The 57,671-nt window shown below is 43.8% G+C and carries 60 protein-coding genes and 4 tRNA genes (2 of these 64 running past the window's edge); 9 read left to right on the forward strand and 55 right to left on the reverse strand.

Annotated features, from left to right (window positions below; all coding sequences use genetic code 11):
- From eno to FDP09_RS01315, 50 genes are all read right to left on the reverse strand, one after another.
- On the reverse strand, positions 1-468 hold the 5' end (the start) of the coding sequence (eno, locus tag FDP09_RS01070; RefSeq protein WP_137400909.1) for a phosphopyruvate hydratase. The gene continues 810 nt to the left of window position 1, outside the view; 468 of the gene's 1,278 nt are visible here — the first part of the coding sequence; it begins with the start codon at positions 466-468; its stop codon lies beyond the left edge, outside the window.
- Positions 469-493: 25 nt separating this feature from the next.
- Positions 494-1,588, reverse strand: coding sequence for a glutamine-hydrolyzing carbamoyl-phosphate synthase small subunit (carA, locus tag FDP09_RS01075; protein ID WP_137400910.1), 1,095 nt, complete (start codon positions 1,586-1,588; stop codon positions 494-496).
- Positions 1,589-1,718: 130 nt separating this feature from the next.
- Positions 1,719-2,342, reverse strand: coding sequence for a 50S ribosomal protein L17 (rplQ, locus tag FDP09_RS01080; RefSeq protein ID WP_137400911.1), 624 nt, complete (start codon positions 2,340-2,342; stop codon positions 1,719-1,721).
- A 6-nt stretch (positions 2,343-2,348) separates the two neighbouring features.
- Positions 2,349-3,338: a DNA-directed RNA polymerase subunit alpha gene (locus FDP09_RS01085; protein ID WP_015264091.1), complete on the reverse strand. Its 990-nt coding sequence runs from the start codon at positions 3,336-3,338 to the stop codon at positions 2,349-2,351.
- Between the two features lie 34 nt (positions 3,339-3,372).
- Positions 3,373-3,975: a 30S ribosomal protein S4 gene (rpsD, locus tag FDP09_RS01090; protein WP_015264092.1), complete on the reverse strand. Its 603-nt coding sequence runs from the start codon at positions 3,973-3,975 to the stop codon at positions 3,373-3,375.
- A gap of 18 nt (positions 3,976-3,993) precedes the next feature.
- Positions 3,994-4,392, reverse strand: a complete 399-nt coding sequence (gene rpsK / locus FDP09_RS01095; protein WP_015264093.1) for a 30S ribosomal protein S11 — start codon at positions 4,390-4,392, stop codon at positions 3,994-3,996.
- Positions 4,393-4,407: 15 nt separating this feature from the next.
- Entirely contained in the window at positions 4,408-4,785 is a 378-nt protein-coding gene (gene rpsM, locus FDP09_RS01100; RefSeq protein ID WP_015264094.1) for a 30S ribosomal protein S13, read from the reverse strand.
- Positions 4,786-4,789: 4 nt separating this feature from the next.
- On the reverse strand, positions 4,790-4,906 hold the full coding sequence (ykgO, locus tag FDP09_RS01105) for a type B 50S ribosomal protein L36 (protein WP_009053196.1): 117 nt from the start codon (positions 4,904-4,906) through the stop codon (positions 4,790-4,792).
- A gap of 6 nt (positions 4,907-4,912) precedes the next feature.
- The gene (infA, locus tag FDP09_RS01110; protein WP_015264095.1) at positions 4,913-5,131 is read right to left on the reverse strand and encodes a translation initiation factor IF-1; all 219 of its coding nucleotides are present in this window, start codon (positions 5,129-5,131) and stop codon (positions 4,913-4,915) included.
- A gap of 2 nt (positions 5,132-5,133) precedes the next feature.
- Positions 5,134-5,907 (reverse strand): type I methionyl aminopeptidase, encoded by a 774-nt coding sequence (map, locus tag FDP09_RS01115; RefSeq protein WP_137400912.1) that lies wholly within the window; start codon positions 5,905-5,907, stop codon positions 5,134-5,136.
- Position 5,908: 1 nt separating this feature from the next.
- Positions 5,909-7,225 (reverse strand): preprotein translocase subunit SecY, encoded by a 1,317-nt coding sequence (gene secY / locus FDP09_RS01120; protein ID WP_137400913.1) that lies wholly within the window; start codon positions 7,223-7,225, stop codon positions 5,909-5,911.
- A gap of 3 nt (positions 7,226-7,228) precedes the next feature.
- A complete protein-coding gene (gene rplO / locus FDP09_RS01125; protein ID WP_137400914.1) occupies positions 7,229-7,675 on the reverse strand; it encodes a 50S ribosomal protein L15 in 447 nt (148 codons plus the stop codon).
- Between the two features lie 2 nt (positions 7,676-7,677).
- Positions 7,678-7,857 (reverse strand): 50S ribosomal protein L30, encoded by a 180-nt coding sequence (gene rpmD, locus FDP09_RS01130; RefSeq protein ID WP_015264099.1) that lies wholly within the window; start codon positions 7,855-7,857, stop codon positions 7,678-7,680.
- A gap of 4 nt (positions 7,858-7,861) precedes the next feature.
- The gene (rpsE, locus tag FDP09_RS01135) at positions 7,862-8,380 is read right to left on the reverse strand and encodes a 30S ribosomal protein S5 (protein ID WP_015264100.1); all 519 of its coding nucleotides are present in this window, start codon (positions 8,378-8,380) and stop codon (positions 7,862-7,864) included.
- A gap of 6 nt (positions 8,381-8,386) precedes the next feature.
- The gene (gene rplR, locus FDP09_RS01140) at positions 8,387-8,737 is read right to left on the reverse strand and encodes a 50S ribosomal protein L18 (RefSeq protein ID WP_137400916.1); all 351 of its coding nucleotides are present in this window, start codon (positions 8,735-8,737) and stop codon (positions 8,387-8,389) included.
- 7 nt (positions 8,738-8,744) lie between these two features.
- A complete protein-coding gene (rplF, locus tag FDP09_RS01145) occupies positions 8,745-9,302 on the reverse strand; it encodes a 50S ribosomal protein L6 (RefSeq protein WP_137400917.1) in 558 nt (185 codons plus the stop codon).
- 10 nt (positions 9,303-9,312) lie between these two features.
- Entirely contained in the window at positions 9,313-9,708 is a 396-nt protein-coding gene (gene rpsH, locus FDP09_RS01150) for a 30S ribosomal protein S8 (protein WP_137400918.1), read from the reverse strand.
- A gap of 82 nt (positions 9,709-9,790) precedes the next feature.
- Entirely contained in the window at positions 9,791-10,060 is a 270-nt protein-coding gene (rpsN, locus tag FDP09_RS01155; RefSeq protein ID WP_015264104.1) for a 30S ribosomal protein S14, read from the reverse strand.
- Positions 10,061-10,062: 2 nt separating this feature from the next.
- Positions 10,063-10,623: a 50S ribosomal protein L5 gene (rplE, locus tag FDP09_RS01160; RefSeq protein ID WP_137400919.1), complete on the reverse strand. Its 561-nt coding sequence runs from the start codon at positions 10,621-10,623 to the stop codon at positions 10,063-10,065.
- Complete coding sequence (gene rplX, locus FDP09_RS01165; protein ID WP_015264106.1) at positions 10,616-10,960, reverse strand: 50S ribosomal protein L24; 345 nt, start codon at positions 10,958-10,960, stop codon at positions 10,616-10,618. The genes rplE and rplX overlap by 8 nt, the downstream gene beginning before the upstream one ends.
- A gap of 2 nt (positions 10,961-10,962) precedes the next feature.
- On the reverse strand, positions 10,963-11,331 hold the full coding sequence (gene rplN, locus FDP09_RS01170; RefSeq protein WP_015264107.1) for a 50S ribosomal protein L14: 369 nt from the start codon (positions 11,329-11,331) through the stop codon (positions 10,963-10,965).
- A 2-nt stretch (positions 11,332-11,333) separates the two neighbouring features.
- Complete coding sequence (gene rpsQ, locus FDP09_RS01175) at positions 11,334-11,594, reverse strand: 30S ribosomal protein S17 (RefSeq protein ID WP_137400920.1); 261 nt, start codon at positions 11,592-11,594, stop codon at positions 11,334-11,336.
- 7 nt (positions 11,595-11,601) lie between these two features.
- The gene (gene rpmC / locus FDP09_RS01180) at positions 11,602-11,796 is read right to left on the reverse strand and encodes a 50S ribosomal protein L29 (protein ID WP_015264109.1); all 195 of its coding nucleotides are present in this window, start codon (positions 11,794-11,796) and stop codon (positions 11,602-11,604) included.
- Positions 11,797-11,804: 8 nt separating this feature from the next.
- A complete protein-coding gene (rplP, locus tag FDP09_RS01185; RefSeq protein WP_015264110.1) occupies positions 11,805-12,224 on the reverse strand; it encodes a 50S ribosomal protein L16 in 420 nt (139 codons plus the stop codon).
- A 24-nt stretch (positions 12,225-12,248) separates the two neighbouring features.
- Entirely contained in the window at positions 12,249-12,977 is a 729-nt protein-coding gene (gene rpsC / locus FDP09_RS01190; RefSeq protein ID WP_112783425.1) for a 30S ribosomal protein S3, read from the reverse strand.
- A gap of 9 nt (positions 12,978-12,986) precedes the next feature.
- Positions 12,987-13,376, reverse strand: a complete 390-nt coding sequence (gene rplV / locus FDP09_RS01195) for a 50S ribosomal protein L22 (RefSeq protein ID WP_015264112.1) — start codon at positions 13,374-13,376, stop codon at positions 12,987-12,989.
- A 2-nt stretch (positions 13,377-13,378) separates the two neighbouring features.
- The gene (gene rpsS, locus FDP09_RS01200) at positions 13,379-13,657 is read right to left on the reverse strand and encodes a 30S ribosomal protein S19 (RefSeq protein WP_015264113.1); all 279 of its coding nucleotides are present in this window, start codon (positions 13,655-13,657) and stop codon (positions 13,379-13,381) included.
- Between the two features lie 2 nt (positions 13,658-13,659).
- Positions 13,660-14,484 carry a 50S ribosomal protein L2 gene (rplB, locus tag FDP09_RS01205; protein WP_137400921.1) on the reverse strand — a complete coding sequence of 275 codons (825 nt, stop codon included), beginning with the start codon at positions 14,482-14,484 and terminating at the stop codon, positions 13,660-13,662.
- A 13-nt stretch (positions 14,485-14,497) separates the two neighbouring features.
- Positions 14,498-14,785 carry a 50S ribosomal protein L23 gene (gene rplW, locus FDP09_RS01210; protein WP_015264115.1) on the reverse strand — a complete coding sequence of 96 codons (288 nt, stop codon included), beginning with the start codon at positions 14,783-14,785 and terminating at the stop codon, positions 14,498-14,500.
- A gap of 4 nt (positions 14,786-14,789) precedes the next feature.
- Complete coding sequence (rplD, locus tag FDP09_RS01215; RefSeq protein ID WP_137400922.1) at positions 14,790-15,419, reverse strand: 50S ribosomal protein L4; 630 nt, start codon at positions 15,417-15,419, stop codon at positions 14,790-14,792.
- Positions 15,420-15,423: 4 nt separating this feature from the next.
- The gene (rplC, locus tag FDP09_RS01220; RefSeq protein ID WP_137400923.1) at positions 15,424-16,056 is read right to left on the reverse strand and encodes a 50S ribosomal protein L3; all 633 of its coding nucleotides are present in this window, start codon (positions 16,054-16,056) and stop codon (positions 15,424-15,426) included.
- Between the two features lie 251 nt (positions 16,057-16,307).
- Positions 16,308-16,613, reverse strand: coding sequence for a 30S ribosomal protein S10 (gene rpsJ, locus FDP09_RS01225; RefSeq protein WP_015264118.1), 306 nt, complete (start codon positions 16,611-16,613; stop codon positions 16,308-16,310).
- 12 nt (positions 16,614-16,625) lie between these two features.
- Entirely contained in the window at positions 16,626-18,746 is a 2,121-nt protein-coding gene (gene fusA, locus FDP09_RS01230; RefSeq protein ID WP_137400924.1) for an elongation factor G, read from the reverse strand.
- A 6-nt stretch (positions 18,747-18,752) separates the two neighbouring features.
- A complete protein-coding gene (gene rpsG / locus FDP09_RS01235; protein ID WP_015264120.1) occupies positions 18,753-19,220 on the reverse strand; it encodes a 30S ribosomal protein S7 in 468 nt (155 codons plus the stop codon).
- Positions 19,221-19,242: 22 nt separating this feature from the next.
- Entirely contained in the window at positions 19,243-19,623 is a 381-nt protein-coding gene (gene rpsL, locus FDP09_RS01240; protein WP_015264121.1) for a 30S ribosomal protein S12, read from the reverse strand.
- A 98-nt stretch (positions 19,624-19,721) separates the two neighbouring features.
- Positions 19,722-20,048, reverse strand: coding sequence for a DUF3467 domain-containing protein (locus FDP09_RS01245; RefSeq protein WP_137400925.1), 327 nt, complete (start codon positions 20,046-20,048; stop codon positions 19,722-19,724).
- 203 nt (positions 20,049-20,251) lie between these two features.
- Positions 20,252-24,565 (reverse strand): DNA-directed RNA polymerase subunit beta', encoded by a 4,314-nt coding sequence (gene rpoC, locus FDP09_RS01250; protein ID WP_137400926.1) that lies wholly within the window; start codon positions 24,563-24,565, stop codon positions 20,252-20,254.
- 50 nt (positions 24,566-24,615) lie between these two features.
- Complete coding sequence (gene rpoB, locus FDP09_RS01255) at positions 24,616-28,491, reverse strand: DNA-directed RNA polymerase subunit beta (protein ID WP_137400927.1); 3,876 nt, start codon at positions 28,489-28,491, stop codon at positions 24,616-24,618.
- A gap of 154 nt (positions 28,492-28,645) precedes the next feature.
- Positions 28,646-29,023 (reverse strand): 50S ribosomal protein L7/L12, encoded by a 378-nt coding sequence (gene rplL, locus FDP09_RS01260; protein WP_112783436.1) that lies wholly within the window; start codon positions 29,021-29,023, stop codon positions 28,646-28,648.
- Positions 29,024-29,076: 53 nt separating this feature from the next.
- Positions 29,077-29,613, reverse strand: coding sequence for a 50S ribosomal protein L10 (rplJ, locus tag FDP09_RS01265; protein ID WP_137400928.1), 537 nt, complete (start codon positions 29,611-29,613; stop codon positions 29,077-29,079).
- Positions 29,614-29,615: 2 nt separating this feature from the next.
- Positions 29,616-30,314 carry a 50S ribosomal protein L1 gene (gene rplA / locus FDP09_RS01270; protein ID WP_137400929.1) on the reverse strand — a complete coding sequence of 233 codons (699 nt, stop codon included), beginning with the start codon at positions 30,312-30,314 and terminating at the stop codon, positions 29,616-29,618.
- Positions 30,315-30,324: 10 nt separating this feature from the next.
- Entirely contained in the window at positions 30,325-30,768 is a 444-nt protein-coding gene (gene rplK, locus FDP09_RS01275) for a 50S ribosomal protein L11 (RefSeq protein WP_015264128.1), read from the reverse strand.
- A gap of 3 nt (positions 30,769-30,771) precedes the next feature.
- Complete coding sequence (gene nusG / locus FDP09_RS01280) at positions 30,772-31,329, reverse strand: transcription termination/antitermination protein NusG (protein ID WP_015264129.1); 558 nt, start codon at positions 31,327-31,329, stop codon at positions 30,772-30,774.
- 19 nt (positions 31,330-31,348) lie between these two features.
- Positions 31,349-31,537, reverse strand: a complete 189-nt coding sequence (gene secE / locus FDP09_RS01285) for a preprotein translocase subunit SecE (RefSeq protein WP_015264130.1) — start codon at positions 31,535-31,537, stop codon at positions 31,349-31,351.
- A gap of 18 nt (positions 31,538-31,555) precedes the next feature.
- Positions 31,556-31,626 (reverse strand) — tRNA-Trp (locus FDP09_RS01290).
- Between the two features lie 111 nt (positions 31,627-31,737).
- The gene (tuf, locus tag FDP09_RS01295; protein WP_137400930.1) at positions 31,738-32,925 is read right to left on the reverse strand and encodes an elongation factor Tu; all 1,188 of its coding nucleotides are present in this window, start codon (positions 32,923-32,925) and stop codon (positions 31,738-31,740) included.
- Between the two features lie 60 nt (positions 32,926-32,985).
- A tRNA-Thr gene (locus FDP09_RS01300) sits at positions 32,986-33,057 on the reverse strand.
- 39 nt (positions 33,058-33,096) lie between these two features.
- Positions 33,097-33,169, reverse strand: a tRNA-Gly gene (locus FDP09_RS01305).
- 221 nt (positions 33,170-33,390) lie between these two features.
- Positions 33,391-33,473, reverse strand: a tRNA-Tyr gene (locus tag FDP09_RS01310).
- Between the two features lie 166 nt (positions 33,474-33,639).
- Positions 33,640-36,213, reverse strand: coding sequence for a M1 family metallopeptidase (locus tag FDP09_RS01315; protein ID WP_137400931.1), 2,574 nt, complete (start codon positions 36,211-36,213; stop codon positions 33,640-33,642).
- Positions 36,214-36,262: 49 nt separating this feature from the next.
- Between FDP09_RS01315 and FDP09_RS01320 the strand changes: the two genes are divergently transcribed.
- From FDP09_RS01320 to frr, 3 genes are all read left to right on the forward strand, one after another.
- Positions 36,263-36,757 (forward strand): acetyl-CoA carboxylase biotin carboxyl carrier protein subunit, encoded by a 495-nt coding sequence (locus FDP09_RS01320; protein ID WP_137400932.1) that lies wholly within the window; start codon positions 36,263-36,265, stop codon positions 36,755-36,757.
- Between the two features lie 101 nt (positions 36,758-36,858).
- Positions 36,859-37,569, forward strand: a complete 711-nt coding sequence (pyrH, locus tag FDP09_RS01325; RefSeq protein WP_137400933.1) for a UMP kinase — start codon at positions 36,859-36,861, stop codon at positions 37,567-37,569.
- Positions 37,570-37,581: 12 nt separating this feature from the next.
- On the forward strand, positions 37,582-38,142 hold the full coding sequence (gene frr, locus FDP09_RS01330; protein WP_137400934.1) for a ribosome recycling factor: 561 nt from the start codon (positions 37,582-37,584) through the stop codon (positions 38,140-38,142).
- 179 nt (positions 38,143-38,321) lie between these two features.
- Here the strand turns inward: frr and FDP09_RS01335 are convergent, their stop codons facing one another.
- Positions 38,322-40,943, reverse strand: coding sequence for a DUF5686 and carboxypeptidase regulatory-like domain-containing protein (locus tag FDP09_RS01335; RefSeq protein WP_137400935.1), 2,622 nt, complete (start codon positions 40,941-40,943; stop codon positions 38,322-38,324).
- Positions 40,944-42,107: 1,164 nt separating this feature from the next.
- Between FDP09_RS01335 and FDP09_RS01340 the strand changes: the two genes are divergently transcribed.
- The 4 genes from FDP09_RS01340 (at position 42,108) to FDP09_RS01355 (ending at position 51,990) form a co-directional block, all read left to right on the forward strand.
- Entirely contained in the window at positions 42,108-45,302 is a 3,195-nt protein-coding gene (locus FDP09_RS01340; RefSeq protein WP_137400936.1) for a SusC/RagA family TonB-linked outer membrane protein, read from the forward strand.
- Between the two features lie 19 nt (positions 45,303-45,321).
- Positions 45,322-47,184, forward strand: a complete 1,863-nt coding sequence (locus FDP09_RS01345) for a RagB/SusD family nutrient uptake outer membrane protein (RefSeq protein WP_137400937.1) — start codon at positions 45,322-45,324, stop codon at positions 47,182-47,184.
- 102 nt (positions 47,185-47,286) lie between these two features.
- On the forward strand, positions 47,287-50,625 hold the full coding sequence (locus FDP09_RS01350) for a VCBS repeat-containing protein (RefSeq protein WP_137400938.1): 3,339 nt from the start codon (positions 47,287-47,289) through the stop codon (positions 50,623-50,625).
- Between the two features lie 9 nt (positions 50,626-50,634).
- Positions 50,635-51,990 (forward strand): vanadium-dependent haloperoxidase, encoded by a 1,356-nt coding sequence (locus FDP09_RS01355; protein ID WP_308420975.1) that lies wholly within the window; start codon positions 50,635-50,637, stop codon positions 51,988-51,990.
- 441 nt (positions 51,991-52,431) lie between these two features.
- Here the strand turns inward: FDP09_RS01355 and nadD are convergent, their stop codons facing one another.
- Genes nadD through FDP09_RS01375 form a run of 4 tightly spaced genes read right to left on the reverse strand, consistent with a single transcriptional unit; the run spans position 52,432 to position 54,489 of the window.
- A complete protein-coding gene (gene nadD / locus FDP09_RS01360; protein WP_137400939.1) occupies positions 52,432-52,998 on the reverse strand; it encodes a nicotinate (nicotinamide) nucleotide adenylyltransferase in 567 nt (188 codons plus the stop codon).
- A gap of 6 nt (positions 52,999-53,004) precedes the next feature.
- Positions 53,005-53,577: a guanylate kinase gene (gene gmk / locus FDP09_RS01365; RefSeq protein ID WP_137400940.1), complete on the reverse strand. Its 573-nt coding sequence runs from the start codon at positions 53,575-53,577 to the stop codon at positions 53,005-53,007.
- Between the two features lie 17 nt (positions 53,578-53,594).
- Entirely contained in the window at positions 53,595-53,867 is a 273-nt protein-coding gene (locus FDP09_RS01370; RefSeq protein WP_137400941.1) for an anti-sigma factor, read from the reverse strand.
- Between the two features lie 31 nt (positions 53,868-53,898).
- Positions 53,899-54,489 carry a sigma-70 family RNA polymerase sigma factor gene (locus FDP09_RS01375; RefSeq protein ID WP_137400942.1) on the reverse strand — a complete coding sequence of 197 codons (591 nt, stop codon included), beginning with the start codon at positions 54,487-54,489 and terminating at the stop codon, positions 53,899-53,901.
- Positions 54,490-54,623: 134 nt separating this feature from the next.
- On the opposite strand from FDP09_RS01375, the gene FDP09_RS01380 reads away from it, so the two are divergent.
- Together FDP09_RS01380 and FDP09_RS01385 are read left to right on the forward strand one after the other, a co-directional pair.
- Positions 54,624-55,460: a lysophospholipid acyltransferase family protein gene (locus FDP09_RS01380; RefSeq protein WP_137400943.1), complete on the forward strand. Its 837-nt coding sequence runs from the start codon at positions 54,624-54,626 to the stop codon at positions 55,458-55,460.
- Positions 55,461-55,814: 354 nt separating this feature from the next.
- A protein-coding gene (locus FDP09_RS01385; protein ID WP_137400944.1) for an ATP-dependent helicase crosses the window boundary here: on the forward strand, positions 55,815-57,671 show its 5' portion. 402 nt of this gene lie beyond the right edge of the window; the window shows 1,857 of its 2,259 coding nt (coding positions 1-1,857); it begins with the start codon at positions 55,815-55,817; its stop codon lies beyond the right edge, outside the window.

Below are 57,671 nucleotides of genomic sequence, written 5' to 3' on the forward strand. Positions count from 1 at the left end.
TGAATGAGATCCACCGTTGATGATGTTCATCATCGGTACTGGAAGGGTCTTGGCATTTACGCCACCCACATATCTGAACAATGGAAGCCCAAGATCATCTGCAGCAGCTTTGGCAACTGCCAAAGAGACACCAAGGATTGCATTGGCTCCCAATTTGGACTTCGTATCTGTACCGTCCAATTGGATCATTAACTCATCGATTCCTCGCTGATCGAAAACAGATTGCCCGATCAATTCAGGTTGTATGATTTCATTTACATTCTTAACAGCTTCGAGTACACCCTTGCCCAGGTATTTGCTCTTATCGCCATCACGAAGCTCTACGGCTTCATTGACACCAGTGGAAGCTCCACTAGGCACAGCGGCTCTACCAAAAGCACCGCTTTCAGTAGCGACATCCACTTCCACGGTAGGGTTGCCCCTGGAATCTAAAATTTGTCTAGCATGAATTGCTGTAATCAAAGTCATAATGCTAAAAGGTTTATAGGTTGTATTAATTATTGTTGATTAAAGAAATAAAATCATCAAACAGATACCTAGAGTCATGGGGGCCTGGGGCTGATTCAGGATGATATTGCACTGAAAACGCTGGCCTATCTTTCAATTTGATACCTGCAACCGTATCATCGTTCAGGTGAACGTGCGTAATCTCTATATCAGGATGGTTTTCACTATCTTCCCTCACAATATTGAAACCATGATTTTGGGAAGTAATTTCACTTTTCCCTGTAAGCAGGTTTTTGATAGGGTGGTTGATTCCTCTGTGCCCATGGTGCATCTTATAGGTTTTAATCCCCATGGCTTCTGCTATCAGTTGGTGTCCTAGACAGATCCCAAAAACTGGTTTATCCAAGGCAAGGATTTCCTTTACGGTATCCACCGCATAATCCATCACCGCAGGGTCTCCAGGACCATTTGATAGGAAATAGGCATTTGGTGCCCAAGCTTCCATGTCTGACACAGTTGTTTTTGCAGGGAATACCTTACAGTAAACTCCACGGGAAGCTAGATTTCTAAGAATGTTTTTTTTGATGCCATAATCGACACATGCCACCTTGATGGAGGAATTTTCATCTCCTACATAATAGGGCTCCTTGGTGCATACTTTTGAGGATAGTTCCAGACCAGCCATATCAGGCACTTTATCCAGCTCATTCTTCAAGTCCTCAAGGTTGTCAAATTCCGAGCTGATAATAGCGTTCATGGCACCCTTTGACCGAATGTGCCTCACCAATTTTCTGGTATCCACATCCGCAATACCGGTAATACCATTGGATTCGAGAAATTCTTGAAGGGATTGGGTAGCGTCTAATCTACTGTAGATTTCAGAAAAACTGTTCACCACAATGCTGGCAATCGTTGGGCCATCGGATTCTGCTTCAGAATCAATCACACCATAGTTGCCAATATGGGAAGTAGTGGTCACCACAATTTGACCTGTATAAGACGGGTCAGTGTAGATTTCCTGATAGCCGGTCATACCTGTGTTAAAGCAGATCTCGCCACCATTTGTACCGTGCTTACCAATCAATGTACCGTAAAATACAGTACCATCTTCAAGAAGGAGTGTTGCTTTTTGTTTGTCCATTTATTGAAATTGAATGCCCAAATTTAAGGATTTTATCACTAAGAGACAGATATTTTTACGAAAAGGATAATAAAAAAGGGATTGAACAAATGTCCAACCCCCTTCATATTTAATATAATGAATACATATCTTATTCAGATTTTGCTTCTTTATCAGAATCTGTATCACCATCAGCAGCTTTGTCATCTGCTGGTTTATCTTCAGCTTTGGCCTTAGGCTCAGCAGCTTTCTTTTTGGTCTTGGGAGCTTTTTCTTCCTTGACCTCAGCAGTAGCCTCATCAGCACCTTCTGACTTACTTTCTGTCGTAGTCTCTGTGCTTTCAGCAGACTTACCAGATCCGCGACGGCTTCTTCTGGTTTTCTTCTTCTCTGGCTTGGCTTCTTTCAACATCAACTCGTTGAAGTCCACAAGCTCAATGATACACATTTCCGCATTATCACCCAGACGGAATCCAGTTTTGATAATTCGGGTGTACCCACCAGGTCTATTGGCCACTTTCTCAATCACCTCACCAAAAAGTGCTTTAATAGCCTCTTTGTCCTGAAGGTATGAAAAGGCAATACGTCTGTTATGTGTAGTATCTTCCTTGGCTCTAGTCACTAGAGGCTCTACATATTTCCTTAATTCCTTGGCCTTGGCAAGCGTCGTAGAAATACGCTTGTGAAGAATTAGAGAAGCTGCCATATTGGAAAGCATAGCTTTTCTATGGGAAGCTTTTCTACCAAGGTGGTTGAATTTCTTACCGTGTCTCATCGTTTATTATTCTTCGTCAAGTTTATACTTAGATATGTCCATGCCGAACTGCAATCCCTTTTCTTGGATAAGTTGCTCCAGTTCCGCTAAGGATTTTTTACCGAAGTTCCTGAATTTCATCATATCAGAAATTTCCAGTTTCGCTAAGTCTCCCAATGTCTTCACATCGGCAGCTTTCAGGCAGTTGAACGCCCTAACTGATAGATCTAGATCGCTAAGTGGCGTCTTGAGCAATTTGCGCATATGCAAGAATTCCTCGTCTATCGGCTCAGGGGAATCACCACCTGGAGTATCAATAACCATGGTCTGGTCAGAGAATAGCATAAAGTGTTGGATCAGGATCTTTGCAGATTCCTGAAGCGCCTTTTCAGGGTGAATAGAACCGTCTGTACTTACTTCAAGAACGAGTTTCTCAAAGTCAGTCTTTTGTTCTACCCTTGTATTCTCTACGCTATATTTTACATTTTTGATGGGAGTGAAGATCGCGTCGATCGGAATCACTCCAAACACCTGCTCTTTTGGTTTTGATTCTTCTGCTGGAAGGTATCCCCTACCTTTCTCCACAGTAAGCTCGATTTCGAAGCTTTTCGAATCATCCAGATGACAGATTACCAAGTCTGGGTTCAAAACCTCAAAAGAAGAGGTGAACTTAGCGATATCTCCAGCAGTAAAAACATCTTGGTTTTTCACTTCCACAGTGATCTTACCATCGATGGAATCATGGATCTTTTTAAACCTCACCTGCTTCAGGTTAAGGATAATATCAGTTACGTCTTCCACAACCCCCTCGATAGTAGAAAATTCATGAACTACACCAGGTAATTTCACCGAGGTGATGGCGTAGCCCTCAAGGGAAGAGAGCAAGATTCTTCTCAGCGCATTACCAATTGTAACCCCGTAACCTTTTTCAAGTGGCTTAAAAGTGAACAAACCGTGGAAATCATCGGCTTTTTCCATCACCACTTTTTCGGGCATTTGAAATGCAAGTATGGACATATCAATAGTTCTTTTAAGTCAGAAAGTTTAGTTATTACTTAGAGTATAATTCGACGATAAGTTGCTCCTTGATATTCTCAGGAATGTCCTCTCTTACGGGAACACTTACAAACTTACCAGATAGTGAATTATTATCCCACTCTAACCAGGAATAACGGTTTGCTCTACCTGCAAGACTGGAGGTAATCGCCTCAAGCGACTTAGATCGCTCTCTAACTGACACAATATCACCTGGTTTTAATGTATATGAAGGAATGTTAACCAATTCCCCATTTACCAATATATGCTTATGAGAAACCAATTGTCTCGCTCCTCGTCTGGTCGGTGCTATACCCAATCTGAACACCGTGTTGTCCAGACGAGCTTCCAACAACTGAAGAAGGTTTTCACCGGTAATTCCTTGTTTTCTGGAAGCAATTCCAAACATTTTGGCAAACTGACGCTCCAATACACCGTAGATGTATTTTGCTTTTTGCTTTTCAGCTAGCTGAATTGCATATTCAGACTGCTTCTTTCTTCTTCCTCTTCCGTGTTGACCAGGAGGATAGTTTTTCTTCTGAAGTGCCTTGCTCTGTCCTTCGATAGGCTCTCCGAATTTTCTAGAAATTTTCGCTTTTGGACCTCTATATCTAGCCATTCTTATTTCTTCGTTAAATTAAACTCTTCTACGTTTTGGAGGACGACATCCATTATGAGGAAGCGGAGTCACATCGATAATCGTAGTAACATCAAGACCTACATTCTGCAATGTTCTGATTGCAGACTCTCTACCAGAACCTGGACCTTTTACAAACACTTCGATCTTACGAAGACCCAGGTCATATGCTACCTGTCCACAATTTTGTGCGGCCATTTGAGCGGCATATGGAGTGTTTTTCTTAGAACCTCTGAAGCCCATCTTACCGGCTGAAGCCCAGGAAATCACTTGACCTGAATTATTGGTAATGGAAATAATGATGTTGTTAAAAGAAGCTTTGATGTGGGCCTGGCCTACAGCTTCCACCTTAACAACTCTCTTTTTTCCTTTCGCTTTATCGTTTCTTCTTTGAGCCATAATCTATATCAAGATTTATTTAGTTGCCTTCTTCTTGTTAGCAACAGTCTTTCTCTTACCTTTTCTAGTTCTAGCGTTGTTCTTTGTCTTCTGACCTCTTACTGGAAGCCCTTTTCTATGACGAAGACCTCTATAACAACCGATATCCATCAATCTCTTAATGTTCAACTGAACCTCGGATTTCAAAACACCTTCTGTTTTGAACTCTTCAGCAATGATATTCCTGATCGCGGTAGATTCATCATCTGTCCACTCTCCGGCCTTTTTATCAAACGATATTCCCGCTTTTGTAAGGATCGCTTTCGCAGAGCTTCTGCCTATTCCGAAGATATAGGTCAAGCCAATTTCCCCGCGCTTATTGTCGGGAATGTCAACACCTGCAATTCTAGCCATAATTTTAACCTTGTCTTTGTTTAAACTTAGGATTCTTCTTGTTGATGACGTAAAGTTTACCTTTTCTTCTGATCACTTTACAGTCAGCACTTCTCTTTTTGATAGATGCCTTTACTTTCATGACATTTTATTTATATCGATATACAATTCTGCCTTTCGAAAGATCATATGGAGACATTTCTAGTTTTACCTTGTCCCCAGGCAAGATCTTTATGTAATTCATTCTCATTTTACCGGAAATATGGGCAATCAGTTGATGTCCATTTTCCAGTTCCACTTTAAACATCGCGTTGGATAACGCTTCTATGATCGTGCCATCCTGCTCTATTGATGCTTGTTTAGCCATATTTAGAATTTAAAGTTTTCTTCTATGTATTGATGCGTAGTGAGTATTTCTGTCCTATCCTCAAATATTGCTATGGTATGTTCGTAATGTGCCGACGGCTTCCGGTCCGCGGTCCTAATCGTCCATCCATCTCTTTCTTGGACGACATTCCTGGTTCCTAGATTTACCATGGGCTCAATGGCGATTACCATACCATCTTTTAACAAAGGGCCACTCCCTTTTTTACCGTAATTTGGAACCTCTGGCGACTCATGGAGGCTCTTGCCAACACCATGTCCGACGAGCTCTCTTACCACTGTATATCCGCGGGCCTCGACAAACTTTTGGATGGCATTACCGACATCACCAATTCGATTACCTAACACGGCTTTTTCAATACCTAGGTACAATGACTCTTTAGTGTCTTTGAGCAATGACAATACTTTTGGGGAAACTTCACCGACAGGGTAAGTATAAGCGCAATCGCTATGAAAACCTTGGTGAAAGACTCCACAATCTATTGAGATTATATCGCCATCTTTCAAAACTCTATCACTAGGAAATCCATGAACTACTACTTCGTTCACAGAAATACATAATGAGGCGGGAAAACCATTGTAACCTTTAAAGGAAGGTACTCCTCCGTGATCCCTTATAAATTCTTCAGCAATTTTATCAAGGTGTGAGGTCGTTACCCCTGCCTTAACAAGCTTGGCCACTTCTCCGTGAGCCTTGCCTAATATTTGAGCACTTTCTTTAATTAACTGGACTTCTTCTGAAGTCTTGTAGTGTATCATATTATGCTACTGCGTAATTTGAAGGATTGTTCTTCATGTTTCCACTTTTCATCATCCCTTCATAATGCCTCATCAGCAAGTAGCTCTCTATTTGACGCAATGTATCCATGATCACTCCCACCATAATCAGTAAGGAGGTTCCTCCATAAAACTGGGCAAACTGGTTACCCACTCCCGCGATCATGGCAAAAGCAGGCATTATAGCCACCAGTGCCAATAGCACAGAACCCGGGAGTGTAATCCTGGATATAATGTTATCAATAAAGTCGGCTGTAGGAGCCCCCGGCTTCACACCCGGAACAAAGCCTCCGTTTCTTTTCATATCTTCAGCTATCTGCTCTGGATTTACCGTAATAGCTGTATAGAAGAAAGTGAAAAGGATAATCATCAAGGCAAATACCAAGTTGTATTGCCAAGAGGTAGGGTTACTGAACGTGCTTCCAATATAATTGGCTATATCACTTTCAGAAGACCAAATTTGAGCGATCAATGCCGGTACAAACATCAAGGATTGTGCAAAGATAATCGGCATTACACCGGATGCATTTACCTTAATAGGAATGTATTGGCGCTGTCCCCCATAAACTTTTCCTCCTACTACTTGTTTGGCATATTGAACAGGGATTCTTCTAGTAGCTTCTGTCAGGGCAACTACACCCACGACGACGAAGAACAATACAAAGAATTCAATAATCAATAACAACGCACCAGAAGTTCCTTTAGAAACAACCTCTCCGAGGATAGCTCCTGGCAAGTTAGAAATGATACCAATCATGATCAGCATAGAGATACCGTTTCCGATTCCTTTCTCAGTGATTTTTTCTCCCAACCACATACAAAACATAGTACCGGAAGTAAGAAGAATCAAAGAGGAGAACATAAACAACACCTGACTAACCAATATAGCATCGTTAGGGATAGTAGCTTTAATATATCCGATTCCCTGTGCCAAGGTGATCAAAATCGTCAGCACTCTAGTGATCTGATTGATTCTTTTCCTACCTGACTCTCCTTCTTTTTGAAGCTTCTGGAAATAGGGAACTCCAACAGTTAACAATTGCAGCACGATAGATGCAGAAATATACGGCATGATACCCAAGCCAAAAATGGAAGCATTGCTGAATGCGCCACCTAGGAATGTATCGATCAAGCCAAAGATCCCTTCTGATGAACCCTCAAGTTGATCAGGATCAACTCCAGGCAGTACGATGTAAGAACCCAATCTGAATACAACCAGAAAACCGATTGTATTCACGATACGGATTCTTAGATCTTCAATAGAAAAGATATTCTTAACTGTTGAGATAAATTTTTTCATTTGTTAAATCTTGTTAACAGTTCCGCCCAGCTTTTCAATTGTTTCTGAAGCAGAAGCTGAGAAATAATGAGCACTTACGTTTAATTTTGACGTAAGTTCGCCTCTTCCTAGGACTTTTACAACATCTTTTTTAGAAACCAATCCGTTTTCTACTAGCACATCAAACGTAATGGAGTCAGTGTCAAGCCTTTCAGCTAATGCCTGCAGTACGTCTAAATTTATTGGTTTGTACTCAACTCTGTTGTGGTTTTTAAAGCCAAACTTAGGAACTCGTCTTTGAAGGGGCATTTGACCTCCTTCAAAACCAAGCTTACGGCTATAGCCGGACCTTGACTGGGCACCTTTGTGACCTCTTGTCGAAGTCCCGCCTCTTCCGGACCCTTGTCCTCTACCGATTCTCTTCCGGTTTTTTACGGATCCTTTTGCAGGTTGTAATGTATGTAATTTCATGATTAGGCTTCCTCTACTTTTACAAGGTGACTAACTTTTCTTATCATTCCAGCAATCTGCGGTGTATTCTCTACTTCTACAGATTTGTTGATTTTACCAAGGCCAAGGGCTACGATAGTAGCTTTCTGATCCTTAGGTCTGCTGATGGTGCTTCTTACTTGAGTTACTTTTACCTTCGCCATGTTCTTACCCGTTAAATACTTTAGACAATTTAACACCGCGTTGTTGTGAAACAGCAATCGCATCTCTAATTTGTGACAATGCATCGATGGTTGCCTTCACCACGTTGTGTGGATTGGAAGACCCTTTGGATTTGGCCAAAACGTCCGTTACACCAGCACTCTCCAATACAGCACGCATCGCACCACCCGCAATCACACCGGTACCCGGAGCAGCTGGCTTGATCAATACCAAACCGCCACTATATTTACCAATGGATTCGTGAGGAATGGTTCCTTTTAGGATTGGCACTTGTACCAAACTTTTCTTGGCATCTTCAATACCTTTGGTAATAGCATCAGTTACCTCATTAGCTTTACCTAAGCCAAAACCAACAATGCCGTTGCCATCTCCTACTACTACGATAGCTGAGAAAGAGAAACGTCTACCACCTTTCACTACTTTAGCTACACGGTTGATAGCCACTACTTTTTCTTTAAGCTCTGTATCTGTTGCCCTGATGGGTTTTCTTCTTAATTGCGACATAATTGATTAAAATTTAAGGCCACCTTCTCTCGCACCTTCAGCGAGAGCTTTTACATTACCATGATACAAGTAGCCATTTCTATCAAAAACTACTTCTGTTAATCCGCCTGCTACCGCACGCTCAGCCAACTTCTTACCTACTTCTTTTGAAGCAGATACGTTGATGTTAGCTTTATTTCCGAGCTCTTTAGAAGAAGCCTGGGCAAGCGTATGACCTTTAAGGTCATCTATCAGTTGTGCGTATATACCCGTATTGCTTTTGAATACGGACAAACGAGGTCTCGCGTCAGTGCCGGAAATCTTCTTCCGAACACTTCTCTTGATCCTAGATCTACGTAAATTTTTATTAAAAGCCATCTTTCAATTATTTTTTAGCGGCAGTTTTACCAGCCTTACGTCTAATATGTTCACCTACAAAGCGAATACCTTTACCTTTGTAAGGTTCTACCTTACGTAGCGACTTGATTTTAGCGGCTATTTGCCCGATCAATTCCTTATCAATACTCTCTAGCGATACCAACGGGTTTTTACCTTTTGGTGTCTCAGCACTAACTTTGATTTCATCAGGAAGGGCAAAGAAAATATTGTGGGAGTAACCTAGGGAAAGCTCTAGCACTTGACCCTGGGTAGTGGCTTTATAACCCACACCTACTAATTCCAATTCTTTCTTATATCCTTCACTTACACCAACAACCATGTTGTTGATCAAAGCACGATACAGGCCATGAAGTGACTTGTGCCTCTTCGATTCGGTCGGACGGGTGAATACCACCTCGTTTTCTTCCACAGAAACGGCAATGTCGGGATTCACATCCTGAGTCAGCGTACCTTTGGGACCTTTAACAGTAACAACATTGTCTGCTGCTACGTCTACAGTAACACCCGCTGGTAGATTTATTGGTTTTTTACCTATTCTTGACATAACGGTATTATTAATATACGTAACAAAGTACTTCCCCGCCTATTCCTTCTGTGCGGGCTTCCTTATCGGTCATCACACCTTTTGAGGTGGAGATAATTGCAATTCCCAGTCCGTTGATCACTCTAGGAAGTTCATCCTTTGGAGCGTATTTTCTTAGCCCTGGCTTACTTACTCTTGAAAGTTTAACAATGGCATTTTGCTTCGTGCTAGGGTTATACTTCAAGGCTATTTTAATGGTGCCCTGATGCCCTACCTCCTCAAACTTATAGTTCTGGATGTAGCCCTTGTCATGAAGTACCTTTGTCATCTCCTTCTTGATATTAGAAGCGGGGATTTCAACGATACGGTGAGACGCCTTGATGGCATTTCTCAACCTGGTCAAATAATCAGCTATTGGATCAGTCATATTAATATAAGTCTAACTGCACGCCCTAAAGAGCGTGCAAAGTTACACATTGATTCTTAGAATAAAAACTTTTATATGATTTTTACCAGCTTGCCTTAGTGATACCAGGAATTTTACCCGCAGAGGCCATTTCTCTAAAGGTTACCCTGTTGATACCAAACTTCCTCATATATCCTTTAGGACGGCCAGTAAGTTTACATCTGTTGTGCAGCCTTACAGGAGAGGCATTCTTTGGCAGTTTGTCCAGGGCTTCATAGTCACCTGCTGCTTTTAGTTCAGCTCTCTTTTTGGCATATTTAGCTACCAGACGTTCTCTTTTTCTCTCACGAGCTTTGATCGACTCTCTTGCCATAATTATTCTTCTTTATTGTTGTTTACAAAAGGCATCCCGAAAGCTTTCAACAAAGCATAGCTCTCTTCATCGGTTTCAGCAGTGGTCACGAACGTAACGTCCATACCGGAAATCCTGTTAACTTTCTCGATGCTGATCTCTGGGAAGATTATTTGTTCTTCTACACCCAAAGTATAGTTACCTCTTCCATCAAAACCTTTGTCGCTGATACCTTTAAAGTCCCTAACACGTGGAAGCGCTACTGTGGTAAGACGATCCAGAAATTCATACATTCTGTTTCCTCTCAAGGTTACTTTTGCACCAATTGGCATCCCATCTCTAAGCTTAAAGTTAGAGACAGATTTTTTTGCTTTGGTAGCTACTGCCCGCTGACCTGTGATCAGTGAAAGCTCTTCTACTCCTTGATCTACCAATTTCTTGTCCGCTACAGCTGCACCTATACCCTTGTTGATAACGATTTTCACCAACTTCGGTACTTGCATTACTGTTTTATATTGAAACTTCTCCTTTAGTTCTGGAGCGATTTCCTTGATGTACTTATCTTTTACTCTAGGATTAGCCATTGATCACCTCCCCGGTTTTCTTAGAATATCTAACTAATTTTCCATTTTCTCCTGGCTTTCTTCCGGTCCTGGTGGCTTCACCAGTCTTAGGATCTATCAGCATCAGGTTACTTACGTGAATGGCAGCTTCTTTCTTTTCGATACCTCCTTGAGGGTTGGCAGCAGTTGGCTTCACATGCTTGGTTACCATGTTAAGGCCTTCCACAATAGCTCTTCTCTTCTCCAAGTTTACCGAAAGAACTTTACCAGACTTACCTTTGTCATCTCCGGACAATACCTTAACAGTATCTCCTCTTTTGATGTGCAATTTAGGTTGCTTATTCTTTTTTCTTTCCATGATTACAATACTTCAGGTGCCAAAGATACGATCTTCATAAATTGCTTCTCTCTCAGCTCTCTTGCCACTGGACCAAAGATACGGGTACCTCTTGGCTCATCGTTATTGTTCAAAAGAACCGCTGCGTTATCTTCAAAACGGATATAAGATCCATCTTTTCTTCTAACCTCTTTTCGTGTTCTTACGATTACCGCTTTTGAAACGGTGCCTTTTTTCATATTGCTGGAAGAAAGAGCAGATTTTACTGTCACGACTACTTTATCTCCGATAGAAGCATATCGCTTACCGGTTCCTCCCAGTACTCGGATAACTAGCACTTCTTTAGCACCTGAATTATCCGCAACACTTAATCTGGATTCTGACTGTATCATGATTATTTAGCTCTTTCTATAATTTCTACTAATCTCCAACGCTTGTTCTTACTCAGCGGACGAGTTTCACTTATCTTAACGAGGTCTCCTTTGCCACACTCGTTGTTCTCGTCATGAACCATAAATTTTGTAGTCTTAGCAACAAACTTACCGTACATCGGGTGTTTCATCCTTCTTTCTACGGCAACGGTAATGGACTTGTCCATCTTGCTGCTGACTACTTTTCCTATTCTTTCTTTACGTAGATTTCTCTCAGTAGCCATCTTATTGTTATTTAGCTAGTTGTTTGGCGGTCAAGAAAGTCTTCAATCTTGCGATAAGCTTCCTTGTCTCACTAATTCTATTAGGATTCTCTATAGGAGAAATTGCATGAGCAAACCTCAACTTTGTAAGTTTCTCTTGCTCAGCGGCAATACGCTCAATGATTTCACTCTCGGAGAGTGCTTGGATTTCAGAGTTTTTCATAGTTGTTATTATCCTACGTAATCTCTACGCACTACAAATTTTGTACTCACTGGAAGCTTTTGCTGGGCTAGGCGAAGGGCCTCTTGGGCCAACTCCTGGCTTACTCCAGTTGCTTCAAAAAGGATGGTTCCCGGCTTGATTACCGCTACCCAGTACTCAGGGGCACCTTTACCCTTACCCATACGAACCTCAGCAGGCTTCTTGGTGATAGGCTTATCAGGAAAAATCCTGATCCATACTTGCCCTTCCCTTTTCATTGCTCTTGTCATCGCAATACGAGCTGCCTCAATCTGGCGAGAGGTAATCCATCCTGCTTCCAGGGACTTGATACCAAAGTTACCGAACGCAAGAGTATGTCCTCTTTGTGCGATACCTTTGATGCGTCCCTTTTGCATCTTTCTATATTTAGTTCTTCTTGGCTGTAACATGATTTCTCACTTATTGGGTGAAAATTAGTTATTTCTCTTTCTTCTCTTAGGACCGCCTTCTCTTCTTCTACGACCCGCTCCGCCTGACTTCTCATTGGCGATTCCGGCATTTGGAGAAAGATCTCGCTTGCCATAAACCTCACCTTTGAAAATCCACACTTTGATACCGATGATACCGTACACGGTCTGCGCTTCTGAGAGTGCGTAATCGATGTCCGCTCTTAAGGTGTGCAAAGGAATTCTTCCTTCTTTGTACATCTCCGAACGGGCCATTTCTGCTCCTCCAAGACGTCCTGAAAGCTTGATCTTGATACCTTCAGCACCGACTCTCATGGTAGCGGCAATGGATTGCTTCATTGCTCTTCTAAATGAAATCCTGGCCTGAAGTTGTTGAGCAATTGATTCCCCCACCAATTTCGCATCCAGTTCTGGACGCTTGATTTCAAAAATGTTGATCTGAACATCCTTGTTGGTAAGCTTCTTAAGCTCTTCTTTCAATTTATCTACTTCCGCACCACCTTTACCAATGACTACTCCTGGACGAGCAGTGTGAATAGTAAGGGTAATTCTCTTAAGCGTCCGCTCGATAATTACTTTTGCAATGCCCCCTTTAGGGATCCTGGCATATACATATTTCCTGATCTTTTGATCTTCGTATAGTTTGTCGGCAAAATCCCTGCCGCCATACCAGTTGGAATCCCAGCCCTTAACGATACCTAGTCTAAGACCAATAGGGTTAACTTTTTGTCCCATATTCTAATCTTAATTAGCGTTTTCTTTTGTTTCTACTTCATCAGCGGTAACTTCAGAGTTGAACGCATCTACTACCAAAGTCACATGATTTGATCTTTTACGAATTCTGTGGGCCCTACCTTGGGGAGCAGGTCTAAGTCTTTTCAGCATTCGACCACCATCCACTTGAATAGTCTTAACATATAGATCAGCTTCTTCAAGTTTCTCGTCCGGATTTTTTGCTTGCCAATTTGCAATGGCTGATAGCAACAATTTCTCCAGCTTCGCAGCACCGTGATTCGGTGTAAATTTCAATATACTCAAGGCGTTACCTACTCTCTGTCCCCTTACCAGGTCAGCTACAAGACGCATCTTTCGAGGCGATGTAGGTACATTATTTAGTCTTGCTATTGCTTCCATGATTATCTTCTTCCTTTATCTTTTTTGGCAATGTGACCTCTAAAGTTTCTTGTAGGAGCAAATTCACCAAGCTTGTGACCTACCATATTGTCTGTTACGAATACAGGAATAAATTTATTTCCGTTATGCACAGCAAAGGTATGGCCCACAAAATCCGGAGAGATCATAGATCTTCTTGACCAAGTCTTGATCACAGACTTCTTGCCGGATTCGTTCATTGCATCTACTTTTTTGGCCAAGTGATGAGCTATATAAGGCCCTTTTTTTAATGAACGTGCCATAATTATTTAGATCTTTTACTAATGATAAACTTGTTTGAATACTTTTTAGGCGATCTGGTCTTTTTACCTTTAGCCAGCAAACCAGTCCTTGACCTTGGGTGTCCTCCAGATGAACGGCCTTCACCACCACCCATTGGGTGATCTACAGGGTTCATCGCTACACCTCTTACTCTTGGACGCTTGCCTAACCAACGATTTCTACCAGCCTTGCCCAATACCACATTCATGTGATCTGAATTAGACACTGTTCCTACGGTGGCCTTACACACACCTAGTACCAGACGCAGTTCGCCAGATGGCAATTTAAGGGCTACATATTTCCCCTCTTTTGCTACCAATTGCGCATAACTGCCGGCACTTCTTGCCATTGTACCACCCTTACCAGGCTTAAGCTCCACGTTGTGGATAATGGTACCTAAAGGAATGTTTTGCATCGGAAGGTTATTACCTACTTCAGGAGCAACATTCTCTCCGGAAACAACGGTATCTCCCGCAGTCAATCCTTCCGGTGCGACGATGTATGCCTTGCTCCCGTCAGCGTAATATAACAACGCCAATCGTGCTGTTCTGTTAGGATCGTATTCAATTCCTTTTACAGTAGCAGGCACTCCATCCTTGTTTCGCTTATAATCTACTAACCTAAGTCTTTTCTTATGACCACCACCGATGTAGCGAGCGGTCATCTTTCCTGAGTTATTTCTACCGCCTGATTTCTTCAACGGAGCCAACAATGACTTCTCTGGCTTAGACTTGGTGATCTCACCAAAAGTCGGTGCCAATCTATATCGGGTACCGGGAGTTACAGGCTTTAATTTTTTAACTGCCATGATTCTGATTCAATTAAATTTCTCCGTAAAAGTCAATTACTTCTCCATCGGCCACTTGTACAATAGCTTTCTTGAAAGCATTGGTATAACCGGATACTACTTTTGTCTTAGTGTAACGCGTCTTCAGTTTACCTGCATAACGCATCGTCCTTACTGACACCACTTTTACACCGAACATTTTTTCTACGGCTGCTTTGATTTCTGGCTTTTTAGCTGTCTTCTCCACTACAAATCCATATACGCCTCTTTCGTTCATTGCCGAAATCTTTTCCGTAATCAAAGGCTTCTTTAGTATATCCATTGTCTTACTTCGATAAAAGGGTTTCCAACTTACTTACTGAACCTTCACAAAGCACCAATGTATCGGCATGAAGCACATCGTAGGTATTGATGTCAGCGACCGTCTTTACTTGCGCTTTTGGGAGGTTTCTACTTGACAAATAAACGTTATTGTTCGCTTCAGGAAGAACCAATAGCGTTTTCTTATCTGCCAGGGAAAGTCCGGACAGAAGCGCTACATAATTCTTGGTCTTGATGCTGTCAAAACTAACATCTTCCAAAACAGTAAGGCTGTTGTCCTTCACTTTGTAAGTAAGGGCAGATTTTCTTGCCAATTGTTTTACTTTCTTGTTCAATTTGAAAGAGTAGTTCCTTGGTCTTGGACCGAACACTCTACCCCCACCTCTGAACAATGGCGATTTAATAGAACCAGCTCTGGCACCTCCGGTACCTTTTTGCTTCTTTATCTTCTTTGTGGAGCCGGCTATCTCAGCCCTCTCTTTGCTCTTATGAGTACCCTGTCTTTGGTTGGCCAAAAACTGCTTCACATCCAGGTAGATCGCATGATCATTAGGCTCGATCGCGAAAATTTCGTCAGAAAGACTTACCTTTCTACCTGTCTCTTCACCGTTATGTTTTAATACTGCTAATTCCATTTGATTACTTCTCTAAAATAACGTAAGAATTTTTTGGACCAGGGACAGAGCCACTTACCAATATCAAGTTTTTCTCAGCATAAACCTTCAACACTTTCAGGTTCAATACTTTAACCCGGCTTCCACCTGTTCTACCTGCCATTCTAAGACCTTTGAATACTCTTGATGGCCAAGAACACGCACCAATAGCACCTGGGTGACGCTGACGGTTGTGCTGACCGTGGGTAGAACCACCTACACCAGCAAACCCATGACGCTTTACTACACCCTGGAAACCTTTACCCTTGGAAGTACCAATAGCATCGACAAAGTCTCCTTCTGCGAAAACCTCACCTGCCTTCACGGATTTTCCAAGATCCACTTGACCTTCAAATTCAACTCTGAAGTCTCTGAATTCTACAACTTTCTGCTTAGGTGTGGTACCGGCCTTTTTGAAATGACCCAACAGTGGCTTAGGAGTGTTTTTTTCCTTACGCTCACCGTACCCTAACTGAACAGCGCTGTACCCGTCTGTTTCTACATTTTTTACTTGCGTCACTACGCAAGGACCAGCTTCTATTAGCGTGCATGCGACACTTCGTCCATCGGCACTGAAAACGCTAGTCATTCCTACTTTTTTACCTATTATTCCAGACATCTTCTGTTATATAATATAATTATGCACAAGTACTTACACACTTGTGCCTTTTTAAGGACTGCAAAGTTAGTAATTTAAATACAGCTAACAAATTACAACTCATATATTTTCAAACATTTACAAAAATTATCTTCCCCAAAACGCCATCTTGCAGCGCCTTTTACAAAAGATTATATGAGTTTTTACCATAAAATAAAAAACCCATCCGCTGATCGCGGACAGGTCTTTTTATTAAATAATATGGATAAAGATCAAACTTTGATCTCTACATCTACTCCACTTGGAAGCTCAATCTTCATCAAAGCATCTACCGTTTTTGAGCTGTTGGAATAAATATCCACTAGCCTCTTATAGGTACACAATTGATATTGATCTCTTGCTTTTTTGTTTACGTGTGGCGACTTCAGTACCGTAAACTTCTCCTTCTTCGTCGGCAAAGGAATCGGTCCAACCACCACTGCTCCGGTAGTTTTTACAGCTTTTACGATTTTCTCTGATGACTTGTCCACCAAAGTATGATCGTAAGACTTAAGTTTTATTCTTATTTTCTGATTCATGTTCAATTAAATTTAGGCCTTAGCTCCTTTTACTTCAGCGATTACACCTTCTGCGATATTATTAGGAACTGGTTCATAGTGAGAGAATGTCAAGGTAGCTGTCGCTCTACCAGAAGAAATCGTTCTAAGGTCAGTAATATAACCAAACAACTCAGACAATGGCACAGCAGCTTTAACTACAGATGAAGTACCTTTGGTATCCATCCCTTTCATCAAACCTCTTCTTCTGTTCAAATCACCAGTGATTGGACCAGTATACTCATCTGGAGTAACCACATCCACAGACATAACAGGCTCCAGCAACTGAGGCTTACACTTCTTAGCTGCTTCTTTGAAACCTAGTCGCGCTGCCAATTCAAAGGAAAGTGCATCGGAATCGACATCGTGGAAGGAACCATGGAACAGTCTCACTTTCATTGCTTCGATAGGATAGCCTGCCAATGGACCGTTCTTCATCGCTTCTTGGAATCCTTTCTGGATAGATGGGATAAATTCTTTTGGAATCACACCACCTACAATACCATTTTCAAATTCCAATCCTGGCTTCACTTCTCCAGTTTCTGGATCTTCTTCTTTTGGTCCTAGTTCGAATACGATATCGGCAAATTTACCTTTACCACCAGTTTGTTTCTTATAAACTTCCTTGTGCTCTACAGAACCAAACAAAGCTTCTTTATAAGCCACTTGAGGAGCACCTTGGGTAATTTCTACCTTAAATTCTCTCTTCAAACGGTCAATGATGATATCCAAGTGAAGCTCGCCCATACCTCTAAGGATGGTCTGGCCAGTTTCATGGTCAGTATTTACCTGAAGGGTAGGATCTTCTTCAACCAACTTAGTGATGGCCATAGACAATTTATCCACATCAGCCTTCGTCTTCGGCTCGATCGCATAACCGATTACCGGCTCAGGGAAGATCATGGACTCCAATACCACTTTTCGATCTTCAGAACACAAGGTATCACCTGTCTTGATATCCTTAAATCCAACTACCGCACCGATATCACCTGCTTCCAGACGTTCGATTTGGTTTTGCTTATTGGCGTGCATTTGGAATACACGTGAGATACGCTCCTTGTTACCTGAACGGCTATTGAATACATAAGACCCTGAATCAAGCACACCTGAGTAAGCCCTTACGAAACACAGACGGCCTACGAAAGGATCCGTAGCAATTTTAAAGGCCAAGCCTGCAAATGGCTCATTGCGGTCAGGAGCAATCGCTACCTGCTTCTCTTCATCATTCAGGTCGTTAGCGATCATATCATGCTTGTCCAGTGGAGAAGGAAGCAATTCCATCACCAAATCAAGCATCGCCTGAACACCTTTATTTTTGAAAGAAGAACCACAAACCATTGGTACAATCTTCATATCAATGGTAGCTGCCCTAAGGGCTGTTAGGATTTCTTCTTCTGTAATAGAACTGGAATCTTCGAAGAATTTCTCCATCAAGGTCTCATCGTATTCAGCTACTGCCTCAAGCAAATGCTCACGGTATTCAGCAACTTCCTCTTTAAGATCTTCAGGAATCGGCACCTCTTCGAAAGTCATTCCCATATCATCTTCGTTCCAGATGATACCGCGGTTATTGATCAAATCAACTACTCCACGGAACCTGTCTTCTGATCCGATTGGGATTTGCAAAGGAACTGCATAGCTGCCCAGCATCTCCTTTACTTGTTTACATACGTCAAGGAAGTTTGCTCCCGCACGGTCCATTTTGTTTACAAAACCGAGACGGGGCACTTTATAGTTATCAGCTAGTCTCCAGTTAGTCTCAGATTGTGGCTCCACACCATCTACTGCACTAAACAAGAACACAAGCCCATCCAATACACGCAGGGAACGGTTCACCTCTACTGTAAAATCCACGTGACCTGGAGTATCGATGATATTGATTTGGTAATTATTATCTCTGTAAGGCCAGAAAACGGTCGTAGCAGCGGAAGTAATGGTAATACCTCTTTCCTGCTCTTGGGACATCCAGTCCATTGTAGCGGCACCATCGTGCACCTCACCTACTTTATGCGAAACGCCTGAATAAAATAGAATCCGCTCGGTGGTTGTCGTTTTACCAGCATCGATGTGAGCAGCAATACCGATGTTTCTTGTAAATTTTAAGTCTCTTGCCATCCTAATTTAAAATCTAAAGTGAGAGAATGCTTTATTGGCTTCTGCCATTCTGTGTGTATCATCTTTTTTCTTCACAGCCGCACCTTCTCCTTTGGATGCAGCGATGATCTCGCCAGCAAGTCGGTCCATCATCGTCTTTTCGCCTCTTCTTCTGGCAAAAGTAATCATCCACTTAATACCAAGTGATGTCTTTCTTTCAGGTCTTACTTCCATTGGTACCTGGAATGTAGCTCCCCCAACCCTACGACTCTTCACCTCTACAGCTGGAGTTATATTGTTAAGCGCTTTTTTCCAAACCTCAAGACCATTCTCACCCAACTTCTCTTCTACTTTATCTACCGCATCGTAGAAGATTCTGTAAGCAATACTCTTCTTCCCATCTACCATAAGGCAGTTCACAAACTTGGTCACCAAAGTATCATTGAACTTCGGATCAGGAAGAATATATCTCTTTTTCGGTTTCGCTTTTCTCATTGTTCAGTTTGTTTTCTATTGTTTATTTTTTGTCCTTAGGACGCTTCGCACCGTACTTGGAGCGACCTTGCTTACGGTCTTTCACTCCTGCTGTATCCAGTGCACCTCGGATGATGTGATAACGCACACCGGGAAGATCCTTCACACGACCACCTCTGATCAATACGATAGAGTGTTCTTGCAAATTGTGTCCTTCTCCTGGAATGTAAGCGTTCACTTCTTTTCCATTTGTCAATCTAACCCTGGCCACTTTTCTCATCGCCGAGTTAGGTTTCTTAGGCGTAGTGGTGTACACCCTTGTACACACACCCCTCCTTTGAGGACAGGCATCCAATGCTCTAGACTTGGATTTTGTCACCAAAGTGGTTCTACCTTTTCTAACTAACTGTTGTATAGTAGGCATTAACTGATAAATTTATTTTACTCCTTTAACATATGAAATTTGGACTGCAAAGGTAACGAAATCGATAAAACAAACAAAATTAAAGAGTTATATTTTGGTTATGCCTCACCAAGCGTCCCACCGAAGTTCATCGGAAATTCAGGCACACCACTTCCACCTTCAATTTTGCCGAAAGCATTTTCGTATTTCTCCACATTGTCCTTAAGCGCCGCCAGCAAACGCTTCGCATGATCCGGCGTCATGATTATCCGTGATTTTACACGGGCCTTGGGCACGCCCGGCATCATGCGGATAAAATCCAACACAAACTCAGAATTGCTATGTGCAATCATGGCCAAATTGGCATAAATACCTTCCGCTACCTCATCGGATAGTTCCACATTGATCTGCTGGTTCTTTTCTTTTTCGTCCTTATTATCTTCCATGACTTTTGCTTATGGGTTTTTCATTATTGCTTACCTGCGCATCGTTTAAGCCCTCAGGTTACAGCACCTTTCTATTTGGCACCTTTGCTTACCGATTTGAGTACAACCGCTCAACAGTACTACAATTCGGCACCATCCCATGTGACTTAATCAAAAAAGGCCTGCAATAAATACAGGCCTTTTGCACTTTTATGAAATTCAAACTACTTAACAGCCTCTTTGGACTTACGGGATTCTCTTTCCTTTTCTGTGGAAGAAAGCTTCTCGTACTCCTCCTTGGATCCTACGATGATGTGTTGGAAATCTCGCTGTCCAGTACCCGCTGGGATAAGATGCCCAACAATTACGTTCTCTTTAAGTCCCAGCAACTCATCACGCTTACCTCGGATGGCTGCTTCACTCAAGACTTTGGTCGTCTCCTGGAAGGAAGCCGCAGAAATAAAGCTTTCTGTACCCAACGATGCCGCGGTAATACCTTGAAGTGTTGGCTTGGATACCGCAGTTTCTGCATCCCTCACCTGAACAAGCTTAAGGTCCTTACGCTTCAGGCTGGAGTTTTCGTCACGAAGTCTTCTGGAAGTGATGATCATACCCGCTTTCAATGTAGAGGAATCACCAGCATCCATAACTACTTTCTTATCTAGGATATTGTCGTTTTCTTCCCTGAAAGCCCACTTATCTACCACCTGTCCTTGTAGGAAACCTGTATCACCAGCATCTAGGATCTCTACTTTCTGCATCATCTGGCTTACGATCACTTCGATATGTTTATCGTTGATCTTCACACCCTGCAGACGGTATACTTCTTGGATCTCATTTACCAGGTATTCCTGAACAGCCGTAGGGCCTTTGATGGATAGAATATCATTTGGAGTGATGGCTCCATCAGAAAGTGGCTCGCCAGCTCTGATAAAGTCATTTTCCTGTACCAAGATGTGCTTGGACAATGATACCATATAACGCTTCTTCACTCCGTCTTTTGACTCGATGAAGATTTCTCTGTTACCTCTTTTGATGCCGCCATAAGTTACGACACCGTCGATTTCAGAAACCACCGCAGGATTGGACGGGTTACGTGCTTCGAACAGCTCAGTTACCCTTGGAAGACCACCGGTAATATCCCGTGTCTTACCTACTGACCGAGGGATTTTCACCAAGATCTGACCGGCTTTCACTTTATCCCCCTCTTCTACTGCCAAGTGTGCTCCCACTGGGATGTTATAGCTCTTGGTTTCGTCACCATAGTTCACCACTACTGCCGGGTTTTTCGTCTTATCCTTGGTATCGATGATTACTTTTTCCTTGTATCCTGTCTGGTCATCGGCCACCTCTTTAAAAGTCACGCCTTCGATGATGGATTCAAAGGAAACCTCACCGTCAAACTCAGAAAGGATTACGGCATTGTACGGATCCCAGGTACAGAGAGAATCCCCTTTGCCGATTTTCTGACCATCTTCCACGTTAAGGATCGCACCATAAGGAACGTGATTAGACGCCAATGTCTTGCCAGATTTGGCATCATTGATCTTGATCTCTCCAGATCGACCCATAACAACTGCTACTGGATCCCCGTCTTTATTGGTGGTATTGATAAACCTGAATTCTTCTTCAAATTCTACGACACCTTCAAATTTCGCATTGATACTTGCCTCTACGGAAATGTTAGATGCAGTACCACCTACGTGGAAGGTTCTCAAGGTAAGCTGTGTACCTGGTTCACCAATAGATTGGGCAGCGATAACACCAACTGATTCTCCATTTTGGACCGCATTGCCACTTGTCAGGTTACGACCATAGCACTTGGTACAGACACCTCTTCTGGATTCACAGGTCAAAACAGATCTGATCTCCACTTCTTCCACTGCTGATTCATCTACTTTCTTGGCCAGCTCATCGGTGATTTCTTCTCCAGATTGAATGATCACTTCCTCTGTAAGTGGATCCACTACATCATGTACTGAAACCCTACCCACAATTCGTTCAGAAAGTGGCTCTACGATTTCGTCATTGTCTTTCAGTGCTTGTACAACAAGCCCCCTCAACGTACCACAATCCTCTTCCGAAACAATAACATCCTGGGCTACATCCACCAATCTTCTGGTCAAATATCCGGCATCGGCTGTTTTCAATGCCGTATCGGCAAGACCTTTACGTGCACCGTGTGTCGAGATAAAGTATTCCAACACATCCAGACCTTCTTTAAAGTTGGAGAGAATTGGGTTTTCGATGATCTCTCCAACAGAACCCTGGAGGTTTTTCTGCGGCTTGGCCATTAATCCCCTCATTCCACCTAGCTGACGGATCTGCTCTCTTGAGCCCCTAGCACCGGAGTGCATCATCATGTAGATGGCGTTGAAGCCTTGCTTATCCTCCTCCATCTGCTTCATCAGGATATTCGTCAGATTGGAGTTGGTTCTCGTCCAGATATCAATTACCTGGTTATATCGCTCATTATCAGTAATCAGACCCATTAGGTAGTTGTTCCATACCTGGTCCACCTCGTCTTTTGCTTTGGTGATCAAAGGATCCTTATCACTTGGAATGATCACATCATTCAATCCCATGGAAAGTCCTCCGGCATAGGCCATCTGGAATCCAAGGTGTTTGATATCATCCAAGAATTGGGCACTACGTGCAATGCCACATATTTTCACTACCTCGGCAATAATTTGCTGAAGTTTCTTTTTGGTCAACAGTTCATTAACATAGCCTACTTCCTCCGGAACAAACTGGTTAAAGATCAATCTACCGGCAACGGTTTCGACAATCTTATCTACCAATTCCCCGTTTTCATCCCTCACGTTAACCTTACATTTAATGTAAGCGTGCTGTGAAATGACTTTTTCGTTCAGGGCGATGATCACATCCTCTTCACCATAGAAGGTCATTCCTTCACCAGCGACCGGCTCTTCTTCGGTAGATCTCCTTCCTTTGGTCACATAATACAGTCCCAATACCATATCCTGAGAAGGTACGGTAATTGGCGCGCCATTGGCTGGGTTAAGGATATTGTGGGATGATAGCATCAAGGTAGATGCCTCCAAAATAGCCTCATGACCAAGTGGCACGTGAACGGCCATCTGGTCACCGTCAAAGTCGGCGTTAAAGGCAGTACACACCAATGGATGCAGCTGGATGGCTTTCCCTTCAATCAATTTCGGCTGGAAAGCTTGAATACCCAATCTGTGCAGTGTAGGAGCCCGGTTAAGCAATACGGGATGTCCCTTCAGGACATTTTCAAGGATATCCCATACCACTGGATCTTTTCTATCTACAATCTTCTTGGCAGATTTTACCGTCTTCACGATGCCCCTTTCTATCAACTTCCTGATAATAAAAGGCTTAAAGAGCTCAGCTGCCATATTTTTTGGCAATCCACACTCATGAAGCTTAAGCTCAGGGCCAACCACGATCACAGAACGTCCCGAATAATCCACACGCTTACCAAGCAAGTTTTGACGGAAACGCCCTTGCTTACCTTTCAACATGTCAGAAAGGGATTTCAGTGCTCTATTTCCATCCGACCTTACGGCATTCACCTTTCTGGAATTATCAAATAGGGAATCAACCGCTTCCTGAAGCATACGCTTCTCGTTACGAAGAATTACTTCTGGAGCTTTGATATCAATAAGTCGTTTTAGACGATTGTTACGGATGATCACCCTTCTGTATAAATCATTAAGGTCAGATGTGGCAAATCGTCCACCATCCAATGGCACTAACGGACGAAGCTCCGGCGGAATCACAGGTACCATCCTCACGACCATCCACTCAGGACGGTTTTCGATTCTGGTTCTAGCATCCCTAAACGCTTCCACTACTTTAAGACGCTTCAGGGCCTCAGCTTTACGCTGCTGTGAAGTATCCGTGGCCGCTTGGTGACGAAGGCTGTAAGACAAATCATCTAAATCCAATCTAGACAATAGCATCTCAATGGCCTCAGCACCCATCTTGGCAATGAATTTATTAGGATCATCATCATCGAGCATTTGGTTCTCTTTTGGAAGCTTATCCATGATATCCAAATACTCGTCTTCTGTTAGAAAATCAAGGTATTGAAGGCCATCTTCTGCCTTGATACCTGGATTGATAACAGCATATCGTTCATAGTATACAATTTGATCCAGCTTCTTGGTAGGCAACCCTAGCAAGTAACCTATTTTATTAGGAAGGGACTTGAAATACCAGATGTGTGCAACAGGAACTACCAGTTCAATGTGTCCCATTCTTTCACGTCGCACCTTCTTCTCGGTCACCTCAACCCCACATCTGTCACAAATAATACCTTTATATCTTATGCGCTTATACTTTCCACAATGACATTCCCAGTCTTTGACGGGGCCAAAAATCCGCTCACAGAAAAGACCACCCATTTCAGGCTTATACGTTCTGTAGTTGATGGTTTCTGGCTGTGTCACCTCACCATGAGAACTATCCAAGATGGATTCCGGAGAAGCCAAACTAATAGTGACCCTGGAAAAGTCGTTGTTTAGTTTTTTATTTTTTCTGAACGCCATAATTTGTTTTGTGCTTATGTGAAGGGCCTTGCGGCCCAATAAGATCTAATTTAGTCGAGTGTGATTTCTAGTGCCAAACCTCTTAGTTCATGAACCAATACATTGAAAGATTCAGGAATATTCGGTTTTGGAAGGTTTTCACCTTTTACAATAGACTCGTAAGCCTTGGCCCTACCAATCACATCATCAGACTTCACCGTAAGAATTTCTTGTAGCACATGGGAAGCACCAAAGGCCTCCAATGCCCAAACTTCCATCTCTCCAAAACGCTGGCCACCAAACTGGGCTTTACCACCCAATGGCTGCTGGGTAATCAGGGAATATGGACCAATCGATCTTGCATGCATCTTATCATCTACCAAGTGACCCAGCTTCAGCATGTAGGCTATACCCACGGTCACAGGCTGATCAAACTGCTTACCTGTAAGTCCATCAAACAGATACGTTCTACCAAAGGATGGTAATCCAGCCAAATCAAGCTCAGCGGCTACTTCCTCAGTGGTAGCACCATCAAAGATCGGTGTTGCATATTTCTTGTTCATCTTCTCACCTGCCCATGCCAATACGGTTTCAAAGATCTGACCGATATTCATACGCGAAGGTACACCAAGTGGGTTAAGTACAATGTCCATTGGTGTTCCATCTTCTAAGAACGGCATATCCTCATCACGAACGATCTTCGCCACGATCCCTTTGTTACCGTGACGACCGGCCATCTTATCACCTACTTTAAGTTTACGCTTCTTGGCCACATAAACTTTGGCAAGTCTGACAATTCCGGCAGGAAGTTCATCACCTACTTCCAAGGTAAACCTGTCTCGCTTAAACCTACCAGAGATTTCATTCCTGGTATTGGTATAGTTTTTCACCAATTGTTGGATCAAGCTGTTGGTATGCTCATCTTCCGTCCAGTCATCAAGGATAATATCAGAGATAAGATTTGCCTCTTCTGGTACATTATAATTACTCTCATCCCGGTAAGGATTCTTGGCAGGGAAGAGATTATTCTCGATGTTTTGATGGTTAAATTTCACACCCTTGCTGATGATTTCATCACCAAACTTGTGCTTAACACCCAAAGAGGTCATCCCATCAAGAATACTGACCAATTTATTGATCATTTTAGCCCTCACACCAAGAAGTTCTTTTGTGTAAGCCTGCTTCAGTTTTTCCACTTCCGCTTTGGCTTTAGCACGCAACTCCTTGTCTTTCTTAGGCCTGGAGAATAATTTGGTTTCGATTACCACACCATTTAGGGATGGAGAAGCCTTCAGAGAGGCATCTTTCACATCACCTGCTTTGTCACCGAAGATCGCTCTAAGGAGCTTCTCCTCTGGAGTAGGATCCGTTTCCCCTTTTGGCGTAATCTTACCGATAATGATATCACCCTCTTTCAGCTCTGCACCGATACGGATGATGCCATTTTCGTCTAGATTCTTAACAGCCTCTTCAGATACGTTTGGAATTTCTGAAGTCAATTCTTCCTCGCCACGTTTGGTATCCCTTACTTCTAGTTGGAATTCCTCTACGTGGATGGAAGTAAAGATATCTTCCCGAACCACACGCTCGGAAATCACAATCGCATCCTCGAAGTTATATCCTTGCCATGGCATGTAAGCCACTTTCAGGTTTTTACCAAGCGCCAATTCTCCCTGATTGGTGGAATATCCCTCTACCAATACCTGGCCTTTTGTCACACGTTGCCCCTTCAGCACCAGTGGTGTCAGGTTAATGGTCGTATCTTGGTTGGTTCTTCTAAATTTGATCAAGTCATAAGACTTATATTCGTCGCTGAAGTTCACCAATAGCTCATCATCGCTCAAGTCATACTTGATGACAATTTTCTTGGCATCTACAAAATCAACGACACCATCCGCCTCAGCAATGATCAGTGAACGGGAATCCACAGCGGCTTTGGCTTCCAGACCTGTACCTACTATAGGCGATTCAGCCTTGAGAAGTGGCACGGCCTGACGCTGCATGTTGGATCCCATCAGGGCACGGTTGGCATCATCGTGCTCCAAGAAAGGAATCAAGGATGCGGCCACGGACACAATCTGGTTTGGCGCCACGTCCATATAACTGATCTCTTTCGGCTCCAGCACCGGGAAGTCACCTTCGTAGCGCGCCTTTACACGATCGTTTACAAAGCTTCCATCTGCTTCTAACGGTGCATTGGCCTGGGCGATGTTATTATTATCTTCCTCCTCTGCAGTAAGGAATACAATATCTTCTGATTCCATTCCGGCCTTTCCTTCTTTCACCTTTCTATATGGTGTTTCCAAGAAGCCCATGGAATTCACTTTGGCGTGTACACAAAGAGATGAAATCAGTCCAATATTTGGTCCCTCAGGAGTCTCAATCGTACATAGACGACCGTAGTGCGTATAGTGAACATCTCGTACCTCAAAACCTGCACGCTCCCGGGAAAGACCACCTGGCCCCAAAGCTGACAATCTACGCTTGTGCGTAAGTTCTGCCAGTGGGTTAGTCTGATCCATAAACTGGGATAGTTGGTTGGTACCAAAGAAAGAATTGATCACTGAGGACAATGTCCTTGCATTGATCAGGTCAACAGGCTTAAAGTCCTCGTTATCCCTTACGTTCATTCTTTCTCGGATAGTTCTTGCCATTCTCGCAAGTCCTACGCCGAACTGGCTATATAATTGCTCCCCAACGGTTCTTACCCTCCTATTGCTCAAGTGGTCAATATCATCGACCACCGCTTTGGAATTAATAAGACCGATCAGGTATTTTACGATATTAATGATATCTTCTGTCGTCAGAACGATCTTCTCCGCTTCGATATCAAGCCCGAGTTTCTTATTGATCCTGTAACGACCTACTTCACCAAGATCGTATCGCTTATCAGAGAAGAACAGGCCATGGATAACCTCTCTGGCAGTGGCTTCGTCAGGAGCCTCTGTGTTACGCAGTTGTCGGTAAATCACCTCCACTGCCTCTTTCTCAGAGTTTGAATTATCTTTCTGAAGCGTATTGTAAATGATGGAGTAATCCGCGATGTTGACATCATCTCGGTGAAGGATCACACTCTTTGCCCCTGAATCCAGGATCAATTCAATGTCCTCATCAGTCAGCACAGAATCCCTTTCCAACAACACTTCGTTTCGGTCAATAGAAACTACTTCACCAGTATCCTCATCCACAAAATCCTCTACCCAGGTTTTCAAAACACGGGCAGCTAGTTTCCTACCGACAATCTTCTTAAGGTTGGATTTAGTAGCATCAATTTCTTCTGATAGGCCAAATAAGTCCAAGATTGCTTTATCAGAACCATAACCAATAGCTCTCAAAAGAGTGGTAACTGGGAATTTTTTCTTTCTGTCGATGTAAGCATACATGACATTATTGATATCCGTAGCGAATTCTATCCAAGATCCCTTAAACGGAATAATTCGGGCAGAATACAGCTTGGTACCGTTAGTGTGTTTACTTTGCGCAAAGAACACCCCTGGAGACCTATGAAGCTGGGATACGATTACCCTTTCCGCGCCGTTAATGACAAAAGAGCCCTTTTCGGTCATATACGGAAGGTTTCCCAAGAATACTTCCTGTTCTATTGTTTCAAAATCCTCATTGTCCTCATCAGAGCATAACAAGCGAAGCTTTGCCTTCAATGGAACAGAGTAAGTCAACCCTCTGTCAATACATTCACCCACACTATATTTAGGCGGATCTACGGTATAATCAATAAATTCAAGTGTGAAGTTTTCTCTGGAGTCACTTATCGGGAAGTTCTCCGAGAACACCTTGAAAAGCCCATCCTGTCTCCTCTTTTCAGCGGGGGTATCCAATTGGAAAAAATCTTTGAATGATTGTAACTGGATATCGAGGAAATCCGGATAGTCTTTGACCACCTTAATAGATGAGAAACTTTTCCTTTCGGTTTGATTCTGGATAGCCAAGGCAGTATATGTTTATAGTGATAATAAATAACTGAATGCGGCAATTTCCGCTTAGAATAGTGCAATTTTAAAACTGTGCACAAACAGGAAAAGACCTGACTTAAAAGTCAGGTCTAATCAATAACCTACATCTTATCAGATGAGGTTATTCAAATTATTTAAGCTCTACTTCAGCACCAGCTTCCTCAAGTTGCTTCTTAAGTGCTTCTGCTTCGTCTTTTGCGATTCCTTCTTTGATAGCCTTAGGAGCGCTGTCTACTACTTCTTTAGCTTCCTTAAGACCAAGACCGGTCAATTCTTTAACCAATTTCACTACTGCAAGTTTCTGTCCACCAGCAGCTTTAAGAACTACATCGAAAGAAGACTTTTCTTCTTCACCAGCACCTTCACCAGCACCACCAGCTACCATTACTGGAGCAGCTGCAGCAGCAGGTTCGATACCATACTCTTCTTTCAATATTTCGGCTAATTCACTAACCTCTTTAACAGTCAAGTTAACTAACTGCTCAGCGAATGCTTTAAGATCTGCCATTGTATTATTATTTAAAATTAACTGATTTTTTTACTTAATTGATTTGAATGATATTATGATTCTCTTTCAGAAAGAGTCTTAACAAGCCCAGCCAATGTGTCTTGTCCACCCTGTAGTGCGGAAATAACATTTTTGGCAGGAGACTGAAGCAATCCGATAACTTCGCCCAATAGTTCTTCTTTGGATTTCAAAGAAGCCAACATGTCGAGGTTGTTTTCACCAACCACTACATCACTGTCTATGGAAGCACCTTTAAATACCGGCCTCGTCTCTTTTGAACCTGCTTTTTTTCGATAGTCCTTGATTACTTTTGCAGGCAAGTTTGCAGTCTCTGCCGCAAAAATGATTCCTGAAAAGCCTTTAAGAACACTGTCTAATTCTGAGAAGTCTGCGTCAAGATTATTCAGAGCTTGTTTAATAAACGTGTTTTTATATACACGGTATTCTACTCCTTTCTCATAACACATTCTTCTGAAAGTATTTACCTGAGCAACAGTGAAACCAGAGGCATCTGTGATATAGAAATGCGGAGTTTCTTTGAATTTCTCGGTAAGACTTTCGATTATTGCTTTCTTTTCCTCTCTAGTCATAATTAAATACCTTGAATACTCCCCTTATCAATTGCAATACCAGGAGACATTGTGCTAGATAAATGTATACTCTTGAAGTACGTCCCTTTAGAAGATGCAGGCTTCAATTTAGAAATCGTATTGATCAGTTCTTGGGCATTCTCTTGAATCTTATCAGGATCAAAAGAAACCTTACCTACACTAGCATGTACGATACCGAACTTATCTACTTTAAAATCTATTTTACCACCTTTTACTTCTTTCACTGCCTTCCCTACTTCTAGGGTAACAGTTCCAGACTTAGGGTTAGGCATCAGGCCTCTAGGACCTAGCACTCTACCTAATCTACCTACTTTTGCCATTACGTTGGGCATGGTGATGATCACATCGATATCAGTCCATCCACCTTCGATTTTGGCAATATAGTCATCCAAGCCGACGTAGTCAGCTCCAGCTTCTTTCGCTTCTTCTTCCTTGTCCGGTGTACAAAGTACCAATACTTTTACGTCTTTTCCGGTTCCATGGGGCAAAGCTACCACGCCTCTTACCATTTGATCAGCTTTTCGCGGATCTACACCCAAACGGATGTCAAGATCTACAGAAGCGTCAAATTTCACAGCAGTGATGTCTTTGACAATCGAAGAAGCCTCAGTAAGGGAGTACTGCTGGCTTGGGTCGTACTTAGAAAGAGCTTCTTTTTGCTTTTTTGTTAACTTAGCCATTGTTTTATGTTTATTCCTCCCAAGGAGCTTTTCCTGAAACTGTGATTCCCATACTTCTTGCCGTTCCTGCAACCATTTTCATTGCAGACTCCACCTTAAAGGCGTTCAAGTCAGGCATCTTCACCTCAGCAATTTCTTTTACCTGATCCCAGGATACTGAACCTACTTTTTTCCTGTTTGGCTCTGGTGAACCTCCTTTTAGCTTCGCAGCCTCTAACAGCAGGTTTGCCGCTGGAGGAGTTTTGATCACGAAATCAAAGGACTTGTCAGAATAAATCGTAACAAGGACAGGTAGAAGTTGACCCATTTTTTCCTGAGTTCTGGCATTAAACTGCTTACAGAACTCCATGATGTTCAAACCCTTGGCACCAAGGGCCGGACCAACAGGAGGAGATGGATTTGCCTGGCCACCTTTCACCTGTAATTTCAGATAACCAGTAATTTCCTTAGCCATTTCCTAGTCTTGTTTTTCTACTTGCATAAAGTTTAACTCAACAGGGGTGTTTCGGCCGAAAATCTTAACCATAACATTAAGTTTTTTCTTGTCCTCAAACACCTCTTCTATCGTTCCCGAGAAACCACTAAAGGGACCATCCATTACTTTTATGGTCTCTCCGACTATATATGGCGTATCAAGCTTCTCAGCAAACTCATCAATCCCTTCAACCCTACCTAAGATACGGTTGATCTCTGATTGTCGTAATGGCTCAGGAGTCTTGGAAGCTCCTCCTGCGTTTGCACCTAGAAACCCGATAACACCCGGGATACTCGTGATTACGTGATTGGCTTCACCATGGGACAAATCCGCATTAACCAAAACATAGCCAGGAAAGAAGTTTCTCTCTCTGACTCTCTTTTTGCCATTGCGCATTTCATATACTTTTTCAGAAGGTATCAACACCTCGGGAATATAATCCTCCAGTTTCTGCCGGGTGATCTCGTTGTCCAAATATGATTTGGCCTTCTTCTCTTGCCCTGCTACCACTCTGAGTACATACCATTTATGTTCTGCCATCAGTAACTATTGATTCTATTTAGAATAAATCATAAAACCATTTCATGATGTTCTCAAAGCCCAAATTAATCAAGCCGATTACTACAGCAAAGATCAACGAGGCAACAAGAACCAACACAGCATTGCTTTGCAATGAAGAATATTTCGGCCATGTAACCTTGTTCTTCATTTCGTCTATTGACTCTACAACAAAGTTTTTTACGTTCATGTTCTATGATTTTAATTGCACGGGCAGAGAGATTCGAACTCCCATCAACGGTTTTGGAGACCGCTATTCTGCCATTGAACTATGCCCGTGTTTCCTTTTACAACCCAAAAGGAATGCAAAAGTAGGTAATAATCTATAAAGAAACAAATGCGATCCTGAAAAATTCAGGATCGCATCTTATATATCTTGATCAATTATGATTAGTCAAGAATTTCAGTTACCTGACCGGCACCTACTGTTCTACCACCCTCACGGATCGCAAAACGTAGGCCTTTTTCCAAGGCAACTTTGTTGATCAATTGTACTTCCATGGTGATGTTATCACCTGGCATTACCATCTCAACGTTCTCAGGAAGCTTCACTTCACCAGTTACGTCTGTGGTTCTCAAGTAGAACTGTGGACGGTATTTGTTAAAGAATGGAGTGTGACGTCCACCTTCTTCTTTAGACAGTACGTAAACCTCAGCCTTGAAAAGAGAGTGAGGAGTTACCGAACCTGGCTTACAGATGATCATACCTCTCTTGATTTGAGCTTTCTCAATACCTCTAAGAAGTAGTCCTACGTTATCACCAGCTTCACCTCTGTCCAAAATCTTACGGAACATCTCAACACCAGTTACGGTGGACTTAAGGCCTTCAGCTCCCATACCGATGATATCAACGGCATCGCCAGAGTTGATCACGCCTCTTTCTACTCTACCAGTAGCTACAGTACCACGACCAGTGATCGAGAATACGTCCTCTACAGGCATCAAGAAGTCTTTGTCTACTAGACGCTCAGGAAGTGGAATGTAGTTATCTACAGCTTCCATCAATTCCATCACTTTTTCTTCCCACTTGTCTTCACCGTTAAGGGCACCAAGTGCTGAACCTTGGATAACGGGGATGTTGTCTCCATCAAAGTCATAGAAAGAAAGCAATTCTCTTACTTCCATATCTACAAGCTCAAGAAGCTCTTCGTCATCTACCAAGTCAACTTTGTTCAAGAAAACAACAAGTGCAGGAACACCTACCTGACGAGCAAGAAGGATGTGCTCTCTCGTTTGAGGCATCGGTCCGTCAGTGGCTGCAACTACTAGAATAGCTCCGTCCATCTGCGCAGCACCAGTTACCATGTTTTTCACGTAGTCAGCGTGACCAGGACAGTCAACGTGTGCATAGTGTCTTGATTCAGTTTGATACTCTACGTGTGAAGTATTGATAGTGATACCTCTTTCTTTCTCTTCTGGAGCGTTATCGATAGAAGAGAAGTCTCTTAATTCAGAAAGACCTTTTCTAGCCAATACAGTTGTAATGGCAGCAGTCAAGGTAGTCTTACCGTGATCGACGTGACCAATAGTACCGATATTTACGTGCGGTTTGGAACGGTCAAAGGTTGCTTTTGCCATGCGTGAAAATCCTCTGTTTAGTTAATGATATGAATTAGTTAAATTATGCTAATGTCATTGAGCCAACGACGGGATTTGAACCCGTGACCTCGTCCTTACCAAGGAAGCGCTCTACCCCTGAGCTACGTCGGCTGATAACATCGATTATCTATGCCTCATAAATAAGCATAGAGCGGGAGACGAGGCTCGAACCCGCGACCTGCAGCTTGGAAGGCTGCCGCTCTACCAACTGAGCTACTCCCGCTTATTACTCTATCTAGTTTTTTATACTGACACCCCGACCTTAAATCTCGAAAGTCAATTATAACACTTCGTGATCGTACAGCTGGGCATATTTTTCACATACCAAAATCTTGCAAAAGAATATCAACTCTTGACAATAGTTTCAATCGTCGCCTTACTTTTTGAAAAACTTTTGCTGTATGATTTCCACAAATTTATAAAAATCTATGGAAATATAAAGTGTGGGGGAAACAGGATTCGAACCTGTGAAGACATAAGTCAACGGATTTACAGTCCGTCCCAGTTGGCCGCTTTGGTATTCCCCCAAATCAGTATTTCAATCCGCTAAGCCCTTTTTCGAACGCGTTTGTTCTTTTTTGTTTGTCTTAACGGATGGCAAAATTATACCCTTTTCTGTAACATTCAAAATATTGAACAAAAATTCCTGAAGTTTTTTTCTACCTTTTTATTAAGGTTTTCGAAATCAGGGAATTAATTTTCATCTCCATATGGCGACAAGAAATACTTTTCACTGTTTTTAATGGATTCTTCAGATTCTTGGTCAAATATATCGTTGGCCTTTTCCAGGACGCCCTCCTCATCAATAAAACCAAAAAGTGCCTGGAATGCCGCAAACCTTACATACGGTGAGGTGTGCTTCATCCCCGTCTGATAGAGCTTTTCTATCGCCCGATCACTGCCTTCACTGGGCAGCTTTACAAAGTAATCCCCATAATAACCGATCAGGTAGTATAAATCTTGACCGGATGTACGGTCATAGACCTCGTGTAACCACGCTCCTTTTCCAGGTGTTTCTTGTTGTGTATAAAAATCAATCAGTGGGATAAGCATTCGGATACTCTGCTCATTTTCGAAGGCACTTGCTACCTTATGTTTTTCCAATCCTTCCTCCTTCATATGCAGATAGGCATCCAATGCAGCCCCGGCCACGTAATACGAAGAATCCTCCATCCAAAGCATGTAATCACTGCCATAATCCCCTCCTCCACTTGAAGCCAATACCGTGATGGCACTTGCTTGGACGCTGTTGCTTTTGTCCTCATTTGCTAGCGCCAATAATGTCTCCTCCATCCCAAATGACAAAATACTGTCGCCAAAGCTATTAAGCGTAACTTCTCGGATCGGCCAGAAATCGTCTGTCAATCCCAAACGTACCAATTCCTCTACAGCTGCCCTGTCCAGCGACCGCTTACTCAAGCTATCCAAGGCCTCATACCGTGCCACGCCAAAATCTGAATCGGTAAACTGTGCTTTCAACTGCTCGTCACTCCTGGCTGTATGCTTTACGGCAAGGAGCACTTTTCGCTCATCAAAATAGGCATGGGTGATCGGGACATCATTTTCCAGTTCAAACCGCCCTTTCCTTTCCTGAAGGACAAACTCCCTGGAAACGCGCGCTCCATCCACATACCAACTCACCTCAAAAGGTAAAACATACAAAGGAGTATCCCCGAAGTCCTGCTGCTGTGTCACCGTCAACACCACATTTTCTGGCCGGCTGTAATCGAAATCTATTTCCAAAACAGGATGGCCAGATGCCAAAAACCATTGGTCAAAAAACCAGTTCAGGTCTTTGCCGCTCGTTTCTTCCAATGCTAGCCTGAGGTCGTGAATCTCCACTGCACGAAAAGCATGCTTGGTCAGGTAATTGTTTAGCCCCGCAAAAAACGCTTCATTTCCCAAATAATCCCGCAACATATGAAGCACCCTTCCGCCTTTGGCGTAAGAATGGCTGTCAAACATGTCCTCATTTTGCTCATACTCAAAGCGAATAAGGTCCACCTGTTTTTCTTCCGCTTCCCAAAGGTAGGTCTCCAACTCCCCAATATGGTGAAGAGCTGCAGCATCCCTTCCCTCTTTGTGCTCATACCACAAATATTCCCCATAATTCGCAAAAGCTTCATTTAGTGGCAAATTTGACCAAGACTCTGTGGTCACGTAGTCTCCAAACCAATGGTGAAAAAGCTCATGGGCAATGATCCCATCATATTCGGAGTCTATCGCTTCCCGAGCATTCATGTTGAGCTCCTCCATAAAAATGGAAACAGTGGTGTTTTCCATCGCTCCGGATACAAAATCCCTCACTACCACCTGATCGTACTTTGGCCAAGGATATGGTACTCCTAGCAGATCGGAGAAAAAACCCATCATCTCCGGCGTCCTACCAAACACTTTTTGGGCTCCTTCGGCAAATTGCCCCTCTACATAATAACCAAGCGGCACACCATTCCACTGGGACGACACACGCTCAAATTCCCCTATCGCGAATGCCAGCAAATAGGGCGCGGCAGGTTTCTCCATCACCCAGTGATCGGCACGCATGCCATTTCCTAGCTTTTCTTGTGCTGTCAGCTTGCCATTGCTCACTGTGGTGAACCTATCCTCCACGGTGAGCCTAAGGTCATGCGTAGCGCGTTCATTTGGAGCATCGATGGTCGGAAACCACTTGGAGTTATGGTCTGTTTCTCCCTGGGTCCATATTTGGATCGGCTTCACTTCTTTTCCGGTGGGATTGATAAAATAAAGCCCTTGTGTATCGGTAATCGCCTCGCTGCCATTCCCGCTATTTCTACTTGGGTGGGCGGTATAGCGGATGTGTATAGTAAGCGTGTCCTCAGCTGCAAAAGTCGCCGGAAGCCGAATTTCCAACTGCTGCGAATCATATCGATAATCCAGAGGCTGGCGAGAGTCCCCAAAACTGACGCTATGCAGATCAAAGTCCTGGGCATCAAGCACCAGTTCGGATTGGGAATAAAAATAAGGGCTCAGCAATAATCCCGCCTCCCCATGTACCAACTCCCTCTCCCTGTCAAAACGTAAATCCAAGGAAGTATGTAGCAAATCAAACTTTCTTTCGGGTGTGGCCCTATAATCTTTTATGGCGCTTTCGAGCGTTCCTGCCACCTTCCGGACATCACCTGAATCCTTCTTCTCAATCACCGTTGACGACCACTCATTGGCAGTGGGGATGGTGGGTTTACGGACACTGCAAGCACCGATCAACAGTATTCCCCATAAAAAACAAAAAGAGAATCTTACATTCATAAAGGTCAATTAAAGATAAATTGTATATTTATATGTTAAAACAGCACAAATGTACTCAGTTACTGTAAACGAAAAAAACTTTAGTATTGAGCAGGATGGAGGAGACTTTTTGATTAATGGGACCGCCATAGACTGGGAAATAAACCCAATAGACAACCGTCATTTTCATATTATCAGAGGGCACACATCTCACGTCGTGGAAGTGGTAAGGCTGGATGCCGCTAAAAAAGAGTTGACCTTAAAAATCAACAATAAATCCGCTGAGATCAGGATCAAGGACAAGTTTGATCTCTTATTGGAAAAACTGGGCATGAATGACCATGCCAATAATAAACTATCCTCCGTCAATGCACCGATGCCAGGGCTGATCTTGGAAATCAGTGTGGAAGAGGGGGACACGGTCACCAAAGACCAGCCCTTGATGATACTGGAAGCCATGAAAATGGAAAATATTATTAAATCCCCTGGAGATGGCAAGATCAAAAAAATAACGGTTGCTACAGGGGAAAGTGTAGAAAAAAAACAGGTCTTGATACAATTTTAGAAACGATCGTTTAGTTTTCTGCTCTCAAGAATTTATATTTGTCGAGTTTATCTATTCATTAATAAATCAATAATTGGCAGGCTAGCTAACCAACTTTACTTATGAAATACAAACGAATTCTGCTCAAACTCAGCGGTGAAGCTTTGATGGGGCCCAATGGCTACGGTATTGACTCTGAAAAACTAAAGCAATACACCCAGGAAATCAAAAAAGTGAAAGAACTGGGCGTCGAGCTCGCCATTGTCATTGGAGGCGGAAACATTTTTAGAGGTGTACAGGGAGAGAAAGTAGGAATAGACCGTGTACAAGGAGATTATATGGGAATGCTGGCCACACTGATCAACGCCATGGCCCTACAAAGCTCCCTCGAACAAAACGAGATGTACACCAGACTTATGTCAGGCATCAAGATCGAAAGTGTCTGCGAGCCTTTTATACGCAGAAGGGCCATTCGTCATTTGGAAAAAGGACGAATTGTCATTTTCGGTGCAGGAATCGGCAACCCCTACTTTACTACGGACTCCACGGCCAGCCTAAGGGCCATTGAAATCGAGGCCGATGTGGTCTTGAAAGGCACACGCGTGGACGGTGTCTATACCGCTGATCCAGAAAAAGATAAAACTGCCGAAAGATATACCAACATTTCCTTTCAGGAAGTCTATGAAAAAAACCTGAATGTAATGGACATGACTGCCTTTACACTCTGTCAGGAAAACAACCTGCCCATTATTGTGTTTGACATGAACAAAGCCGGCAACTTGGAAGATTTGGTAAAAGGAGAAGAAGTTGGTACTTTAATTACCTCAAATTAAGTAAAAATAAAGATGGAAGAGATACAGTTAGAACTCGAGGCAGCAAAGGAACAAATGCAAAAAGCTCTGGATCATACAGCAAATGAACTCCTTAAAATCAGGGCAGGTAAAGCCATGCCGAATTTGGTGGACGGAATAATGGTAAATTACTACGGTGCTCCTACACCAATACAGCAAGTGGCTTCCGTCAACACCCCTGATGCCAGGACATTGGCCATCAAGCCTTGGGAGAAAAACCTCATCGGCGAAATCGAAAAGGCCATTATCAATTCTGACCTGGGCCTCGCCCCCCAAAACAATGGTGAAATCGTCATCCTGACCATCCCACCGCTTACCGAAGAACGCAGAAAGGATTTGGCAAAGCACGTCAAAAACGAATGCGAAAACGGTAAAATAAGCGTTCGGAATGCACGAAAAGAAACCAATGATGCGTTAAAGAAACTCCAAAAAGAAGGCGTTTCGGAAGATGATGTCAAAAGAGCTGAAGACAAAGTCCAAAAATTAACGGACGATTTCTCCGCCAAAATCGATGCCCTATTCGACAAAAAAGAAGCGGAAATCATGAAGGTCTAAAGCTTCGTCTTTTAACTTAACATAACAAAAAGCCCGAACATGTTCGGGCTTTTTTTTGCCATAATCCGAATGCGAAACATTGTCATCGGAAGGTATAAGAAGCATGTAATCTGGAACTATCAAGTTAAGGGATCCGGCAGCCCAGAACATAATCCCCGCATCACCAGCATCCTGTCCATTTACTCTCCAAAATCCACATTGATAAACGTCGCAATCCCCAACCGAACGCCACCACGAACATAGCCACCATTCTCAAAGCCCGCTCCCACTTCCACGCGGAAAACCCTAAACAGATTATCCAAAGAGTAACCCACCTCCCAATAATGTGGCGAATATTCGGTCTTTAGGTAATTGAGAAAAACGTTTTCCCGAACGCCCGAAAACCGTAACATGGGCAACTGCGTCAACAGAAACTTACGAAACTGGTAGTGGACGATACCACTGATATAATTGCCTTTGGTACTGAATCTGTAATAATCCAAAAACCGATAATTGCTCACCGTCCCCATATTGCTAAAAATGGTCCTATTACCACCAAAATGCGCATAATCCATAAAGTAAACCTGATCATCATTCAGAAATGTCCCGGCCCTTACATTAAAGTCCAAGTCCCCGCTGACCCCAAATTCAAAACTATGCTTCACCCCCACTTCCAATTGGTCAAAATCGGCACTCCCGTCGCCAAGTCCCACATTGGCAATACCTTTATGGTACCTCAAAGTCACCTGGGGAGCAGTATTGCCCAAAGGATATTTCGTGCCATTGCGAACATAATACTTTAGCCCTGGCCGCCAGCTAAATGCTGCGTCAAGCAGTAAGGACTCGTTGGACAGAAACGCGCCATCCCCTGCTTCGACATTATCTGGCATATTGGAGGAGTAATCCCTTCCAGGCTTATTGTAAAAACTATAATTTGACTGATTGGTCAACACCCCCCGGTCGGCATAGGTCAGGGACAATTTATAGGAAAATGCATCTTTGGGACGATGGTCCATAAAGAGTCTTACAAACTGCTGATCGTACAATTTCATATAATTTCTCCTCAACAGTAATGAATATGCCGCATTGACCAATTCATTGATAGGCTTATCACCATTAAATTGATAAATGTATTTTCCTGCTGACAGGCCATACAGAAACCTGGCCCGTTCTTGTTTCCAGGACTTCTGGAAGTCCAAGGTCCCGTACCACTGCTTACTTGAAAACCCATAGCGCACCTCAGGACTGATCTTCCAAGAACTTATTCGGCTGGACGCACTGTCCACTCGGGACACTTGATAATTCCCTCCCAAACCAAATTTGAATCCTTCAACGGTATTAAAGGACAGCTTGGTGAAATTGGCATCAAAACCAGCGGTTCTACCACCCCCGAAGTGATACATTCCTCCACCTAAAATATCCAGGGGATTAAAAGGCTTTTTGGCCTTCTCTGCAATGGAGTCCACCTCACTCTTTTTTGCGGCCTCCACCATGGCGAGGCTGTCATCACGGTGATAGCCTTGGATTTCTTTTTCAGTAAGCTTTACCGGCCGGATGCTATCCCAATATGACTTCGTACGCTCGTGTGCAAGGGAGTCCACCTCATGATTTCGCACCACCGCTACCTCGGCATTTTTTCGTTGCTTTTCCTGCTCTTTTTCATACTGGTTGATCATTTTACGAAAATCCTTACGGGACATTTGATCGGCTTCAATGATTTGCTCTTGGGCGGGGGCCTTCCGCTCAAAAGCCTCCACTGTTTCATCCAGAATCTCTGTCTCTGCCACCAAGTCAGGATTAAGGGTGATTTGATAATCACGCGTAGAAGCGAGGTATTTATAGTGACCTTTAAATCCAAAAAAACTCCCTCCAAAGGTATAAACATGCGTCAGAGGCATCCACACCTTTTCTTCTACTGGTGCATACTGCTGGGTTACTCCTACATCAAAGCCCATAATGGAGGTTTTCAGCTCGAGGCTATGAATCGCCCACAGATCTTCGATAATATAAATATGCCCTTCAAAAACCTGTTCCCCACGGGAACGGGGAGTCACCCGGATTTTATTAACCAATACACCATGTTCAAAAAAAGTACCTTCGTGCTTAAATCGATAATATGAAAAGGCATACCTGCTGAGTGGTGATACCACGTCATTGATCTTGTCCTGATAAAAAGATGCCCCAATGTACGGAGCCGGATCCGTCTGGTTGCTTTCGCCAGATGAACGAATACTGATGACCTTTTCGCTGAGCTCATTCGGCTGCTTAAACGTAATCTCGGAAACAGACTCGGAAGTATAGGCCTCATTCAGGGAAATGCCCTCTTCCTTTAGTTTTTTCTTCAGAAAAAAAGGAGCACTTGTCAGTTCGCCAGTTCCTTTGATATACACCTTCATCGTATATTCAGCCACTTGAAGGCGATGGAATTTTGCCTTGGCAATGGCCTTGCGCATCACGGTCAGCGCAGGATCTTCAGCTCCCCCTTTTACCTCCACTTCCTCCATAGCATAGGTCTGGGAGACCAACGTTACATCCACCTGAATCCAGTCATTCTTGATTTCAACGGTTTGCTGCTGGGTTTCGTAGCCAAGATGCCTTACTATAATGTCATAATGCCCAGGAGCCAAAGGGTATTCAAATGCCCCGTTCTGGTTGGTTGGGATCCCATCATTCAAGTTTCGGACGAATACCGATGCATACGGGATCGGCGTACCATCTTCCCCCAGCACCTTCCCGCGAATACCCTGTCCAAAAGCCGACATCACCAATCCCAGCCAAATCCCCATGAAAACAAACCATCTAACTTGTGAAAAACGCTTCATAATATCCCATAAAAACGTCAACAAATTAACCATTTAAACTCAAAACTCATCGGAAACGCCCTATCTCTTGACATACTTTAACACTTTAAAAGTGGCAAGCAGCCAGCGCAAAAGTTGGAGACTGACGGAACGCTGATAACGCAGATGATTATGCTTTGCGCTAGTTTTTCTCTTAAACTGGAAAAGCCAAGTAGGGATCATGCGGAAAAGCTAGGTCAAGCAAATAAGCTAGGGGATTTTGCTCCATGAGGCTGCCTTGGAAGTATAAAGTACAAGGTACGAAGTACGATGACAAAAAAAGTTGTATCTAGTATGTGGTACAGTATTAAGCGGGGCAATTCCCCCTTTTAGGGGGTTAGGGGGTATATAGAAGTATTTGGTAGCTGGTATTTAGTATTGGAAAATAGTATTTGGCAGGTATTAAAGAAGCCTTCATGAAAGTTGGATGTTGGTTTGGACTGCCCCAGCAGTATATTGGTAACCATGGGTTACTGCCCATGGTAAAATAGTAAAGCGAAGTGTTTATCGTTTTAGCAGCCATGACCATTCCAGTCATCACAAATTCCCGCTAAACCCCATTTGAAGAAATAGTGACAGCAGTAAATTTCAAAAAATCCAAATAGAAATTCCTTGCCCCCGGAAATATTGCTTGATCCCAAAAGATTGATATACTGATCAAATAGGGAAAAAAATCAAGCATAAAAAAAAGCTTCCTAGGAAGCCTCCAAATAAAGAACGGACAGCTATGAGCTGCCAATTCTTTCCTTTTATTTAAACCTTACGCGTTAAATATACCTTGGCATTTGACAAAATCAAAATTTTATCAAATGTAAATCTCCATATGTCCTTTGCCTTCCTCATCCCCTCCCAAGCCATTCGCCAAAAGCAATTCCCAACAATCAGTAGAACCAACTAAAAGTAATGGAATATTATTTGTTAAAATAACACTTTTAACAAATATTAACACAACAATCGGTTTCGATTATTTCCGCGAAATCATTCCGCACCTTCCATTAAAAATTTAATAATAAAGTTCTATTATTTATAAAAAATACATATTGGAAAAGAAATAAAACGAAAAATATAGTTTTGTTTTTCTCCTTATATTGAATCATTTTAGTAGAAGCAATAAATCATTTAATAACCCTTTTAACATTAACCCACATGACTCAAACTTTACGCAAGTTAAGGGTCCTCATGCTGTGCCTATTTTTTTCTGTCAGTTGGCAGATGGCCGCATTTGGGCAAGAAAAAGAAGTGACTGGTAATGTCATTTCCTCCGAAGACAAACAGCCCCTACCCGGTGTGTCTGTTTTGGTACAAGGCACCACCAAGGGCGCAATCACCGACCTGGATGGTAATTTTAGCATCAACCTCAATGAAGGCGAAAACGTACTTACCTTTTCGTTCATCGGGTTTGAGACCAAAAATGTAGCTGTCGGAAATCAAACCGAAATCTCAGTTACTCTGTCCCCTGACATGCAAGCCCTCGAAGAGGTCGTGGTAGTAGGGTACGGTGAACAAAAGAAAGAGACGGTTACCGGTGCTGTGGCCGCAGTAAAAGGAACGGAACTGGCCAAATCCCCGGCCACAAACATCTCCAACTCTATCGCTGGCCGTATGCCGGGAGTAGTAGCGGTAAACCGCAGTGGTGAGCCTGGCTATGACGGTTCCGGAATCCGTATTCGTGGCTCCAACACCCTTGGCAACAACGACGCCTTGATCGTTATCGACGGCATCCCGGCCAGGGCAGGCGGTTTCGAGCGGCTGAACCCTAACGACATCGAAAGCATCTCTGTACTAAAAGATGCTTCTGCGGCCATTTATGGTTCCAGGGCAGCAAATGGCGTAATTTTGGTCACCACCAAACGGGGACGGTCCGGCAAGCCTGAACTGTCCTATCAATTTAACCAAGGGTGGGGACAGCCCACCGTCATACCGGATCTGGCCAATGCCGCACAATATGCTGAAATGCTAAACGACCTGAGTGTTTATGAACTTCCAGTGAACGAGTGGGAAGCGGCACACCAAGCCTACAACAACACAGGCGTATATACCCGACCAAACGGACAAGAAAGGGCCGCTCCCTACACCCCTGAGGACATTGCGGCTTATCAGGCAGGTAACGACCCTTGGAATTACCCCAATACCGATTGGTATGATGCCACCCTAAAGGAGTGGTCTCCACAAGTACGGCATAATCTCCAACTCGTGGGTGGCAGTGAGAACGTAAAATACCTGGCCTCCCTTGGCTATCAAAACCAAGATGCTTACTACAAAAACTCCGCCACTGGCTACAAACAGTACGACCTGAGGATTAACCTTGACGCCAAGATCAACGATTTTATCAGTCTGAAAATTGGCGTTTTGGGAAGGGAAGAATTCCGGTTTTTCCCCACCAGAGGTGCTGGTGCCATCTTCCGTATGCAAATGCGCGGGAAGCCCAACCAACCGGCCTTCTGGCCAAACGGACTGCCAGGACCGGACATCGAAAACGGTGAAAACCCCGTGGTCATCACCACCAATGCTACCGGATATGATCGAGACAAAAGAGATTACTTCCAATCCAATGGTGAGCTGACCATCAAAATCCCAGGGGTAGAAGGCCTGAAATTTGTCGGTACCGCTGCGGTGGATAAACTCTCAAGAGACCTTAAAAGGTGGGAAACCCCTTGGACCCTCTATGAACGTGGAACGGGCTTTGAAGAAGATGGGGTAACTCCTGTCCTCGTACCCAGCCAAAGGGGGCCTGCTGATCCAAGGCTGAGACAAGAACATTTCAACCAATTGAACATCCTTCTGGGCGGTGTTCTTTCTTACGAAAAGACGTTCAATGAAGCCCATAAATTGAATATTCTCGCCGGTACCAACCGCGAGACCGAAGAAGGCGATAATTTCAATGCCTTCAGAAGGTACTACATCTCTACGGCCATTGATCAGCTTTTTGCCGGCGGGGAACTGGAAAAAGACAACGGCGGTGGTGCCTATGAGCGCGCAAGGCTGAATTATTTCGGAAGGGTAGCCTATAATTACAAGGAAAAATACCTCGCCGAATTCCTGTGGAGATATGATGCTTCCTACATCTTCCCTGAGGACACGCGATTCGGCTTCTTTCCCGGCATCATGCTGGGCTGGGTAGCCTCTGAAGAGGATTTCTTTAAACAAGCCATTCCGGGACTGGAATTCTTCAAGATCCGTGGTAGCTGGGGGCAGATGGGGAATGACCAAGTCTATTTTGATTCCAACGGTGATGGAACCCAGACCCTTCAGGAATACCAATTCTTGGGCACTTATGGATTTGACAGCTATATCATTGATGGTACCGAAACCAAAACCCTTTATGAAACAAGGGTACCAAATACTTCCATTACCTGGGAGATCGCCAATAACGCCAACATCGGAATAGAAGGTCAGTTGCTGGATGGAAAGATCTTCTTCGAGTTTGATTATTTCTATAACAAACGAACCAACATCCTTTGGAGAAAAAATGCTTCTGTACCGCAAACCACCGGCATCAGCTTACCTGCCGAGAACATCGGCGAAGTGGCCAACTCCGGCTTCGATGCCTTGATGGGCTACCGCGGCAGGACCAACGGCGGCTTTAACTACAGCGTCAGTGTAAACGGTGGCTATGCCAAAAACAAAATCCTTTTCTGGGATGAACCGCCAGGGGCTGAAGAATGGCAAAAATCAACGGGCAAGCCCATGAATACGTTCTTGGTGTACCAATACGATGGTGTATTCCCGGACCAGGAATCTATCGACAACGAAGAACTGGATTACTCTGCCATCACCAACGAACTCCGTCCTGGGGACATGAAATATGTCGATTATGATGGCGATGGACTCATCACACCTGATGACCGTGTGCGAATGGACCAAAACAACATCCCGTTGTTCCAAGGCGGCATGAACATCACGGCTTCTTATAAAAACTTTGACCTGTCCATCCTCCTACAAGGAGCTTTTGGTGCTCGACAGTACGTTAGCGCGGGTGAATCAGGAAACATCGGAAACTACCTACTGGACATTTATGAAAACAGATGGACAGTGGACAATCCAAGCAGCGAACACCCAAGGATCGCCAATAGAAGTGACCAATATTACTCCAATGGCAATACCTATTGGTTTAGACAAGCCGATTACATCCGATTGAAAAACTTTGAGATCGGATACACCCTTCCATTGGAAGTCGGAGAAAAAGTGGGCATCAAAAACCTACGGATTTTTGCCAATGGCCTGAACTTGTTCAACATCATGAACAAACTGGAAGTAATGGATCCTGAATCATCCAACTCCACTGGCCAATATTATCCGCAGGCAAGAGTAATCAACACAGGACTATCGGTGACCTTTTAATTCCTAAACTGACATGAAAATGAACAAATTCAAAAATATAACCTATCTGTGCCTCATCGCAGTCAGCTTATGGATATTTTCCAGTTGTAATGCTGATTTTGTCAATACCAGCCCACTGGATGAGGTATCAGAAGAAGATGTATGGTCGGATCCGGCACTGGCCGAAGCAGCGGTCACAGGCACCTATGTAGGCTTGGGCCAAGGCGGCTTTGACGAACAAATGCTCGCCTCACTTACCGATGAAGCCATCTTTACCCACCCGGGCAGAGACATCACGGTCATTACGGAATCCAGGTCAAACCCTGCTGCCCCTGGATGGATCAACAACACCCTCGAATGGGGCAATATGTATAGTTATATCCGCGCCTGTAATGTGGCCATCGAGAATCTAACGGATCCATTGCTGACAGATCAGGATTTGGTGGACCGCCTCATGGGGGAAGCCAAGTTTATGCGGGCCTATTACAGCCATCAGCTTTTGCGCTATTACGGTGGTTTCCCGATTGTGGACAGGGCTTATGAGTTGGGCGAAGAATCCTACGAAATCCCCCGGAATACCTGGGAGGAGTGTATCAACTTCATCGTAGGTGACCTTGACGAAGCAGCCACATTGCTGGAAGGAAAATCCATGGATTCTGGCAGAGCAAGCAGAATGGCTGCCTTGGCCCTCAAATCCAGGGTACTGCTTTATGCAGCCAGTGACCTCCACGATATCCCTACGGCTTCCAGTCAATCCAGCTTGATTTCCGGTTATGCCAATCCCGAATACTTGGGCTACACTTCCGGCGATCGCATGTCCAGATGGCAACGGGCAAAAGATGCCGCCAAAGCGGTCTTGGACAATGACGAAGGCAACTTGCTTAACCTTTCGGGGCCCGTTTCCCATGAAGAAGGCATTCAGAACTACATGAACAACTCTCTTTCCAAAAATGGCGGAGAAGAAGAACTGATCTTTGCTCGGTATTTCATCAATGCCAAACAGGAAAACGGGGGACGTCAAGGGCTCTTCAACGGCCCCAACGGCTATAACAACTGGGCCGGGAATACGCCCATCCAGCACTTTGTGGATGACTATGAAATGATGGACGGCACCGAGTTTGACTGGGACAATCCGGAACATGCAGAAGCGCCTTACGAAAACCGGGATGCCCGTTTCTACGCTTCCTTGCTCTATGATGGTGCCCAATGGAAGCCAAGATCTTCTGCCAATCAGCCTAAAGACCCGTTAGGACAAATCCAAACGGGCCAATACGAAATCATACAGAACGGATCGGTAGAAACCCACTTTGGCCTGGATACTCGAAATAGTTCTATTGAGGACTGGAATGGATCATATACGGGGTATTATTTTCGCAAATTTATTGACCCCGATCCTTCCATCGTGGACCAAAACACTTGGCAAGAGATCCCGTGGCCTTTCTTACGCTACACGGAAGCCGTGCTGAATTACGTAGAAGCCTGCATCGAGCTGGGGCAGGAAGAAGAGGCCCGCACTTGGCTAAACAGGATCCGGTACCGGGTGGGCATGCCTGCCATCAACGACTCCGGGGAGGCTTTGCGGGAGCGCTATAGAAATGAACGTCGTATCGAAATGGCATACGAAGAACAGCGCTACCATGACTGTCGCCGCTGGATGATCCCGGAAGAGACGCTGGGCAGAAAAGCCAATGGCATCAATATTGTCGGAGAATTTAAACCCGGCGAAAGCTTGGAACTCTACCGCTATGATCCTGAGATCTACGATTATTCCTATGAGGTCACACCTATTGACCCAGGAAAGGAAAACCGGCAATGGCTGGATAAAATGTACTACTTGCCGATTCACCAAAACGAGATGAATAGAAACGCCCAACTCGTCCAAAATCCTGGATACACCGAATAAACCCTAACCTATTGTTTTTTGAACTTAAAAAAGAATCTGTACCATCACTTTAGATGGTATAGATTCTTTTTATATTTAAACCCCAAACCCAACAATACCTGTATGCTAAAATTTTACTCCAAATTGGCCTGTATTGGCTTGCTCTGCAGCTTGCTCATAAATTGTAGTCAGCCAGAAGAAAGTTCAGCTCCGGAAAAACCGTCATTATTTACCCTTCTACCCTCTTCTAAAACAAATGTCTCCTTTGAAAACAAGCTTACCGAAGGGCTGAACACCAATGTCCTGATGTACGAATATTTTTACAATGGCGGCGGCGTGGCCATTGGCGATATAAATGGCGACGGGCTGGACGATATCTACTTTTCGGGCAATATGATTCCCAACAAACTTTACCTGAACAAGGGCCAAATGACATTTGAGGACATCACTGCTAGTTCCGGCACGGCAGGACGCAACGGCCCCTGGAAAACAGGTGTGACCATGGCGGATGTCAATGGTGACGGCAGACTGGACATCTATGTCTGTTATTCGGGCAACCTAAGACCTGAAAAAAGAAAAAACGAACTTTATATCAATGAGGGCAATAACGAAAACGGCCTTCCAACATTTTCAGAACAAGCAACAATGTACGGCATAGCCAGTACCTCTACCAGCACCCAAGGGATATTTCTTGACTATGATAAAGATGGAGACCTGGACCTATTTCTCCTAAACCACAACCACAAATCTCTTCCGATACTGGATGAAGCCAGTACCACTGCCATCCTAAAGGAAAAAGACCCGGCTGGATCACAGCTATTCAGGAATGATGATGGCAAATTTACAGAAGTAACTGAAGCCGCAGGGATCCAAAATTCAGCCCTCTCTTATGGGCTCGGCGCTGGAGCTGCGGACATCAATGGTGACGGATGGACGGACCTGTACATTTGCAATGACTATACCGCTCCGGATTACCTGTACATCAACAACCAAGATGGCACTTTCATCGACCGGATCGGTAGCAGTATGGGACACACTTCACACTTTTCTATGGGGAACGATGTCGCAGATGTAAACAATGACGGGCTTCCTGACCTCTTTACGCTCGACATGCTTCCTGAAGACAACAAACGTCAAAAACTGCTCATGGCACCTGACAATTATGAGAAGTTTGACTTTAAAGTGGACATGGGCTTTCATCATCAATATATGCGAAATATGCTCCAGGTCAATAATGGCAACAGCACTTTCAGTGAAATCGGTCAGCTATCGGGGATTTCCAATACCGACTGGAGCTGGTCGGCCCAATTTGCAGACTTTGACAACGATGGATGGAAGGACCTGTACATCACCAACGGCTACTTACGTGATTACACCAATATGGACTTCCTGAAGTTTATGGGGGACTATGTCCAAAACAATGACGGAAACATCCGGCGCCAAAATGTACTGGATCTGGTCAAGCAAATTCCCTCATCCAACCTCCACAATTATATGTTCAAAAACAACGGAGACCTTACCTTTGACAAGGTGAGCAAAAGCTGGGGGCTGGATTATTCTTCCAATAGCAACGGTGCCGCATATGCAGATCTCGACAATGACGGAGATCTAGACCTGGTAGTAAACAATATCAACTTGGACGCCTTCATTTTTGAAAATAACGCAGACAAGCAACTCGACCATAACTTCCTGAAAATCGAACTAAAAGGTGAAAAAGGCAATAAGTACGGTCTGGGCACTCAAATAACGCTTTATGACAACCACCAAACGATGTATCAAGAGCAAATGCCTTCCCGTGGTTATCAATCTAGCGTCTCCCCAGTCCTCCACTTCGGATTGGGCAAGGACGATTTTATCGATTCTATCCAAGTCAAATGGCTCAGTGGAAAAACCCAAACGGCCCGTAACGTGGAAGCCAACCAACTGGTAACCTTCCTAGAGGCCGAAGCAGTAGATGATTCCCCCAACCGCCATGCCCCGACTCCACTCTTTACAGAGACAAGCTCGCCGTTTGAGATCCAATTCTCCCAAAACCAGTTGAATGATTTCAAAAGACAGCCATTGATCGTCAATCCACTTTCATTCGAAAGTCCTTCCCTGGCCAAAGCAGATGTCAATGGTGATGGCCTGGAGGATATTTTTGTAGGCACGGGGTCAGGTGACATCTCAAAGCTGTTTATTCAACAAATAAACGGGCAATTTATCCCCCAAGGAATAGATGAATTTGCCCTAGACAAAGGCAGTGAAGACAGCTACGCTGCTTTTGCGGATGTCAATGGTGATGGATTCACAGACCTATACGTGTGTAGCGGTGGCTATGGCAATTTTATGCCTACTGATCCTAAACTCCAAGATCGCCTTTACATAAACGACGGGAAGGGCAATTTCAAGAAACAACCTGCTGCGCTGCCCAAAATGCTCACCAGCACCAGTTGCGCTGCCTTTCTAGATGTCAATGGTGATAAAGCACTGGATATTTTTGTGGGAGGAAGGACGGTGCCCGGCAGGTATCCTGAAAAGCCCCGCAGTTATATCTTAGTCAATGATGGCCAAGGAAACTTTACCGACCAAACCAACGATGTGGCGCCTGCATTGGTCCATCCGGGCATGATCACGGACGCAGCAATGGCGGACCTGGACGGAGATGGCAAACCTGAACTCCTTACGGTGGGAGAGTGGATGCCGGTTCAGGTATTCACCGTTGGTCAAGGAAAAATGGTAGAAGTCTCTGACCAGTATTTTGACAAGCAATACCGCGGATGGTGGAATACCATTCATATCGATGACTTCAATGGTGACCAAAAACCCGATCTCATCGTAGGAAACCAAGGAACCAACACACAAATCCATGCCAATGACGATGAACCTGCCAGTCTCATTTATAAGGATTTTGACCAAAATGGTTCCCTAGACCCCATTTTGTGCTGTTATATCCTAGGAGAAAATTATCCTTATGTCACCCGGGACGAATTACTGGATCAAATGGCGAAAATGCGTACACGCTTTCCCGATTATAAAAGTTATGCAAGTGCTAAAATAAAAGACATTTTCACTGACGAGGAGCTTGAGAACAGTAAAAAACTTACCGCAAACCACTTAACGACAGCCCTCTTCCTAAGCAGCGGGGCGAAAAAATTCTCCATGGCCAATTTGCCTATCCAGGCTCAAAACAGCCCTATCATGGCCATCGCCAGTCAAGACATGGACAACGACGGGAACAAAGACATACTCCTCTGCGGCAACATCGAAAACGCAAGGTTGCGCTTTGGAAAATATGATGCCAATTATGGCCTCTTGCTTAAAGGCGATGGAAAAGGTAATTTTATAAGCCTTTCACAGGCCCACGCGGGATTCTCCCTAAAAGGTGACGTAAGAAGCATCATTTCACTTAAAGAGAAGTGGATCTTTGGAATCAATCAAGTAGGAATCGTCACCTACTCCAAAACGGACAACACCAATTAACCCCTGATCATGATGAAAGCAATCCGTTATTTTCTTGCTTTAATAGCGCTCTTTAGTGCCGCAATAAGCTGCAATACTGACAAAAAAAACATACCTGAACTGCCCGCGAAGTATATTGGTGAGGTCACACAGGAGATGACCGAGCTGATGATTCATGATGTCACCAATCCTCCTTTGGCGGCCAGGTTCTTTTCGTATGCCTGCATCACAGGCTATGAGATTGTGTCTCAAAACGACAGTTCACTGGCTGGTTTACACGGCATCATCAATCAGTATCCGAACATCAAAAAACCGGACACTTTTCCTGCCCAGTCCTACCAGCTCAGTGCCGTACTGGGTATGATCCAGACGGCTAAAACCATCCAACCTTCAGGAACAGAACTACAAACTTTCGAAGATGCTTTACTGGATAGCTGTAGGAAGATGGGCTTTTCAGAAGAGACAATTCACCAGTCCTTGGCCTACGGCAAAGCCATGACCAAAGCAATCTTAAACTATGCCAAAACTGATGGCTACACCCTTATCAGCAACTACCCACGCTATACCCCACTGGGCACGCCGGGAAGTTGGTACCCGACTCCTCCTGGGTACTTTGCACCTGTAGAGCCTTATTTTGATACTGTCAGACCTTTTTTCCTGGATTCTGCCGCACAGTTCAAACCACTTGCGCCCGTAGCCTTTTCGGAAGCAAAGGATTCTGAGTTCTACAAAATCACCAAAGAGGTATATGATGTGGAAATGTCCGAAACAAACAAGGAAATTGCTGCTTTCTGGGATTGTAATCCCTTTGCCTTACAGGACAATGGCCACCTTATGGTCGGCATGAAAAAAATATCTCCAGGCGCCCATTGGATGGGAATCACCAACATCGCCTGCCAAAAAGCGGAACTCTCCTTTACGGAATCCATGAAAATCCAAACGATAATAGCCACTACCTTGATGGATGGATTTATCGCATGTTGGGATGAAAAATACCGTAGTAACCGCATCCGACCTGAAACGGCCATAAGAAAATACATCGACCCCACGTGGACTCCATTTCTGCAAACGCCGCCGTTTCCGGAGTACCTCAGTGGTCACTCGACCATCTCCACCGCTGCAGCAGCCATCTTGACGCATTATTTTGGAGACAATTTCAGCTATTCGGACACAGTCGAAGAAAGGTATGGACTTCAAGCCCGAAACTACACCTCTTTCAATCAAGCAGCCAATGAAGCGGCTATATCAAGGCTATATGGTGGAATACATTTTATGGATGCCATCACACGTGGACAGAAACAAGGGAGAGAAGTAGGTGCCTGGATCATCGAAAAGCTACCGCAAAGCGATCTCGGCGTGGCTCAGGCAACAAAAACAAAAAATTGATAATGGCAGGCGCTTCTATATGCGGCACCTAAATGGAGGAAGTAATTCAGTATTATCTATTATAGTCCGGGTAAAGATTTTAGGATTGAAAAAAAGTCTTCCAAATCTGCCCCCAAATCCCCTAAAGAAGACTTCCTTATTAGCCATTCTAAGAACGGGTAGTTTTACGAAATCAAGTAAATCTTACCTGTTTTATTTAAAACCTGAGCTCGACTTAATTTTTGTATTAAAAGCGTCATTGCGAACCCTTTTAAGGAAGATGTGGGTTGGAAAAGGGTGTGGCAACTCGCCGCGGCGAGCTGCCACGGCTTCCACCCGCTCAGGCCTCCCTCTAAGTCTCGCAGTGACGATTTTAAAATAAAACTGAGGTTTAAACCCGTTCTCAGCGTAATTGAAATTTAATCGGACGACAGTGATTATCTATTGAAGTATCCGCTTCTTTCAGACAAAAAACTTCTTCCCCTTGATATAATCCTCGACCAATGGAGGAAGCAAGTAGGTGACTGATTTACCGGCCTCCACGGACTTCCTGATAAAAGTGGCCGATATATCGATCAGCGGTGCTTCCACATGGCGCACATTTGGGTGGTCATAATCTACGGATTCTCCAGGACGGGGATAGACATACAGTCCAAATTGATTTAAAATCTGATCGCTGTTTTTCCATTTATGAAAATGCGTCAGGTTATCTCCTCCAATAATCAGTTTAAAGTCGTGTTGAGGGAATTTATCAGATAAATAGGCCAGGGTATCCACGGTATAACTGGGCTTCGGCATATGGAATTCCACATCCATGGCCCTAAACCGATAATTCCCTTCAATCGCCAGCTCGACCATCCGGAGCCGATCAAACTCATGAAGCAGTGCTTTTCGTTTTTTAAAGGGATTTTGGGGAGAGACCACAAACCATACTTCATCCAGGTCAGTACTGTCCTGCATGACATTGGCAATGATCAGATGTCCAATGTGAATGGGATTAAACGAGCCGAAAAATAAACCTACCTTCAATTTCCTCTATTTCTCAATGAATGCATTGATTAACTTTCCCGCCTCTTCGAAGGACTTCTCCATATGGTCATTGACGAGAGTCACGTCAAATTGTTCCTCAAAAGTCATCTCAAACTTGGCTTTATAAATTCGCCGCGACAGGCTTTCCTCCGATTCAGTTCCGCGATCTTTGAGCCTCTCTTCCAATGTATCCAGTGAAGGTACCTTGACAAATACCGCTAAGGCCTTTTCTCCAAAATACTCTTTTAAATGGAGCCCGCCCTTGACATCCACATCGAATATAACGTGCTTTCCGCTGTCCCATATCCGCTGGATCTCTGATTTCAACGTGCCGTAAAAATTCCCCTCATAGACTTCCTCCCACTCGATAAACTCCTCATCATCTATTTTTTGTTTGAACTCCTGGGGAGAAAGGAAATAATAATCTTTTCCATGAACCTCATGGCGTCCTCGTCTATCCCTGGTGCAGGCAGATATCGAAAACCCCAAATCATTTCGGGAGGAAAGAAGGTGTTTGACAATAGTCGTCTTTCCGGATCCCGAAGGGGCCGAAAAAATAAAAGCTTTTCCTGAAGACATAGGTGGGTGGTGATCGCTTATTTGATTTCTTCTATTTTCTGACGTATGCTTGCGGCCAATTCACCAGGTACAGCTTGTTTGGTGCATTTGTTCTTCAACACTTCACGAATGGCTTGCTCCAAGTGATAGTGTTCAAAACAAGGCTGGCACTTGGAAAGCTTGTCCTTGAGGATTTCCTTAGAACCATCACAGTCCTCTCCATCCAAAATCCTTTCCAGTAGCTGAAAGCACTTATTCACATCACCACACTCAAGTTTCCTTTCTCCGGATGAGTTTACATTTTTCTCCATGTCACTTTATTTTCACTTTATAAAACTCAAATCAATCTTCATCAGCATCATAGCCCATATCCTTTGCATAAGAATGCAATTTATCCTTCAATAAGTTCCGGGCACGGTGCAATCTTGACCTTACAGTACCTATGGGAATGTCCAGAATCTTAGCCATTTCCTCATAAGTAAAGCCTTCCAGGTCACACAATATGATCACTGTTCTGAAGTCTACAGCCAAACTGTTCAGGGCATTGGATATTTCATCCCCAAGCATATCCTTCACTGCATCCACCCTCAGATCAGAAGTAATATTGTAATCAACATTATCTGAGTTATAATAAGTTTCAACTTCTTGATAATCAACTTTGGAAGGCTGCTTGCTTTTCTTCCTGTATTCGTTGATAAAACTGTTTTTCAGTATCCTGAACAGCCAGGCTTTGGCATTGGTGCCCTGCTCAAAAGAGTTGATAAAACGGTATGCTTTCAGATAGGTATCCTGTACCAGATCCTTGGCATCATCTTCGTCAAATGTTAGCCTGAAGGCAAAATTATACATTGAGTCTATGTGAGGCATAAACTCATTGTCGAAGATGTTATTCTTCTCTTTGTCGCTATATTTTTTCTTTTGTACCTCAGACATAAGTTTCAAAAATAATCATTGACTCAATTTATCACTAATTTTTTGAAAGAATTCGCTCCTTTTGATTTATTTTGGACTTCAAAAACCGTCTTTTCTTCCTTGAATGAGTCGGATTAAACGTAAGACAGCTGTTAATGTTTGCATTTCGCTTAATTTCTTATCTCCCGCTTTGGAGCCTTTATATCGTTTCTGACTGCTTCTTTCTGATCGCTTACCATTTGGTCGGTTACCGCAAAAAAGTGGTGTGGACCAATCTCAAAAATGCTTTCCCAGAAAAGTCGGACCAAGAGTTGAAAAAAATCATGCGGGAGTTTTACCGTAACCTTACCGATTCCTTCGCGGAGACCATCAAGCTCATGACCATGGGCAAGGCAGAAATTGAAAGACGGTTCCAACTCGAAAACATGGATTTGTTACGTACACTACTGGCAGATGAACAGGTCATCGTGGGACTGACAGCTCATTTTTTCAATTGGGAGGGACACCCCCTTTCCGTACGTGCCTTGGTGGACGAACGAATTGAAATCGTTTATCAAAAGGTTACAAACCCATTTTTTGAGCAACTAATGAAGACCATCAGAAACCGCTTCGGTGGCTACTTGGTAGAAAAAAGCAATTTTCAACGCCACTTTTTAAAACACCGTCAGCACCCCCGCCTGATAGGACTGGCAGCCGACCAACGCCCCAATAGGGAAGACCAACGCTATCACGCCAAATTCATGCACAGGGAGACCGGTTTTTTTGAAGGGGCTGAAAAACTCGCCAAAAGGTTTGAGCTCACGGTGATTTTTGCAGAAGTACACAAACTCAAACGTGGCCATTATAAATTCACTTACCGATTTGTCGCGGAGCCTCCCCATGACCCCCGCGAACACAGCATCACCGACCAGTTCATCGCCCTCACCGAAAAAAATATCCGTGAAGAACCGGCCCTATACCTCTGGTCACACAACCGCTGGAAAAATAGCTGAAATTAGAGAAAAGAAGCTAGGTCAAAGACTGAAGACCGTGAGTCCGGGTTGTGGTGGGGCTCTGCCCCACCACTGGCAAGCTTTGAGTATCTGACTCAATTAAGCTGTTTCAGATTTGTAACCCTCCCAGTAATCACCATATTTATCAATGAAAACAGGCACATTCGCTTGCCGATGTATCGCAGGCTGATAATGCGGGGCTTTAGGATATTCACTGATTTTTATGCCATGGACATTTAGGAAATCAGCGTAGTATCAATCCGAAATTTTCCAATCTTTCAATCTTAAATCCCAAATCCCCTTACGTAATAAACTATTCCTTTTAACTTTGAGGTTTATAGGAGGAAAAGAAGTATGGATTATTTAGAAGGTTTAAATCCCCCACAACGAGAAGCTGTAGAACACACTGAAGGGCCACTGATGATCATTGCCGGTGCAGGATCAGGAAAAACACGGGTTCTCACCTACCGGATTGCCCATCTGATCAACGCCAAAAACGTGGATCCCTTCCAAATTTTGGCGCTGACCTTTACCAATAAGGCAGCGAGTGAAATGCGTAACAGGATTGAGAGACTGATCGGTCTGGAAGCACGAAATACCTGGATGGGTACTTTCCACTCAATTTTTGCCAAAATCCTCAGGGTAGAATCAGAAAAACTCGGTTTCCCTTCCAATTTCACTATTTACGATACCGATGACAGCAAATCCCTGATCAAAAGTATCGTAAAGGCCAAAAACCTGGACGAAAAGGTGTACAAGCCAAACACCGTACTCTCGAGGATCTCCGGTGCCAAAAACAGGCTGATTTCTTGGGAAAACTACATCAACGATCCCTACATCAAAGCAGACGATGAAGCCGCCATGAAGCCCCGCATGGGAGAGATTTACCGAGCTTACCAAAAAAGGCTTTTCAAATCCTCGGCAATGGACTTTGACGACCTGTTGTTCTATACTAATGTGCTCTTCAGGGATCACCCCGATGTGCTCAACAAATACCAGCAGCGCTTTCGCTATGTGCTGGTGGACGAGTTTCAGGACACCAATTTATCCCAATACCTTATCACCAAAAAACTGGCTGCAGTCCATCAAAATATCTGCGTGGTGGGCGATGATGCCCAAAGCATCTATGCCTTCCGTGGCGCTGACATTCAAAACATCCTGAATTTCGAAAAAGATTACCCAGACCTGTATGTGGTCAAGCTGGAGCAAAATTACCGCTCCACTAAAAACATTGTGGAAGCAGCCAACTCTATCATTGACAAAAACAAAGCCCAGCTCAAGAAAAATGTCTGGACCCAAAATGACAATGGCGATCTCATCGAATTGATCAAATCGGCCTCTGACAATGAAGAAGGAAGAATGGTCGCCTCTACCATTTTCGAAGAAAAAAACAATAAAAAGCTCCAAAATAGCGACTTCGCCATCCTTTACCGCACCAATTCCCAATCGAGGGCGCTTGAGGAAGCACTTCGTAAAATGAATATCTCCTACAAAATCGTGGGAGGGCTATCCTTTTACCAAAGAAAGGAAATCAAGGACCTCATGGCATATTTCCGCTATGTGGTCAACTCGGACGATGAAGAAGCGTTCAAGCGCATCATCAATTACCCTAAAAGAGGTATTGGGCTGAGCAGTGTAGAAAAAATGATGGTCGCTGCCTACGAACACGACATCCCGTTATGGCAAGTCATTACCAACGCAAACAGCTTTTTACCGGGCCGTGCAGCCAATTCCGTCTCGGACTTTGCTACAATGATCAAGAGTTTCCGCATGGAAACCGAACGTAAAGACGCCTATGAGGCGGCTTCCACCATGGCCAAGCAATCAGGGCTGCTAAGGGAACTGTACGAAGACAAAACAATAGAAGGACTAAACCGCTATGAAAACGTCCAGGAATTGCTCAATGCCATCAAAGAATACGTGGACAATAAGGACAATGAAGACAAAAGCCTTGGGGCCTTCTTGCAGGAAATTGCCCTGCTGACAGACAATGATCGGGACAAAGACGAAACGGATGCTGTCACCCTTATGACCATTCACTCCTCCAAAGGCCTTGAATTCAGACAAGTATTCGTCGTGGGAATGGAGGAAGACCTCTTTCCCTCCCAAATGATGATGCAAAGTCGGGAAGACCTGGAAGAGGAAAGACGGCTATTCTATGTGGCCTCTACTAGAGCCATGGAAAAATTATACTTTAGCTATGCCATTACT

It is taken from the genome of Echinicola rosea (assembly GCF_005281475.1).
Taxonomy (GTDB): Bacteria; Bacteroidota; Bacteroidia; order Cytophagales; family Cyclobacteriaceae; genus Echinicola; species Echinicola rosea.

What these genes read in the sequence shown, in the direction of transcription:
- carA (WP_137400910.1), bottom strand. Translation starts at nt 1,588, where the DNA reads ATGGACAAACAAAAAGCAACACTCCTTCTTGAAGATGGTACTGTATTT.
- rplQ (WP_137400911.1), bottom strand. Translation starts at nt 2,342, where the DNA reads ATGAGACACGGTAAGAAATTCAACCACCTTGGTAGAAAAGCTTCCCAT.
- FDP09_RS01085 (WP_015264091.1), bottom strand. Translation starts at nt 3,338, where the DNA reads ATGTCCATACTTGCATTTCAAATGCCCGAAAAAGTGGTGATGGAAAAA.
- rpsD (WP_015264092.1), bottom strand. Translation starts at nt 3,975, where the DNA reads ATGGCTAGATATAGAGGTCCAAAAGCGAAAATTTCTAGAAAATTCGGA.
- rpsK (WP_015264093.1), bottom strand. Translation starts at nt 4,392, where the DNA reads ATGGCTCAAAGAAGAAACGATAAAGCGAAAGGAAAAAAGAGAGTTGTT.
- rpsM (WP_015264094.1), bottom strand. Translation starts at nt 4,785, where the DNA reads ATGGCTAGAATTGCAGGTGTTGACATTCCCGACAATAAGCGCGGGGAA.
- ykgO (WP_009053196.1), bottom strand. Translation starts at nt 4,906, where the DNA reads ATGAAAGTAAAGGCATCTATCAAAAAGAGAAGTGCTGACTGTAAAGTG.
- infA (WP_015264095.1), bottom strand. Translation starts at nt 5,131, where the DNA reads ATGGCTAAACAAGCATCAATAGAGCAGGATGGCACGATCATAGAAGCG.
- map (WP_137400912.1), bottom strand. Translation starts at nt 5,907, where the DNA reads ATGATACACTACAAGACTTCAGAAGAAGTCCAGTTAATTAAAGAAAGT.
- secY (WP_137400913.1), bottom strand. Translation starts at nt 7,225, where the DNA reads ATGAAAAAATTTATCTCAACAGTTAAGAATATCTTTTCTATTGAAGAT.
- rplO (WP_137400914.1), bottom strand. Translation starts at nt 7,675, where the DNA reads ATGAAATTACATACATTACAACCTGCAAAAGGATCCGTAAAAAACCGG.
- rpmD (WP_015264099.1), bottom strand. Translation starts at nt 7,857, where the DNA reads ATGGCGAAGGTAAAAGTAACTCAAGTAAGAAGCACCATCAGCAGACCT.
- rpsE (WP_015264100.1), bottom strand. Translation starts at nt 8,380, where the DNA reads ATGTCGCAATTAAGAAGAAAACCCATCAGGGCAACAGATACAGAGCTT.
- rplR (WP_137400916.1), bottom strand. Translation starts at nt 8,737, where the DNA reads ATGGCTTTTAATAAAAATTTACGTAGATCTAGGATCAAGAGAAGTGTT.
- rplF (WP_137400917.1), bottom strand. Translation starts at nt 9,302, where the DNA reads ATGTCAAGAATAGGTAAAAAACCAATAAATCTACCAGCGGGTGTTACT.
- rpsH (WP_137400918.1), bottom strand. Translation starts at nt 9,708, where the DNA reads ATGACTGATCCAATAGCTGATTATTTGACCAGGTTGAGAAATGCCATC.
- rpsN (WP_015264104.1), bottom strand. Translation starts at nt 10,060, where the DNA reads ATGGCAAGAGAGTCGATCAAAGCTCGTGAGAGAAAAAGAGAACGTCTG.
- rplE (WP_137400919.1), bottom strand. Translation starts at nt 10,623, where the DNA reads ATGGCTAATCCTAGAGTAAAAGATAAGTACATCAAGGAAATCGCTCCA.
- rplX (WP_015264106.1), bottom strand. Translation starts at nt 10,960, where the DNA reads ATGGAAAGAAAAAAGAATAAGCAACCTAAATTGCACATCAAAAGAGGA.
- rplN (WP_015264107.1), bottom strand. Translation starts at nt 11,331, where the DNA reads ATGATACAGTCAGAATCCAGATTAAGTGTTGCGGATAATTCAGGTGCT.
- rpsQ (WP_137400920.1), bottom strand. Translation starts at nt 11,594, where the DNA reads ATGGCTACTGAGAGAAATCTACGTAAAGAAAGAATAGGAAAAGTAGTC.
- rpmC (WP_015264109.1), bottom strand. Translation starts at nt 11,796, where the DNA reads ATGAAAAACTCTGAAATCCAAGCACTCTCCGAGAGTGAAATCATTGAG.
- rplP (WP_015264110.1), bottom strand. Translation starts at nt 12,224, where the DNA reads ATGTTACAGCCAAGAAGAACTAAATATAGAAAGATGCAAAAGGGACGC.
- rpsC (WP_112783425.1), bottom strand. Translation starts at nt 12,977, where the DNA reads ATGGGACAAAAAGTTAACCCTATTGGTCTTAGACTAGGTATCGTTAAG.
- rplV (WP_015264112.1), bottom strand. Translation starts at nt 13,376, where the DNA reads ATGGAAGCAATAGCAAGACTAAATAATGTACCTACATCGCCTCGAAAG.
- rpsS (WP_015264113.1), bottom strand. Translation starts at nt 13,657, where the DNA reads ATGGCACGTTCATTAAAAAAAGGGCCTTATATAGCTCATCACTTGGCC.
- rplB (WP_137400921.1), bottom strand. Translation starts at nt 14,484, where the DNA reads ATGGCAGTTAAAAAATTAAAGCCTGTAACTCCCGGTACCCGATATAGA.
- rplW (WP_015264115.1), bottom strand. Translation starts at nt 14,785, where the DNA reads ATGGATATACTAAAGAAGCCTTTGATTACGGAAAAGATTTCGGCAATG.
- rplD (WP_137400922.1), bottom strand. Translation starts at nt 15,419, where the DNA reads ATGGAATTAGCAGTATTAAAACATAACGGTGAAGAGACAGGTAGAAAG.
- rplC (WP_137400923.1), bottom strand. Translation starts at nt 16,056, where the DNA reads ATGTCTGGAATAATAGGTAAAAAAGTAGGAATGACTAGCGTTTTCAGT.
- rpsJ (WP_015264118.1), bottom strand. Translation starts at nt 16,613, where the DNA reads ATGAATCAGAAAATAAGAATAAAACTTAAGTCTTACGATCATACTTTG.
- fusA (WP_137400924.1), bottom strand. Translation starts at nt 18,746, where the DNA reads ATGGCAAGAGACTTAAAATTTACAAGAAACATCGGTATTGCTGCTCAC.
- rpsG (WP_015264120.1), bottom strand. Translation starts at nt 19,220, where the DNA reads ATGAGAAAAGCGAAACCGAAAAAGAGATATATTCTTCCTGATCCGAAG.
- rpsL (WP_015264121.1), bottom strand. Translation starts at nt 19,623, where the DNA reads ATGCCTACTATACAACAGTTAGTTAGAAAAGGTAGAACCACTTTGGTG.
- FDP09_RS01245 (WP_137400925.1), bottom strand. Translation starts at nt 20,048, where the DNA reads ATGGAAGATAATAAGGACGAAAAAGAAAAGAACCAGCAGATCAATGTG.
- rpoC (WP_137400926.1), bottom strand. Translation starts at nt 24,565, where the DNA reads ATGGCGTTCAGAAAAAATAAAAAACTAAACAACGACTTTTCCAGGGTC.
- rplL (WP_112783436.1), bottom strand. Translation starts at nt 29,023, where the DNA reads ATGGCAGATCTTAAAGCATTCGCTGAGCAGTTAGTTAACTTGACTGTT.
- rplJ (WP_137400928.1), bottom strand. Translation starts at nt 29,613, where the DNA reads ATGACTAGAGAGGAAAAGAAAGCAATAATCGAAAGTCTTACCGAGAAA.
- rplA (WP_137400929.1), bottom strand. Translation starts at nt 30,314, where the DNA reads ATGGCTAAGTTAACAAAAAAGCAAAAAGAAGCTCTTTCTAAGTACGAC.
- rplK (WP_015264128.1), bottom strand. Translation starts at nt 30,768, where the DNA reads ATGGCTAAGGAAATTACTGGTTATCTGAAATTACAGGTGAAAGGTGGC.
- nusG (WP_015264129.1), bottom strand. Translation starts at nt 31,329, where the DNA reads ATGGCAGAACATAAATGGTATGTACTCAGAGTGGTAGCAGGGCAAGAG.
- secE (WP_015264130.1), bottom strand. Translation starts at nt 31,537, where the DNA reads ATGAACGTAAAAAACTTTGTTGTAGAGTCAATAGACGAAATGAAGAAC.
- tuf (WP_137400930.1), bottom strand. Translation starts at nt 32,925, where the DNA reads ATGGCAAAAGCAACCTTTGACCGTTCCAAACCGCACGTAAATATCGGT.
- FDP09_RS01315 (WP_137400931.1), bottom strand. Translation starts at nt 36,213, where the DNA reads ATGAATGTAAGATTCTCTTTTTGTTTTTTATGGGGAATACTGTTGATC.
- FDP09_RS01320 (WP_137400932.1), top strand. Translation starts at nt 36,263, where the DNA reads ATGTACTCAGTTACTGTAAACGAAAAAAACTTTAGTATTGAGCAGGAT.
- pyrH (WP_137400933.1), top strand. Translation starts at nt 36,859, where the DNA reads ATGAAATACAAACGAATTCTGCTCAAACTCAGCGGTGAAGCTTTGATG.
- frr (WP_137400934.1), top strand. Translation starts at nt 37,582, where the DNA reads ATGGAAGAGATACAGTTAGAACTCGAGGCAGCAAAGGAACAAATGCAA.
- FDP09_RS01335 (WP_137400935.1), bottom strand. Translation starts at nt 40,943, where the DNA reads ATGAAGCGTTTTTCACAAGTTAGATGGTTTGTTTTCATGGGGATTTGG.
- FDP09_RS01340 (WP_137400936.1), top strand. Translation starts at nt 42,108, where the DNA reads ATGACTCAAACTTTACGCAAGTTAAGGGTCCTCATGCTGTGCCTATTT.
- FDP09_RS01345 (WP_137400937.1), top strand. Translation starts at nt 45,322, where the DNA reads ATGAACAAATTCAAAAATATAACCTATCTGTGCCTCATCGCAGTCAGC.
- FDP09_RS01350 (WP_137400938.1), top strand. Translation starts at nt 47,287, where the DNA reads ATGCTAAAATTTTACTCCAAATTGGCCTGTATTGGCTTGCTCTGCAGC.
- FDP09_RS01355 (WP_308420975.1), top strand. Translation starts at nt 50,635, where the DNA reads ATGATGAAAGCAATCCGTTATTTTCTTGCTTTAATAGCGCTCTTTAGT.
- gmk (WP_137400940.1), bottom strand. Translation starts at nt 53,577, where the DNA reads ATGTCTTCAGGAAAAGCTTTTATTTTTTCGGCCCCTTCGGGATCCGGA.
- FDP09_RS01370 (WP_137400941.1), bottom strand. Translation starts at nt 53,867, where the DNA reads ATGGAGAAAAATGTAAACTCATCCGGAGAAAGGAAACTTGAGTGTGGT.
- FDP09_RS01375 (WP_137400942.1), bottom strand. Translation starts at nt 54,489, where the DNA reads ATGTCTGAGGTACAAAAGAAAAAATATAGCGACAAAGAGAAGAATAAC.
- FDP09_RS01380 (WP_137400943.1), top strand. Translation starts at nt 54,624, where the DNA reads ATGTTTGCATTTCGCTTAATTTCTTATCTCCCGCTTTGGAGCCTTTAT.